This is a genomic window from Lactiplantibacillus garii, from assembly GCF_003885105.1.
GTDB classification, from domain to species: domain Bacteria; phylum Bacillota; class Bacilli; order Lactobacillales; family Lactobacillaceae; genus Lactiplantibacillus; species Lactiplantibacillus garii.
The window spans coordinates 1-57671 of record NZ_QWZQ01000014.1; the positions used below are offsets into that span (position 1 = coordinate 1).

General features: G+C 47.7%; 56 protein-coding genes and 2 tRNA genes. 11 read left to right on the forward strand and 47 right to left on the reverse strand.

Annotated elements, in window-relative coordinates; all coding sequences use genetic code 11:
- Window positions 1-172: 172 nt before the first annotated feature.
- On the reverse strand, window positions 173-787 hold the full coding sequence (locus tag D1831_RS05500; protein WP_125071928.1) for a DUF1054 family protein: 615 nt from the start codon (window positions 785-787) through the stop codon (window positions 173-175).
- Between the two features lie 152 nt (window positions 788-939).
- On the opposite strand from D1831_RS05500, the gene D1831_RS05505 reads away from it, so the two are divergent.
- Entirely contained in the window at window positions 940-1398 is a 459-nt protein-coding gene (locus tag D1831_RS05505) for a YueI family protein (RefSeq protein ID WP_125071929.1), read from the forward strand.
- Between the two features lie 127 nt (window positions 1399-1525).
- Entirely contained in the window at window positions 1526-2536 is a 1011-nt protein-coding gene (locus D1831_RS05510; RefSeq protein ID WP_125071930.1) for a DUF6933 domain-containing protein, read from the forward strand.
- Window positions 2537-2681: 145 nt separating this feature from the next.
- Here the strand turns inward: D1831_RS05510 and gshAB are convergent, their stop codons facing one another.
- Complete coding sequence (gene gshAB, locus D1831_RS05515) at window positions 2682-4940, reverse strand: bifunctional glutamate--cysteine ligase GshA/glutathione synthetase GshB (protein WP_125071931.1); 2259 nt, start codon at window positions 4938-4940, stop codon at window positions 2682-2684.
- A gap of 121 nt (window positions 4941-5061) precedes the next feature.
- Here gshAB and D1831_RS05520 point away from each other — a divergent pair, with 121 nt between their 5' ends.
- The 4 genes from D1831_RS05520 (at window position 5062) to D1831_RS05535 (ending at window position 9015) form a co-directional block, all read left to right on the forward strand.
- Window positions 5062-6342 (forward strand): replication-associated recombination protein A, encoded by a 1281-nt coding sequence (locus D1831_RS05520; RefSeq protein ID WP_125071932.1) that lies wholly within the window; start codon window positions 5062-5064, stop codon window positions 6340-6342.
- Window positions 6343-6742: 400 nt separating this feature from the next.
- Entirely contained in the window at window positions 6743-7027 is a 285-nt protein-coding gene (locus tag D1831_RS05525; protein ID WP_125071933.1) for a hypothetical protein, read from the forward strand.
- Between the two features lie 66 nt (window positions 7028-7093).
- A complete protein-coding gene (locus D1831_RS05530) occupies window positions 7094-7576 on the forward strand; it encodes a universal stress protein (protein ID WP_125071934.1) in 483 nt (160 codons plus the stop codon).
- Window positions 7577-7809: 233 nt separating this feature from the next.
- Window positions 7810-9015 (forward strand): MFS transporter, encoded by a 1206-nt coding sequence (locus tag D1831_RS05535; protein WP_125071935.1) that lies wholly within the window; start codon window positions 7810-7812, stop codon window positions 9013-9015.
- Window positions 9016-9154: 139 nt separating this feature from the next.
- On the opposite strand, the gene D1831_RS05540 is transcribed toward D1831_RS05535, so the two are convergent.
- The 33 genes from D1831_RS05540 to D1831_RS05700 all read right to left on the reverse strand — a co-directional run bounded on the left by D1831_RS05540 (window position 9155) and on the right by D1831_RS05700 (window position 42148).
- A complete protein-coding gene (locus D1831_RS05540; protein WP_125071936.1) occupies window positions 9155-10354 on the reverse strand; it encodes a serine hydrolase in 1200 nt (399 codons plus the stop codon).
- Window positions 10355-10546: 192 nt separating this feature from the next.
- Window positions 10547-11443 (reverse strand): helix-turn-helix transcriptional regulator, encoded by an 897-nt coding sequence (locus D1831_RS05545; protein ID WP_125071937.1) that lies wholly within the window; start codon window positions 11441-11443, stop codon window positions 10547-10549.
- 448 nt (window positions 11444-11891) lie between these two features.
- The gene (locus D1831_RS05550) at window positions 11892-13421 is read right to left on the reverse strand and encodes a glycerophosphodiester phosphodiesterase (protein WP_225422792.1); all 1530 of its coding nucleotides are present in this window, start codon (window positions 13419-13421) and stop codon (window positions 11892-11894) included.
- A gap of 74 nt (window positions 13422-13495) precedes the next feature.
- Entirely contained in the window at window positions 13496-14608 is a 1113-nt protein-coding gene (locus D1831_RS05555; protein ID WP_125071939.1) for a D-alanine--D-alanine ligase family protein, read from the reverse strand.
- 104 nt (window positions 14609-14712) lie between these two features.
- Complete coding sequence (locus D1831_RS05560) at window positions 14713-15741, reverse strand: zinc-binding alcohol dehydrogenase family protein (RefSeq protein WP_125071940.1); 1029 nt, start codon at window positions 15739-15741, stop codon at window positions 14713-14715.
- Window positions 15742-15762: 21 nt separating this feature from the next.
- Complete coding sequence (locus D1831_RS05565) at window positions 15763-16734, reverse strand: DUF2785 domain-containing protein (protein ID WP_125071941.1); 972 nt, start codon at window positions 16732-16734, stop codon at window positions 15763-15765.
- A gap of 128 nt (window positions 16735-16862) precedes the next feature.
- Entirely contained in the window at window positions 16863-17792 is a 930-nt protein-coding gene (locus D1831_RS05570; protein WP_125071942.1) for an L-lactate dehydrogenase, read from the reverse strand.
- Window positions 17793-17904: 112 nt separating this feature from the next.
- On the reverse strand, window positions 17905-18963 hold the full coding sequence (locus D1831_RS05575; RefSeq protein ID WP_125071943.1) for an acyltransferase family protein: 1059 nt from the start codon (window positions 18961-18963) through the stop codon (window positions 17905-17907).
- A 164-nt stretch (window positions 18964-19127) separates the two neighbouring features.
- Window positions 19128-19958, reverse strand: coding sequence for a MetQ/NlpA family ABC transporter substrate-binding protein (locus tag D1831_RS05580; RefSeq protein ID WP_125071944.1), 831 nt, complete (start codon window positions 19956-19958; stop codon window positions 19128-19130).
- Window positions 19959-19998: 40 nt separating this feature from the next.
- A complete protein-coding gene (locus tag D1831_RS05585) occupies window positions 19999-20688 on the reverse strand; it encodes a methionine ABC transporter permease (protein ID WP_125071945.1) in 690 nt (229 codons plus the stop codon).
- Window positions 20681-21712 carry a methionine ABC transporter ATP-binding protein gene (locus tag D1831_RS05590; protein ID WP_125071946.1) on the reverse strand — a complete coding sequence of 344 codons (1032 nt, stop codon included), beginning with the start codon at window positions 21710-21712 and terminating at the stop codon, window positions 20681-20683. The genes D1831_RS05585 and D1831_RS05590 overlap by 8 nt, the downstream gene beginning before the upstream one ends.
- Before the next feature lie 380 nt (window positions 21713-22092).
- Window positions 22093-22389, reverse strand: coding sequence for a glycine cleavage system protein H (locus tag D1831_RS05595; RefSeq protein ID WP_125071947.1), 297 nt, complete (start codon window positions 22387-22389; stop codon window positions 22093-22095).
- A 34-nt stretch (window positions 22390-22423) separates the two neighbouring features.
- Window positions 22424-23629 (reverse strand): FtsW/RodA/SpoVE family cell cycle protein, encoded by a 1206-nt coding sequence (locus D1831_RS05600; protein ID WP_125071948.1) that lies wholly within the window; start codon window positions 23627-23629, stop codon window positions 22424-22426.
- 95 nt (window positions 23630-23724) lie between these two features.
- Window positions 23725-23952, reverse strand: a complete 228-nt coding sequence (locus D1831_RS05605) for a DUF2969 domain-containing protein (RefSeq protein ID WP_125071949.1) — start codon at window positions 23950-23952, stop codon at window positions 23725-23727.
- Window positions 23936-24208 (reverse strand): membrane protein insertion efficiency factor YidD, encoded by a 273-nt coding sequence (gene yidD, locus D1831_RS05610; RefSeq protein WP_125071950.1) that lies wholly within the window; start codon window positions 24206-24208, stop codon window positions 23936-23938. The genes D1831_RS05605 and yidD overlap by 17 nt, the downstream gene beginning before the upstream one ends.
- Before the next feature lie 5 nt (window positions 24209-24213).
- Window positions 24214-25215 (reverse strand): rod shape-determining protein, encoded by a 1002-nt coding sequence (gene mreB / locus D1831_RS05615; RefSeq protein ID WP_125071951.1) that lies wholly within the window; start codon window positions 25213-25215, stop codon window positions 24214-24216.
- A gap of 74 nt (window positions 25216-25289) precedes the next feature.
- Entirely contained in the window at window positions 25290-25844 is a 555-nt protein-coding gene (locus D1831_RS05620) for a GNAT family N-acetyltransferase (RefSeq protein WP_125071952.1), read from the reverse strand.
- A 205-nt stretch (window positions 25845-26049) separates the two neighbouring features.
- The gene (gene murA / locus D1831_RS05625; protein WP_125071953.1) at window positions 26050-27366 is read right to left on the reverse strand and encodes a UDP-N-acetylglucosamine 1-carboxyvinyltransferase; all 1317 of its coding nucleotides are present in this window, start codon (window positions 27364-27366) and stop codon (window positions 26050-26052) included.
- An 807-nt stretch (window positions 27367-28173) separates the two neighbouring features.
- Entirely contained in the window at window positions 28174-28602 is a 429-nt protein-coding gene (locus tag D1831_RS05630) for a F0F1 ATP synthase subunit epsilon (RefSeq protein WP_125071954.1), read from the reverse strand.
- A gap of 11 nt (window positions 28603-28613) precedes the next feature.
- Window positions 28614-30017: a F0F1 ATP synthase subunit beta gene (gene atpD, locus D1831_RS05635; protein ID WP_125071955.1), complete on the reverse strand. Its 1404-nt coding sequence runs from the start codon at window positions 30015-30017 to the stop codon at window positions 28614-28616.
- Window positions 30018-30036: 19 nt separating this feature from the next.
- On the reverse strand, window positions 30037-30981 hold the full coding sequence (locus D1831_RS05640) for a F0F1 ATP synthase subunit gamma (RefSeq protein WP_125071956.1): 945 nt from the start codon (window positions 30979-30981) through the stop codon (window positions 30037-30039).
- 30 nt (window positions 30982-31011) lie between these two features.
- A complete protein-coding gene (atpA, locus tag D1831_RS05645; RefSeq protein ID WP_125071957.1) occupies window positions 31012-32532 on the reverse strand; it encodes a F0F1 ATP synthase subunit alpha in 1521 nt (506 codons plus the stop codon).
- Window positions 32533-32554: 22 nt separating this feature from the next.
- Entirely contained in the window at window positions 32555-33100 is a 546-nt protein-coding gene (gene atpH / locus D1831_RS05650) for an ATP synthase F1 subunit delta (protein WP_125071958.1), read from the reverse strand.
- Entirely contained in the window at window positions 33090-33605 is a 516-nt protein-coding gene (gene atpF, locus D1831_RS05655) for a F0F1 ATP synthase subunit B (RefSeq protein WP_125071959.1), read from the reverse strand. Before atpF ends, atpH begins: the two co-directional genes overlap by 11 nt.
- Window positions 33606-33658: 53 nt before the next feature.
- Window positions 33659-33871, reverse strand: a complete 213-nt coding sequence (atpE, locus tag D1831_RS05660) for a F0F1 ATP synthase subunit C (RefSeq protein ID WP_003639224.1) — start codon at window positions 33869-33871, stop codon at window positions 33659-33661.
- A gap of 41 nt (window positions 33872-33912) precedes the next feature.
- Window positions 33913-34629 carry a F0F1 ATP synthase subunit A gene (gene atpB / locus D1831_RS05665; protein ID WP_125071960.1) on the reverse strand — a complete coding sequence of 239 codons (717 nt, stop codon included), beginning with the start codon at window positions 34627-34629 and terminating at the stop codon, window positions 33913-33915.
- Window positions 34630-34907: 278 nt separating this feature from the next.
- Window positions 34908-36188: a uracil-xanthine permease family protein gene (locus D1831_RS05670; RefSeq protein WP_125071961.1), complete on the reverse strand. Its 1281-nt coding sequence runs from the start codon at window positions 36186-36188 to the stop codon at window positions 34908-34910.
- A gap of 395 nt (window positions 36189-36583) precedes the next feature.
- Complete coding sequence (gene upp / locus D1831_RS05675; RefSeq protein ID WP_125071962.1) at window positions 36584-37213, reverse strand: uracil phosphoribosyltransferase; 630 nt, start codon at window positions 37211-37213, stop codon at window positions 36584-36586.
- A gap of 80 nt (window positions 37214-37293) precedes the next feature.
- Window positions 37294-38532: a serine hydroxymethyltransferase gene (locus D1831_RS05680; protein ID WP_125071963.1), complete on the reverse strand. Its 1239-nt coding sequence runs from the start codon at window positions 38530-38532 to the stop codon at window positions 37294-37296.
- Window positions 38533-38590: 58 nt separating this feature from the next.
- A complete protein-coding gene (locus D1831_RS05685; protein WP_125071964.1) occupies window positions 38591-39610 on the reverse strand; it encodes an L-threonylcarbamoyladenylate synthase in 1020 nt (339 codons plus the stop codon).
- Between the two features lie 14 nt (window positions 39611-39624).
- The gene (gene prmC / locus D1831_RS05690; RefSeq protein ID WP_125071965.1) at window positions 39625-40479 is read right to left on the reverse strand and encodes a peptide chain release factor N(5)-glutamine methyltransferase; all 855 of its coding nucleotides are present in this window, start codon (window positions 40477-40479) and stop codon (window positions 39625-39627) included.
- Window positions 40472-41554, reverse strand: coding sequence for a peptide chain release factor 1 (gene prfA, locus D1831_RS05695; protein WP_125071966.1), 1083 nt, complete (start codon window positions 41552-41554; stop codon window positions 40472-40474). The genes prmC and prfA overlap by 8 nt, the downstream gene beginning before the upstream one ends.
- A gap of 15 nt (window positions 41555-41569) precedes the next feature.
- The gene (locus D1831_RS05700) at window positions 41570-42148 is read right to left on the reverse strand and encodes a thymidine kinase (RefSeq protein ID WP_125071967.1); all 579 of its coding nucleotides are present in this window, start codon (window positions 42146-42148) and stop codon (window positions 41570-41572) included.
- A gap of 247 nt (window positions 42149-42395) precedes the next feature.
- Here D1831_RS05700 and D1831_RS05705 point away from each other — a divergent pair, with 247 nt between their 5' ends.
- Together D1831_RS05705 and D1831_RS05710 are read left to right on the forward strand one after the other, a co-directional pair.
- Window positions 42396-43742, forward strand: a complete 1347-nt coding sequence (locus D1831_RS05705; protein WP_125071968.1) for a Mur ligase family protein — start codon at window positions 42396-42398, stop codon at window positions 43740-43742.
- A gap of 1 nt (window position 43743) precedes the next feature.
- Window positions 43744-44466 (forward strand): type 1 glutamine amidotransferase, encoded by a 723-nt coding sequence (locus D1831_RS05710; protein WP_125071969.1) that lies wholly within the window; start codon window positions 43744-43746, stop codon window positions 44464-44466.
- Between the two features lie 312 nt (window positions 44467-44778).
- On the opposite strand, the gene manA is transcribed toward D1831_RS05710, so the two are convergent.
- The 4 genes from manA to D1831_RS05730 all read right to left on the reverse strand — a co-directional run bounded on the left by manA (window position 44779) and on the right by D1831_RS05730 (window position 48252).
- On the reverse strand, window positions 44779-45744 hold the full coding sequence (gene manA / locus D1831_RS05715) for a mannose-6-phosphate isomerase, class I (RefSeq protein WP_125071970.1): 966 nt from the start codon (window positions 45742-45744) through the stop codon (window positions 44779-44781).
- A gap of 95 nt (window positions 45745-45839) precedes the next feature.
- A complete protein-coding gene (locus tag D1831_RS05720; RefSeq protein WP_125071971.1) occupies window positions 45840-46865 on the reverse strand; it encodes a serine hydrolase domain-containing protein in 1026 nt (341 codons plus the stop codon).
- 82 nt (window positions 46866-46947) lie between these two features.
- Window positions 46948-47133, reverse strand: coding sequence for a hypothetical protein (locus D1831_RS05725; protein WP_125071972.1), 186 nt, complete (start codon window positions 47131-47133; stop codon window positions 46948-46950).
- Window positions 47134-47223: 90 nt separating this feature from the next.
- On the reverse strand, window positions 47224-48252 hold the full coding sequence (locus D1831_RS05730; protein WP_125071973.1) for a branched-chain amino acid aminotransferase: 1029 nt from the start codon (window positions 48250-48252) through the stop codon (window positions 47224-47226).
- 134 nt (window positions 48253-48386) lie between these two features.
- On the opposite strand from D1831_RS05730, the gene D1831_RS05735 reads away from it, so the two are divergent.
- Complete coding sequence (locus D1831_RS05735; RefSeq protein ID WP_179950294.1) at window positions 48387-48749, forward strand: hypothetical protein; 363 nt, start codon at window positions 48387-48389, stop codon at window positions 48747-48749.
- 232 nt (window positions 48750-48981) lie between these two features.
- Here the strand turns inward: D1831_RS05735 and D1831_RS05740 are convergent, their stop codons facing one another.
- The 4 genes from D1831_RS05740 to D1831_RS05755 form a co-directional block, all read right to left on the reverse strand.
- Entirely contained in the window at window positions 48982-49953 is a 972-nt protein-coding gene (locus D1831_RS05740; protein WP_125071975.1) for a hypothetical protein, read from the reverse strand.
- A gap of 14 nt (window positions 49954-49967) precedes the next feature.
- On the reverse strand, window positions 49968-51857 hold the full coding sequence (locus tag D1831_RS05745) for an ABC transporter ATP-binding protein (RefSeq protein WP_125071976.1): 1890 nt from the start codon (window positions 51855-51857) through the stop codon (window positions 49968-49970).
- Window positions 51857-53587 (reverse strand): ABC transporter ATP-binding protein, encoded by a 1731-nt coding sequence (locus D1831_RS05750; RefSeq protein WP_125071977.1) that lies wholly within the window; start codon window positions 53585-53587, stop codon window positions 51857-51859. Before D1831_RS05750 ends, D1831_RS05745 begins: the two co-directional genes overlap by 1 nt.
- Window positions 53588-53838: 251 nt before the next feature.
- Window positions 53839-54231 carry a YxeA family protein gene (locus tag D1831_RS05755; protein WP_225422793.1) on the reverse strand — a complete coding sequence of 131 codons (393 nt, stop codon included), beginning with the start codon at window positions 54229-54231 and terminating at the stop codon, window positions 53839-53841.
- A gap of 236 nt (window positions 54232-54467) precedes the next feature.
- On the opposite strand from D1831_RS05755, the gene D1831_RS05760 reads away from it, so the two are divergent.
- Window positions 54468-55316: a polysaccharide deacetylase family protein gene (locus D1831_RS05760; protein ID WP_125071978.1), complete on the forward strand. Its 849-nt coding sequence runs from the start codon at window positions 54468-54470 to the stop codon at window positions 55314-55316.
- Window positions 55317-55378: 62 nt separating this feature from the next.
- On the opposite strand, the gene D1831_RS05765 is transcribed toward D1831_RS05760, so the two are convergent.
- The 4 genes from D1831_RS05765 to D1831_RS05780 all read right to left on the reverse strand — a co-directional run bounded on the left by D1831_RS05765 (window position 55379) and on the right by D1831_RS05780 (window position 57398).
- Window positions 55379-55627 (reverse strand): hypothetical protein, encoded by a 249-nt coding sequence (locus D1831_RS05765; protein ID WP_125071979.1) that lies wholly within the window; start codon window positions 55625-55627, stop codon window positions 55379-55381.
- 74 nt (window positions 55628-55701) lie between these two features.
- On the reverse strand, window positions 55702-56826 hold the full coding sequence (locus D1831_RS05770; RefSeq protein WP_125071980.1) for a hypothetical protein: 1125 nt from the start codon (window positions 56824-56826) through the stop codon (window positions 55702-55704).
- 245 nt (window positions 56827-57071) lie between these two features.
- A tRNA-Glu gene (locus tag D1831_RS05775) sits at window positions 57072-57144 on the reverse strand.
- 44 nt (window positions 57145-57188) lie between these two features.
- Window positions 57189-57398 (reverse strand): hypothetical protein, encoded by a 210-nt coding sequence (locus D1831_RS05780; RefSeq protein ID WP_125071981.1) that lies wholly within the window; start codon window positions 57396-57398, stop codon window positions 57189-57191.
- A 143-nt stretch (window positions 57399-57541) separates the two neighbouring features.
- Between D1831_RS05780 and D1831_RS05785 the strand changes: the two genes are divergently transcribed.
- Window positions 57542-57614, forward strand: a tRNA-Gln gene (locus D1831_RS05785).
- The last annotated feature ends 57 nt before the right edge of the window (window positions 57615-57671 follow it).

The following is a 57671-nucleotide window of genomic DNA, read 5'->3' on the forward strand; positions in this document are numbered from 1 at the left end:
TCAGTTTATGGTTACGGACTCGAAGTCCAAGGGGCTATGTGTGATCTTTAGCTCCACATATTCCACTGTAATTCAAAAAGCTCTGTAAAACCGTTTTGGTTTTACAGAGCTAATCTTAGTATGTTTTGTGTCTCCGCACAATTATTGCCGAAACGTGCGCCAAAAGTCGCCCCTACGCTTCCATAGCCATCATCATGGCACCGTAGAGCGGCATTAACGTTGTAAACGTTTCTAAGATGTAGGCCTCTAAAGCGGCCGGCTGATCAAAAAGCGGATCCGCTTTGAATAAACTGCGCCCCACGACTAATTCCGTGTGTTTGTACTGGTTAAACTTTTGAACGGTCGCCGCCACGTTCTCTTGATTAAGGGGAGAAGTCGTTGGGGCTCCGTGATTAGCCGTTAGGACGTAATCAGCCGGAAGGGCTTCTAATAACGTGGCCAGTTCGACTGCCGTTAGTTTTCCCTGCACGCTGGGTTTACATTCATCTAGAATATCAAAATACATGAATAACCGGTCCGGCCAAAATCCCAATTCAAAATGCGGCCACGCTTTATAACTACGCTTATTTTGACTAAACGCGATCCAGGTATCCACCGGTGGATTTTTAAACCGCCGCTGGTGCTTCGCAACGTGACCGTAAAACGGTTGTCCGTTTTGGGGTTGCAAGGTCGCAATAATTTTGGGGGCTAACGCCTCAAACTTTGGATCAAGTACCGTCTTGATCAGGTGCATCCGCCCCGCCAGCGTGGGGTCGTCAAAAGTCGCAAAATCACTTCTTACAAACATCTGCTCATCCCTCGTTTCATAGTTAGCTTAACAGTACCCCACTTAGAGCCAAACTGCAAAGCCGTTTTGAACCACCCTTTTACGGTTCTCCATCGCTATTCACCGGGGAACATGCTACAATGAATGAATAATCAAAGAAAGGATGTTAGACAATGGCTGATAAAGAACAAGCACCGGTTGATCGCATTCAGACCGCCATGCACGGGACGCCAAAGTTGCATCCCGACGAACAACGCAAGTACCTGGGAACTTTCCGTGAACGCGTAGACGTGGCGGTTACGGTCTACCAATTAAAACGGGCCCACTACGTTGATGAAATGAGTCAGGCCTTTGCGGCGCACCCGGATTACCAGCTCTATATCAACGGTAACCTGGATCAGGATTTCATCGGGCCGTACATTAAGGCGGCTAGCCAGGCCAGCGTTCAGTTCACCATCAAAACGGACGACATTTACGGGACCGCCGATGACAACTACGCGCTGGTCTTTACCGCTAATACCGCCATTAACCAGGACGTGATCGACGTTCAAAAGCGGTACCAGCCGGAACCCTGTGACGCCAGGCCGGCCAAGTCCCACGGTCTGTTGGGCAAATTAAAACGACTATTCTAATACGCAGAAACTGCTAGCAATCCAAGCTAAGATTCTCAGACAAAGCTTCTGAGTAGTCTTAGCTTGTTTTTTTTACCGGTCCCAGAACGTGTTCGACTGATTAAAACTACTTCTCGGAGAAATCAAAATGTTTATTAACGTTGCTTCAAAAGCACAACCCCTATTTAAGGCGTATCCCCAAGTAGCTGATAGCGCCGTCGCTAAACAACTCACACAGGCCAACCCGTTATTTTCGTGGCACGCCAATTATTTAACGGTCAACCGTAAAAAGACCGTCATTATGACTCATGATGCCAGCACGCTGACCATCGTCTTAACGGACGTGAACGCGAAAAACCGGCACCAGCTCGCGGACCGTTTCTGGGTACAACTGCAACTCCTCTGGCAACAAAATGAACTACCAGCCGCCGCTTTCACCGCCTACCGTCAAGTGGCCGGTGACTGGCAAATCAATAAGACCATTAATCGTAGCTTGCTCGGCTATACCACGGAATACACTAGTGATTTAAAGTGGTGGTTAACCAACGGCTTCCCCCAGTTTAATCCGGATGCCTACGTGCAGCAATTATCCCAGATCCAGCGGAAAGACGCCGAAGGGCAGCCCGTTACGGCCCGTGACCTTCCCACCCAGTTGGCCGTGACCAACTTAAAATGGCACGCCACGGCCCCCACCAATACCACCGCTTTAAAAGCAATTTGGAAACAATTAGCAACGCTTGACCAGCAAACCACCGGCTTACTGGATGAAGGTGATACGCAAAAACTAGATGATCACGTTGAGCAAATCCAACGGACAAATCAGCAACCCATTAATTGGTTTATTAAAGCAATTCAAACCGATTACAGTGCCAAAACCATCACGAACTACCGCAAAGCATTAGAATTTTATTTAAACGAGTACCTTGCATACCACCTCACCACCCTCCGTAGTCCCGATGCCACGAACGTTGGCGAATTGTTCTTGCACGGTGTAAGCGAGACTGAACTGAAACGGACGCGCCGCAGCACCGCTCGCTTGTATCAGTTCTTACAACAAAACGGCCTCATTAGTGCCGCGGACCTCCGAACCGCTAAACAGGATTTAAAGGGCAGCGTCGACTCCGTCCTGGCCGGTTTTGACTTCTACGACCCTTTTTAAGTCTTGACCAGCCGCGCAAACTTTTGATGTGAATGAGCTAGGATCCATACATTCCACCTACTTAAAGAACCGTCACTATTCCAAAAACTAGGAATAGTGACGGTTCTTTAACGTTCTGGTTTATGACTGCGTTTTTAGCCGGTTTCTACGATTGACTGCTCTTAAACAGTTCGTCCAACAACCGGCCCGCTACTGGCTGACTGTCACCAAACATTGGAAAGACGTGCGGGTACAAAAACGGTGCGGCGTGAATCCCTAAGTACACCGCCATCTCGGGGTGTTCGGGCGTCAGCTCCGCGTACAAGTTCGGAATCATCACGTCCACGCCGGCCACGTTTAGTTGTAAGTCGGCGACTAACTGTTCAACCGCGTGCACGTAGGATGCGTGCATATCGTCCGTCGCGTCAAGAACGTCGGCACCGTTTCCGAAGGTGGCGTCTTCCCGTAACAAAAGCTGTGTTCCCCGTCCAACCACTGAATCTAAGTCCAAGTGATACGATTCCAAACGGTACCGTTCGACCGTACCCAGTTTAACTTCCGATTGTGGGAACGTGAACGCACTCCCCCGTAATGGCCGGGCGTTCTTATTGTCTAACAACGTTTGCACCGTTGAACGACCATCCCCGACCACGTTAGCTGGAATCCGTTCCACCACGGCTTGGACCTTGCCACCAATGACCAAAAAGCGGTAACTGGACGCGACGATCAACTCTTCGGCCATGACCGACTTAGTTTGTTCAAAGAGTTGGCGTACGACCTGTTCAAATAGTTGCCGCCGTGGCATGATTCTGAAAGCAACGACCTTACGCGACTGGTCAGTGGCTTTTAAAACGATCCCACCTTCCGCCACGAAGCGGTCATAATCATCGATCAACTGGTTGGCCGACCGGTACGTCTGGGACGCCGGTACTTGTACCCCGTGTTCCGCCATGACCTGTTTGGCGGCGACTTTGTGTTTCAAAACGGTCGTTAACGCCTGCGGATTTAGGTCAGTCCCGCTGCCATTGACCACCAGTTGGGCCTGATTTCGGTGCGTCAAGCGTAATATGTTGGCCCGGGCATCCACCACGTTAACTTGAATTCCCCGCGCTAGGGCCTGTTGGGCCAATAACTGGCTGGACAAATCTAGGTTAGTAAATCCAGGCAGCTCAAACGGCCGCTGGGTGGCCGCCACCTGAAACCGTTGTGCACGCTGGTTCGCCCACGCCAACGGCTCTTTTTGGCTGGCTACCTGGGCACTCGGGGTCTGCTTAGGATCACGGACCCGTTTCTTAAGGTAGTCCAGTAGCACGCCGTCACTGTTGGGCAATCCGTACTTAGTCACAAAGTGGTGTAACGCATCGAGAACCTGAATTGCAGGTACCGCCTGGGCACTCGCAGTCGTCGGATTCTCCCCGGTGACCTGGGCCGCTAATTGGTCGGCCTGCGCACTAACTTGGGCGACCATGGCAGTCGGTAACGCTGGCATCATCACAAAGTAACTGGCTAATAACCGTAAAAATTCAACCGCGTTTTGATCGACACCCACCGCGCTAGTTGGGTCAAGGTCCAACCCGCGAAATTCCAAGTAGTAGACTCCTTGACGGGCCAACGTCGTTAACTGGCCGGTACTCCGGAACCGCACCGGACCATCAAAGTCACTGATCGACAATAAGTCCTTTTTACGGACGTCCGCTTGCAATTTTGCCACGTAACGGTCAATCGACGTATAGTCGCCCTTGACCTGGCTGTAGCGCCCCGCAAAGTTGTGAACGCTACTGCGTTGTCGTTTGGCCTTGTCGTCGGTCACGTTCAAAGTCGGGGTGGCACCAAACAGGTACTGGATCAACCAGTTCATCCGAACAAATCCCTGGGCGACCTTTAAATAAACCGCGTTGCGAAAATCGACGTAGCTATCAAAGTGCTGGTGGAACGCTTCGGTGTACAACCGGGTAAACAACTGCTCATTAAAGCTCAAATTCACGTGCGTTCCGGTAGTCATCAACTTGTGAACATCATACTTGTTAGCGAGCGCTTGTTGCCGTTTAAAGCCCACCGCGTCCGTTTCAGCCAGCGGAATATCCGTTAACTTTTCTGGTAACACCGGGTTACTGGATAACGGCCACAAGTAGTCGCCCGCTGCCAGGGCCCGCCGCGCGGTCGTATTTAACCCGGTTAAGTACGCCATTAACGCGTTAACATCGGCGGTCGCCGGCGTCGTTAATTTTAATCGCGTTTGTGCAAAATCATTGTGAATTTGATGATTTTCAGACGGGGTCCCCAACGCTTGGGGGTACGGTTGCGTCGACAGGTGCCCGCTACCGTCGACCCGCTGCATGGTGACTTCCAAGCCTAAATTCGAATGGCTCACGAGCGGAACCAAGTGATACTCGGTAATTGCTTTACCAATGGCGTCTAATTCCATTTGGATCAATCCTATCATTTTTATTTTATGATTACTGTCACGGGCCTGAACCGATTGTTCGGTGTCCTCTTTCCTAAATGCTATAATAATTAGGACTAGTTTTGCAAGGGAGGATTTTTGGATGCAACAGCCATTAGCTTATCGGATGCGACCGAAAACCATCGAAGACGTCGTTGGTCAGCAGCAACTCGTCGGTCCCGGTAAGATCATTGCACGCATGGTCACGGCCAAACGCCTGTCCTCAATGATCTTATACGGTCCCCCGGGTACTGGTAAAACCAGCATTGCCAGCGCAATCGCTGGTTCGACCAAGTACGCCTTTCGGATGCTCAACGCCGCCACCGATAGTAAAAAACAATTACAAATCGTGGCCGAAGAGGCTAAAATGAGCGGTACGGTCATCTTATTACTGGATGAAATCCACCGTTTAGATAAAACCAAACAGGACTTTTTACTGCCCCACTTAGAGAGTGGGCGCATTATCTTGATCGGGGCAACGACCGAGAACCCCTACATTAGTATTAACCCGGCGATTCGCAGTCGGACGCAAATTTTTCAGGTGTTCCCGCTAACGGCTGATGATATTCAAAAAGCCGTTGAGCGGGCGTTAACGGATAAGACCAACGGACTCGGCAACTACCACGTGGACCTCGCCGATGCCGCCATGCACCACCTGTGTACTGCAACTAACGGGGACCTGCGTAGCGCGCTCAATGGTTTGGAATTAGCCGTGCTCTCCTCAACTCCGGATGCCGACGGGACAATCAAGATCACGCAACCCGTTATCGAAGAATGTTTGCAAAAAAAGGCCTTGTCCGCTGATAAGGACGGTGACGCCCACTACGACGTTATCTCCGCGTTTCAAAAGTCCATTCGGGGTTCCGACGTCAACGCCGCCCTCCATTACTTGGCCCGCTTAGTCGAAGCTGGGGACCTGAAGAGCATCATGCGGCGCTTAATGGTCATTGCTTACGAAGACGTCGGTATGGCCAATCCCCCCGCCTGTACCCACACGGTAATGGCCGTTCAAGCAGCTGATCAGTTAGGCTTCCCGGAAGCGCGCATTCCATTAGCCGACGCGGTCATTGAATTGGCCCTTTCGCCGAAGTCTAATTCAGGAATCAGTGCCATTGACGCGGCGTTAGCGACCGTTGAGAACGGTCATTACGGCGACATTCCGGCCGACTTGAAGGACGCCCACTACAAGGGTGCGGCAAAGCTCGGTCACGGAGTCGGCTACGACTTTCCGCACGACCACCCTGGTGACTGGGTGGCCCAACAGTATTTACCGGACGCCATTAAAGACGCGGAGTATTACCAACCCAAGGCCAACGGGCGCTACGAAGCGGCCCTTGGTGAACAGTACCGCAAATTACTCAAAGCTAACGCCCGAAACCGCTAACAAGTCGGCGCCTACGCGAATTATTGCAACTTTTATTTTTGTATGCTAGACTATAAGTCGAAATTACTAAGGTGTGCGCATTGCCCTAAACAAAGTGTTGCCGAACAAGTAATTTAACTTTGGGAAGAGTGTTAGCTAATTATCATAACATGCCTTATCCTTTGGTAGTTAGAGGATTAGTCAGCTCATCCCACCTGCGTTGAAGCGGGTCAATACTGAAGGGCGGTTAACGGCACTACTAGTTTTTCCGGAAGTTTACTTCCGTAGGTCAGGACTCCGGTTCTGGCCGTTTTTTTTAGCTTTTAGCGCGCCCTACTTTTCAGAAAATCAAGCCGTAATGGTTAGCGCAACGTTCCAATTGCCAACACGCTACGGCCCTTAAAACTTGGAGGTTTTTTATTTGATTACCCTATTACTAGTGGTCTACACCCTAATCGCTGCGTGGATCGGCTACTACCTATTCAGTCACCAATCCCGGCCATTTTTAACGTTTGATCCCACTAAAACTCCCACTGTTAAACACATTGCCCGCTATGGCGGCGGCCTCATGCTACTAGTCGCCGTTGGTAGTGCCGTTACCATTTTTATTCAGAGTACGGTTTGGATTGCCATCGTACTGGCCAGTGGTTGTTTGATCATGATGGCGATCGGTCTGCTTTTAGTTAGTTTTATGCAATTCCAGTAGAAAACGCTTTTTATTTGTTACGAAAACCTTTACAATATAGGTATAAAGTATTGAGGGGTGAGAATCATGTTACAACAATACCAACACATCTTAGTTCCCGTTGACGGTTCTTATGAAGCGGAATTAGCATTCAAAAAAGCGGTCGCCGTGGCCAAACGTAACGGGCCTAAAGCGTCCGTGCACATGGTGCATGTCGTGGATACCCGGGCATTCCAAAACATCTCGAGCTTTGACACCACGATGGTTGAACAAGTGACGGATACCGCCCAAAAGACTCTGGATAAATACGTTGCCGAAGCCAAGGCGGACGGCTTAGAAAACGTCGACTATTCAATTGAATACGGCGCACCTAAGACCATCATTGCCCGCGACGTTCCTAAGGATTTGGGCATTGATTTGATTATGATCGGGGCCACCGGTTTAAACGCCGTGGAACGGTTACTGATCGGGTCCGTGACTGAATACGTGACCCGAATGGCCGTATGCGACGTACTGGTTGTTCGGACCGACTTGGAAAACAAACCCGCACCTAAACCTAAGAAAAAATAATGATTGATGCAAATAAGCCACCCGTGATTTTAAAAAATCACGGGTGGCTTATTTTGGTTACGGCACACGGCATAAAAGATTTCAACTAAATTTATCCCACCTAATTCAAGCTACGGACAATACTTACCTTTTAGTGGGTATCGTACTTTAAAGTGGGTACTTGTTGATCAGTAACTTGCTAGTATAATCATCAATTGTCATACAATTACAAAACAACTCAAGGAGGGTTCATGATGACGAAAAAGATTAATCCCGGCTGGACGTTATTAGCGTTAGCCATTAGCGCCTTTGCAATTGGTTCCACCGAATTTATTAGTGTCGGCTTAATGCCACTACTCGTTAGCAGCTTCCATATTGATTTAGCCCAAGCTGGGCTGACAGTTTCAGTTTATGCACTGGGAATCATGTTCGGTGCACCCGTCATGACCCTTTTAACGGGACGCATGAACCGGCACCGGCTCATGCTAATTATTATGAGCTTATTTATCACGGGTAACCTGTTGGCCGCCTTCGCGCCAACATTTGGCATTTTACTAACGGGACGGATTATCGCCGCCCTCGCCCACGGAATTTTCATGACCATTGCTTCCGTCATTGCGGCGGACGTGGTTGCACCCGCAAAACGGGCGTCGGCCATTGCGGTCATGTTTACCGGTTTGACCGTCGCAACCGTTACCGGAGTTCCGCTGGGGACCATGATTGGCCAGCTTGGTGGCTGGCGCTGGTCCTTTATTTTCATTAGTTTAATCGGCGTCGTTAGCTTAATCACTGATTTCTGGTTGATCCCCCGGCAGTTACCACTACCATCTAAGGCAACCGTACGCGGAATGATTCGAATCTTGACCAATCCAAAGTTAGTTGTTGCCCTCTTAGTCACGGCCTTGGGTTACGGTGGCACGTTCGTTGTTTACACCTACTTATCCCCACTTTTGGAACAACAAATGGGCTGGTCCGCGAATGCCGTGGTTGTCATTCTCGTCATTTACGGTTTAATGGTTGCTTTTGGTAATACGATGGGTGGGCGTTTTGCCAACGCTCAGCCACTACCAGCACTTTTTAAAATGTTTATCGGCCTGTTCGTGACACTGCTGATTTTAACGCTAACGGGGGCCAGCCACTGGTTAGGCTTATTGACGGTACTCGTCATGGGGATCTTTGCCTTCATGAACGTCCCCGGACTACAACTCTACATCGTTCAGTTAGCAGAAAATGAGACGCCTAACGATATTACAATGGCTTCAGCCCTAAATATCTCCGCCTTTAACGTTGGGATCGCACTCGGGTCGGGCATTGGTGGTCAAGTTACCAGCCAGTTTGGCCTAGGTTGGACACCACTGTTCGGCGCTTTGATGGTTGCCATTAGTTTATTAGGGCTGCTCGGTTTACTGCGCTTGGCACGTCTAGTGAAGCCGGTTATCCGCCATAACCGTGAAAACTAAGCCCTACGGCTACAATCAAGTATAACGGTGCTTAGTTAGTAGCCGGTGAGCAATTTAAAGAGGCTGTGACAAAAGTCACAGCCTCTGTTTTATCTCCGAACGATTATTGTTGAAACGTGCGGGGCCACAACTTAGCGCCTTATTTAGTCAAAAGCGTTTGGTAGAGTGCCGCGCCTAACTGGTTCATCGCGGTGACTTGCGACGCTTCCTTACCATCTTGAGACAATACGACCGCGATGAAGGCCCCCCGCGAATTTTTGATAATGGCCGCATCGTTTTGGACCCCGTACGCGTTATATTCACCAGTTTTATTATAAACTACCGCGTCACTCGGCAGATTCTTCGGTAACTTAGCATGGTTCGCATTATTTTTCAACACGCTTAACATTTGAGTATCGGCCCGCTCGGAAACCAACCGGTGATTGTAAAGCCGCTGCAAAACTTTCGCCACGTCCTTGACCGACGTATAATTGTCCTTTCCGGATTTTAACGCGGCCGTGTCCATTAAATGGCGTTCTAGCTTGGTATCCGTCAACCTTAATGATTTAATTTCCGCGTTAACGTTTCCCATACCACCGACCGCGGCAATCATGATATTGGCGGCGGTATTATCACTTTCATCAATCATCCGTTTCGTTATTTCACGGTAAGTCAGCTTGCTTCCGTTGGGAAGGTTTTGGAGTGTCCCGGTCCCCCCAACCTTATCACTGCTTTGTAAACTATAACTATCATCGAGGCTCAATTCCTGATCCGTTGCCCGTTGATACACCGTGACCAAGATAAATAGCTTAATGAGGCTAGCCGCCCGCTGCGATTGATTGTTATTGACGACTTGCCCACTTCCCGTCACGGGTAAAACGGCCACCGACGTTGTGCCCCCCATCCCGGTCAAGGCTTTATCAACGTCACGTTGAACGGCCGTCGTTGGAAAGACCGTCTTCGTGTGTGTTGACGCCGTTTTGGTACTTGCCGAACTAGCTTGGTCCGCGTTCTGGTGATTTCGTTTAACTACCGACGAAGACGTCTTCGCGCTGTGTCCCTGTTCCGACTGACCATTTTGAAAATAAATAAAACCGCCAATTGCCAAAATCAAGATCAGGGCGCCAATGATAAACCACCACGGTCCCCGCTTGCGCTGTTTCCCGGTCCCAGTTGTATACCGCTGCCCGGATGGTTGGGACTGCGAACGACTAATTTGCGGTTGTTCACCCGCCTCAGCACGGGGCGGCGTTGTTTTCTGACCGGCTGCGTTGGCCCGGGTTCGGGTCATGGGTTGTCCACAGTTTTTACAAAAAGCCGCGTCCGGTGAATTTTTAGTGCCACAGAATTTACAATACAAGTCTCTTCCCCCTACATTTTTTCAACATCGCACATCACTAACTTTTAAAAGTATAGTCTTACGCGAATCCTTCACGCAAGTGTTAACCCGTTTTAAACACCAGTATCACGGTAAACAAAAAGCATAAATTACTCATTTTTTGAGTAATTTATGCCCGTTAAAGTTTGATTACATGCTCGTGGCTTTTAACCGCTAAGCTTCATTAGCCACTTTCAATGGTGCAATGTGGTATTCAGCCATTTCTTTGATAATCTTTTGGGTCAACGGTTCGTTGTGCGTGACTAAACTTAACGCGTAGGCCACGTAATAATGGTCGTGCGCGGACTGCACGTTATTCAACACAACTTCGTTAGCTGCCTTTTGGGCGTAAAGTCGGTCTAACAGGTACAGCGACTGACTATCTTGGGCCTTTTTCAGGGCTAAATCGATCAACTCCAAGGCTTCCTCAGGGAAGTTGATCTTAGCGTATAACTGGGCGGCCGACGCGTAAATTAAGATCTCATTTTGCAAATAATCGTCGTCACCGATTGGCATCGCCTGGGCGTCCATCGTGTGTAACGTTGCGACCGCTTGTTTAACAAAAATCTCCGCTTTATCGTAGGACTGCTTACGTTCGTACGCCAACCCGGTCCCCAAAGTTGCCAAAATGGCAAACATGTCGTGACTAGACTTCACAAATTGATTTAGTAGCATGCCAAAGTTAAAGATGGCTTCGTCGGCATTGTCGTTTAAGACGAGTTGTAAATAACCTTCGTAGTAGTAGTACTGTTTCTTATCACTATTACTCCGTAATTGCTTTGGCCGAATCTTCTTAAAGACTTCCTGCGCCTCTTCCAATTTAGTATGGCGAATCAATAAATCAATTTTTTTGAAAGTCCGATATAACTGGTCATCATTTTCAATAATCACTTCGGACAAACGAATTCCTAATCGATTACAAATTTTCATCATAATTTTCATGCTAGGAATTTTGCTCTTCTTCTCGATCAAACTAATCGTGGCTTGGGTACAAATGCCCTCGGCTAATTCCTTTTGGGACATACCCTTACGCTTTCTAAACTGACGAACCTTTTCTCCCAATATTCTCATTATAAACCCCTCTTTTATATTGCCTAAACACTAACTCTATTTCATCACCATCTTACCCGACCCCACTCGCAAGTAAGACGTGGCTATGCACCTAACCGATCCTTAAGGAACACGTCAAAATGGTTGGACACCATTCAATTGGGCCATACCAATTACACATATAATTATATTCAGATAATACATTATACGCAAGAAATAAGAGTAATTCTTATTTAATATTAAGTTATATCACGCTTTATAACCGGGGTCATTTATTAATTATCATGCCTAGCCGTTCGTTAACCAACCTAAATTAAAGCTAGTTAATTGACATTTAGATGCAAATAAAGTTGGAAAAGACGGGTTAAAATAGCCTTTATGCGCGTCAAGGGTTCCTCAGATAAAATTCAGATACGCCCCATTGAACACCTTAATAATTAAGCCAAGCTCTCACGTAATCCACATTTTTTTATAACCATCCCACTAACCAATTCAAAAACTGATAAAAATAGTAATGCTGCGGGCCGTTCTGTAATTTTCGCAGCTGTCCGGGGCGGTTCGTAATCAGGCCGTCGGCACCCATTGCACTCAGCCGTTGCATGGCTACATCGCGGTCAACGGTCCAAAAATAACTACGCTGACCATCCCGGTGCACCGCGTTGACCTGTTCCCGGGTCGCCGTTAAGGCTTGTAACGAGTAAAAATCAGCTACACTGTGGCTAAAGTTGGTTAAATAAAACGGGGTGATCCACCCGAGACGGACGTGCGCGTTACGTTGGCGTAACCTGACGATGACCTGATAATCTAACGAATGAACGGCGCCATGGTCGGCCAGCAACCGTTGGCCGTACGCGTCCGCAAACGGCCCCATCAGCTGACCAGCTCCTCTTTGCGCTTTGACTTCCACCAATAGCGGCTGGTGGAGTTGCTCGGCAATTTTCAGGTACTGCCGAAAAGAGCTTAACCGGCCGACTTGGCCGTGCTCGGATAACGTAATCCCGTCCAATTGTTTCAACCGGTACCGTTTGACGGGCCCCGGACGATCAGCAAGTTGTTTCAGGGTCGGATCGTGCATCACAACCCAGTGTTGGTCGGCAGTTGGTTGAATATCCATTTCAACTAAGTTCGGCTGAGTCCGTTTAACCGTCCTTTTGAGGGCGCTGGTGGTGTTTTGCACCCCGTCTTGACCATTGACCCCCCGGTGGGCAATAACCGCGGGTAGCGGTGCCGTCGTCGGTCGTAACCACCAACCACCGTATGCCAGACCCGCCACGGCTAAACTGGCCACCGCCCAGCGTGGCAAACGGTCCTTTGATAACCGCAAGTGGCGGTGCCATTCGTGCCATAATCCCCACCAAACCAACAGTTGTAGTGCCGTGCAACTAACGACGGCTACACCGTACGCAGCACGCAGCGCCGCCGTTTCCACGCCCCAGACGAGGCCCGCGCTTAAACCGCCTAAAATTATCCAACCTAGCAGCCACGGCAAATAGCTTAACAGTTCTTTAGTAACCGGCCACCAGGGTGTCCGCCACCCGGTTCGCCAGTAATTTCGCCAAGTTGTCGGCCGTTGAAATTGACGGCGCAAACTGGGTAACCACTTAAATGACCAGAGCCACAGGACACCCCATAACGGACCCACGACCGGTAACCAGTCGTAACGACTGTTAAAAATAACGTTTTGAAAACTGGCCGGCAGCCGTAGACTTACCTGGAGAGTCGCTAACAGCCCGCCCCACCCCAGCGGTAACCACAGTAAACTAGTCAGACCAACTAGAAGCCAAACCAGCCCGCGTTGCCGCCATGACCAGGAAACTGAACCACTAGCCTCAGCGAGAACGGGCACCCACCCGCTAAGCACGAGCAGTCCAATACCACTGACCCAGCCACCAATCGTTAATCCCAGTACCTTGACACCCAGGCAGCCGAGTAGTCCCACCAACCACCAAATCACTAGTTGATGGCGTGACCACCACCGTCCCTTTCTGAATTCAAACAAGCGACCCCCTCCTATCAAAAAATGGTGGCCGTGATGAATAAACTTCATCCCGGCCACCATAACTTATGAGCTAATTATTCAGCGTCTAACGCCACGAAATCGTAGTGGATTTCAGACTGACGTTTAAATTCGTCAAAACCTAATTGAATCAACTGGTCGATTAGGTCGGTATAGCTAATACCCGAAACTTCCCAGAGTTTAGGATAAAGACTGATGTTGGTGAAACCTGGTAACGTGTTGATTTCGCCCAAGTACGGTTCGCCATCTTCAGAAACTAAGAAGTCGACCCGGGCCATTCCCTTTAATCCGAGTGCTTTGAACGCGCCCAGTGACATTTCCTGAATCCGCTTCGTTAAGTCGACTGGCAAATCAACCGGCAGTTCAAAGGTCACACCACTGGCGTCCACGAACTTATTATTGTAGTCGTAGAACGTGTCGCTCTTCGGCACGTCGATTGCGCCTAGTTTTGATGCCTTGGGATTTTCATTACCCAGGATTGAACATTCCACTTCACGCGGGTTATCGATTGACTCCTCAACTAAGATCTTATAATCATACTTGAAGGCGTCGGCTAACCCGTCTAAATATTCCCGTTCGTTTTCAGCTTTATGAATTCCCACCGACGAACCCTGGTTAGCGGGCTTGATGAAGAGGTGCTGCCCCACTTTTTCGCTCAAATAGTCGTACGTCATTTGTTCCCGGTTTTCCGGTGTCACCACAACGTACTTGGTGTTTTGAATGTGGTGGTGCGTTAAAATCTGTTTCGTAATGTCCTTATCAAAACTGGCAGCAGACGCTAACACGCCACTCCCAACGTAGGGTTTTTTCAATAATTTAAAGAGTCCTTGCAGCGTCCCGTCTTCCCCTAAGTTTCCGTGAACCACTGGGTAAAAGATATCAATGTCTTTAGCTAATGCCAAATTCTTGATGGGCGCCAATGGATCACTCATATCCAATTTTGGCAGTTCGGTTGCCACAACGTCATCTTCGGCTTCACCGTTAAAGACCCGGCGAGTTGCCGCGTCACTCAAGACAATGCCGTCCTTGGTCAACAAGAAGAGGTCAATGTCGTACTTCGTTTTGTCCATGGCATCGTAAATGTTATGCGCTGAACGCTTTGAAACGTCGTGTTCCGAAGAGTTCCCGCCAAATAACAAGCCAACGTGGATCTTTTTTTGTGTCTCCATAATTTTGTTCATCCTATCAAGGTTTATTTCATACTACGGCTTAATCAATTCTACAATAAGTCACGCCAATTGAAAACATTTTTGCAATCAATAATTCGGAGTTGCTAGGCGTTAAATGGGGCCGTCAAAACGACCTTGCCCAGCATCTGCCCCGATTCCACTAGCTGGTGCGCTGTCTTGAGGTTCGTCGCGTTGATTCCTTCAATGACCCGTTTGGTTGTTGGCTTTATGAACCCCTGGTTAGCCAACGCCGCGACCCGGGCTAAAATCATCCCCTGCGTCGCCATGGCCGGCAGCTGATAATTGGCCTTCGTAAACATGAATTCCCAAGCAAAGTTTAAACTCTTCGCCTTTAACAAGTCCATCGGTAACGGTTGTTGGTTCGTCACCACCGCTACGATCGTTCCCAACGGTTTCACGAGCGGCGTGACCAGTGGTAAGTACAGATCAGTCGAGTGAAAAATAATGGCGTGATCAACTCCCGAGTATCCGGCCGCTTGTAACTGCTGGTCAAGGTCCGCGTGGTAGTCCAACACGACGTCCGCTCCTAGTTGCTTGACCCAGTCGATCGTAGCCGGTTTACCAGCGGTCGTAATAACCGTTAAACCCGCCCATTTAGCTAACTGAATCGCAATTGAACCGACCCCGCCAGCACCGTTAATGATCAACACGGTCTGACCCAAGTTGGCTTGCCGGTCGGCTTTTAGCGGCAACTTTTCAAACAGCGCTTCCCACGCGGTCAAGGCCGTTAGCGGAACTCCCGCCGACTGCGCGGCGGACCACTTCTGAGGTGCCAGCGCAACTAAGCGTTCGTCAACCAGCTGGTATTCGGCGTCACTACCAGGCCGGTTAACCGCCCCCGCGTAGTACACCACGTCGTCCACCATGACCGACGTCACCTGGTCGCCAACGGCCAATACCTTGCCCACCGCATCAAAGCCTAAAACTCGCGGTGTATCCGTTTCAGCCTGAACTTGCCGCTGCTTGGTATCAATCGGGTTAACGGACGTTGCCGCCACCGCCACCAAAACGTCACGTCCGGTTGGCTGTGCGACCGCGATGGTAACATCCTGTAAACTTGCTGGATCACTGATCGGCAACCCTTGATATAAACCGACTGCTTTTGCTTGCATCCCCGTTACTTCCTTCCAAAACTAACCTAAAAATTCTAACTCATCATCTAAATAATCCACCACAGCGGTTGGAAAATCATCGTGCAGCGCCATCGCCTCGAGTAGCCGGTTACGGTTAAAAACGCGTGTCCACGCCGCTTCGGTACTCGGTGCCGTTTGCATGACCATCGCCCGGTGCCAACCCTTTAAGGCCATCAACATATAATCACTGTAAAGTTCATCCTTGTTCGTGATCAAAGCGAGGTAGGTCGACAACCGTTCCGGTTCACCAAAAATCAGTGGCGTACTCAACCGTTGGTACCGGCTCAGCATGGCAGCCAACATTAATAACTTATCCGCCCGGGCTAACTGGGCTTCATCGGCCAGTTCGTCCAACAAGTTGCCAATGTGGGTGTAGGCGTGTGCCCAGCCGTGGTCGCCCACAAATCCGCGCGTGTCGGCTTCCAATAACAAATACACCGTGAACTGGCTGACCAGCTGTTGTAACCGGGCACTGGTCATAAACGTAATTCCGGCATGGTCGGCGTACAACAGGACCGAGAGTAATAAAATCGCGAACGAGCGCTGAAAAACCGCGTCGTTTGCTGGCTCATCAATGTGTGCAAATAACACGTCATCCTGAACGAGCCGATCAAAAATAGCCCCTAACTGATCAGCGGTCAACAATTGTTGCTGCAACGCTTCGTTCAGTAAGTAATAGCACCCCCGGTCCCGAATAGCCGGGTTAAGCGAACCAACGTGACTCAGTAACTGTTCCAACTGCTGGTCGGTGATCTCAGTTAACGTTCCCGCATCCAAACCATTACGCAACTCTTGAACTAAATCGAGAATATCGTCCTCGGGCGTATTGACCGTGGTTGCCGGGGTCGGTGTCACTTGGTCGATCACCGCCCCCATCCGTTGCGGCAAAGACTGGTAAAGCTTACCAGCCCGTAATTCCTGTCTAATTTTTAATACCGAAGCTTTCACTTGCGCTAATTTTTCTGCTTGCATAATGTCCTCATTATCTCCCATTTAACTATTATTTTATCATGCCACGGAACCCCTGCCCACGCAGGACGCCTTTTTATGTAAAAAAGACCGCAAGTCGTACGGCTTTACGGTCTAATATTTATCGTTAACTATTTACTAGGTGCCGGTTGCGGTAAGACATCAACCTTGGATTTAATGAATTGCGCCGAAGCGGCTAACTGTTCACGTTCATCCGCAGTCAAGTCTAAGTGAATCAACGCTTCGATCCCGTTTTTCCCGATGACTGCTGGCATTCCCACGTAAGTTCCAAACGCTGGGTCATACGCGGAGACCGGGCACGTAAGCTGCGCATCAGCACTAACCGCCTCAGCTAACCGTACACCACAAGTCGCAATCGCAAAGTTAGTATAGTGCTTTCCCGCCATCACGGCAAAGGCTCCTTGACGTGCATCCTCTTCGAGCGCCTTTAAATCTAAGTCCTTAAAGTCGTGAATGGATTGACCGTTCACGCTGACCGTGGACCACGCCACGAACTGGGAATTTCCGTGTTCACCGTACACGTATCCGGCCACGTTTTTCCCGTTAGTCCCCACCGCTTGACCAACGTACTTTTGCATCCGGGCCGTATCCAAGAACGTCCCGGTTCCAAAGACCCGGTTACGTGGGAAACCGGTCATCCGTTGGAGGTAGTCGGTCATCACGTCGCACGGATTCATGATGTCGATCAGGATCCCCTTGAAACCGGAGGCGACGATCTTAGGAGCAATGTCGCGCACAATGGCTTGATTCGAGTCGTACTCGCCAAAACGACCCTTAGAACTAGTCATATCGATTGCCTTAATGTTTCCGGAAGCTACGATTAAGACTTCCGCGTCGGCTAGGGCTGAATAATCGTTCAAAATAATCTTGGTCGTCGAACTTAAACGGGCCGAAGCATCGTCTAAGTCAAGCTTTTGAGCAGTCGCCAGAGCTTCATTTTTGTCGATTAACACCAATTCATCAACGGTTCCTTGTTGGACCAACGTGTACGCAACGGTCGCGCCCACTTGTCCTAACCCGATCACACCATATTTACGCATTGTGCAAACTCCATTCTATCGTTTATTTTACCCAATTAGCGTACCTTGTAAGGTGCTCAAAGTCAAGCGGGGCGCGGTCTCATGCGATTTTAATCAAAATGATATTATTAAATTAATTCCACGATTTATGCATGATTTTACGTAGTACGTGATCAACCGCTAGGTCAAACCCCCAACCCAAAATAACCGTGCTGCTAATCACTACCAGAAAATAAGTTAATGGATCGTTCACTAAAACCGTTCGTTGCCCCACAGCCATTGGAATTCGCTGCAACATGTAAATCGAAAAGAGTGCCGGGCCACCCAAGTAAGCCAGTAGCCGATTTTGAAAGCGCACTTTCATTGCTAACAACACAAACAGGACAACGAACGCCACGGCGGCAATTTGATAAAAAACGTAATGGATCGTCCCGGCACTTAAATAACAACCAAAGTACGTCGTCACAAACAGGATCAACATAGCTCCAAACACGCCCAAGTAGTGCTGCCAACTTTGATTGATAAAGGAATAAATCGTTGCCTGTTTTTCAGAATAGTAGAGTCCCGCAACGTAACATAAAATCGTTTCGTAATAAAAATCAGGTAACTTGCCACTTGCTAAAGCAATGTAAACTAGACACCCAACCAGCACCCCACCAATTGCAGCCACGTGCCGATTCTTAAACAGTTTAAACATGGTATAAGTGAGGATGTACATCAGTAGAATGGCAAAAACGTACCAGCCACTGTTCCCCACCGTTGCAAGCCCAAAATAAGCCAGTATGACCCGTTGAAGGGAATGGTGCCATCCCAGTAGTCGCCCTAAAAGTAAAAAGATGGTAACCGCGACAATGAACTTGATCCAAACAAATAAAATTCGCTTGACCGGAAAGGTGTTAATGTACCCTGGTCCACGTTTTTTTAGCTGTTCCATAATGCCAAATCCGGAAAAGAATAAAAAGGTGGTGACGATTAACTCCCCCTTACACGCCATCCACAGGTTCGTTAACGCTGCGTACTGCGTATCAAACGGCACGTAGGTCATAAAATGGCTAAATACAACTAATAAAATAAACAGACCGTTGATTGTTTTAGTGACAGAATGGTTTAAATAAACTGACTGTCCCCGGTTGACGTCCGGTTTTAGACTAATTAAAAAAATAATAATGATTACAAGTAGCGCAATATCCACAAAGTCGTCCCCCTGATGATTACCACTAAAAATTAATTAACATACCAAACAACGATTATACGCTTTTTCAGCACGCAATTTATCCTCAAACCGGGACTTAACGCCACTATGTACTCACCAATACAAAAAAACTCGCCCTGACAGGACGAGTTTTAAATCATCAGCTAATTGCTTGAAACGGGCATGATGGCACCCTTGTACTTATTCTTGATCCATTGTTGCGTGCTCTTAGACGTCAAAGCCTTCATTAACTTTTTAATTGCGGGCTTATTTTGGTCGCCCTTACGAACCGCTACGATGTTAGCGTACGGTGAATCGGACTTTTCAAGGTCAATGGAATCTTTGGTTGGGTTCAATCCAGCTTGAACGGCGTAGTTAGCGTTGATCACCACCGCGTCACCCTCGTTATTCTTGTAGAATTGAGGCATCAGCTTCGGTTCGTACGAGTGTTTGAAGACCAGGTGTTTCTTGTTAGTTTTGATATCGTTAAAGGTTGCGGACGTTATATCGGTCCCCTTCTTTAAGGTAATTAAACCAGCATCCTTAAAGAACGTCAAAACCCGACCGTAATCGGCAACGTTGGTGCTGACTAGGACGGTTGCCCCGTCCTTTAAATTCTTGATATTTTTAACCTTCTTGGAGTAAATCCCAATTGGTTCCAAGTGGACCGCACCGGCCGAAACGATGGTCCCGTTATTTTCCTTATTCCAGTTCTTTAAGAATGGCATGTGTTGGAAGTAGTTGGCATCTAATTCCTTTGAAGCTAACGCCTTGTTCGGTAATACGTAGTCTTGGAAAACTTTAATTTTTAAGTTAACGCCTTCCTTTTTCAACTGGGGTTGCACGTGTTTTAAAATTTCGGCGTGCGGTACGGCGGAAGCCCCCACCGTGATCGTCGTGGTCTTGCTGGAAGATGATGATGACTTACCACAACCCACTAGTAAAAAGGCGGTGGCTGCAACTGCTAATAACCCTAAAATTCCCTTTTTTTTCATCTCAAAATGCCTCCTAAAATTTTGTAACCAAATTGATCAACTAAGCCCGCTTGTCGATGTGCCGCACGGCTAAGTCCCCGATAAATTGGAAAATGAACACAATAATGACAATGATGACCGTCGCAACCAAGGTCACGGCGTTGTTATTGGATTGAAATCCGTCTTGATACGCCAAGTTACCCAAGCCCCCGGCACCAATGGCCCCGGCCATCGCCGTATAACCAATTAAACTGATGGTCGTTACCGTGATTCCGGAAACCAGCGCCGGCATGCTTTCGGGTAACAATACTTTCCGAACAATTTGCCAACGGGTGGCCCCCATTGACTCGGCCGCTTCAATTACCCCGTGATCAAGTTCGTGAAAGGCCAACTCAACCATGCGGGCGTAAAACGGTGCGGCGGAAATAATCAACGATGGTAACGCCGCGCGGGGACCAATAATCGTCCCAACTAAGTTTTTCGTAATCGGCAGTAATAGCACAATCAAAATAATAAACGGAATCGACCGGAAAACGTTCACGAACAACGAGACGATCCAATTGAGAACCTTCGCCAAAACGTTTTGACTATCGGTCGTTTCAAATAATAATAGTCCCAAGGCAATTCCTAAAATTGCCACGACCACCATCGAAACTAGGGTTAACCAAATGGTCTCCCAAGTTGACGTCGCCATGTTGCCCCAGTCGACGTTTGAAAATTGAAAATAAGAACCAATTCCTTGATCATTCACGGTTAAGCACCTCCGCTTCTACGCGCATTTTCTTTAAATAGCCGAGGGCCCCGCTAATCTGGTCCTGATCACCCGTTAACTGGATGTACAACGACCCGATGGCCCCTTCTTGGGTTTGGTGAATCCCACCCTCAATAATGTTTAGATCCAGTGGATACTGCTTTAACATTTCCGAAACAATCGGTAATTTAGCTTGATCCCCGTGGAACGTTAACTGAACAATGGTCCCGTTCGGATACTTCTCCAACAATTGGTCAACTACCACGGTCGTGTCATTTAGTGACGGCGTGACTTCTTCATTCACAAACCGCTTAGTCACCGCCTGCTTAGGCCGCTTAAAGACTTCGAGTACGGGACCCTGTTCAACGATTTTACCGGCTTCCATCACGGCCACGTGGTCGGCAATTTTCCGAATCACGTGCATTTCGTGCGTGATCAACACAATCGTTAAGTGGAGTTTTTCATTAATTGATAACAATAAGTCTAAAACCTCGTCGGTCGTCTGCGGATCCAGCGCACTAGTGGCTTCATCGGACAGCAGGATCTGGGGATCGTTAGCTAACGCCCGTGCAATACCGACCCGTTGTTTTTGCCCCCCGGATAGTTCCGACGGGTAGGCCGTTTCCCGGCCGGCTAACCCGACCAAGTCGGCTAGGTGTTCCGCTTTCTTCTTTGCATCCGCCTTGCTTTGGCCGGCAATCTCTAACGGAAACATGATGTTTTCCAAGACCGTTCGTGACCATAACAAGTTAAAATGTTGAAAAATCATGCCGATTTTATGCCGCTGTTCACGTAACGGCGCACCGCTTAACGCGGAAATTTCAACCCCGTCAATGTTGACCGAACCACTAGTGGGCGTTTCCAGGCCGTTGAGCATTCGAACCAGGGTACTCTTACCAGCCCCTGAATAACCGACGATACCGTAAATATGACCATCTTCAATCTTTAAGTTAACGTCTTGAACCGCGTGAACGGCTCCCTGTTTAGCATTAAAGGTTTTAGTCACATCTTTAAATTCAATCAATTCAATTCCTCCTTACACATCAAAAAAGCTTCCCGTCCTGCGGATAATTACTAACATAATCATCAACAGGACGAGAAGCTTCGGTCTCGCGGTACCACCCATTTTTACAACTAACTCACGTTAACTGCCTTAAGAGTTCTAACAAACTCCGCACGGTAATGGGTGCGATCCAAAGCTGGCTCACTAGTGCTCACCAACTTTCATTACTTCAAGACCATCTTCAGCTTTGCGACCAATTCCCTTCCACCAAACGGGAACTCTCTAAGTGGTCAACGCCACGTACTCATCTTTTCAAAATGATAATTTTTTTAATCAATCGTTAATGTTACTCAATGTACTGAGTATACCCGACCAACATTCTGCTTGTCAAGGGGTGGCGATTAGTCCACGTCGATCAACCAGGCAACCCCGTCTTCCAAGCTGTTTAAAGCGTCAAAGTTGTCCTTTAACGCGGGGTTCACGGCCACTACCGTCCCACTAATGGGTGCGTTAAACTCTGAGACGGCCTTGGTCGCTTCAACACTTAGGAAAGCCGATTTTTGACTAATTTTGTCACCCACGGCGGGTAACTCGGCGTACTTAATTTCACCTAACGCATCGTGAGCCGCTTTCGTTAAACCTAACCGGGTCTGCCCGTTAACGTCCTTAGTCCAAAAATAATTTGCATCTTCACTCATATCCAACACCATGCTTTCCTAGAAATATTTTAACCTATTCAAACCGGTCATTCCGGCTGAACATGTACGACTTGTAATGGTACCGCATCGACATCATTAAGCCGATTCCGGCCATGTTCGCAATCAACGCCGACCCCCCTTGACTAATAAACGGCAAGGGAATCCCGGTCATTGGTAACAGTCCAATACTCATCCCAATGTTTTCAAACACGTGGAACAAGATCATCATGATGACCCCGGTTGAAATGTACGCGTAAAACTCATTCTTAGTATCAAACGTAACCCGGATCATTTGGTAAATCAACAAGAAATACAACAAAATAACGATAGCGGAACCGACGAAGCCGAAGTTTTCACCAATTACGGAGAAAATCATATCGGATTCCCGTACCGGTACGGTCACGTGCGAGACGTTAAACCCCCGGCCGGTAATTTGCCCGGAGCCAATCGCCTTCATACTTTGCCAAACTTGGTACGCGTTGTTGGACGTATCCGTTGACGGATTTAACCAAGTATCAATTCGTGCGAATTGGTACTGCTTAAATCCAATGGCTTCCAAAATATGCCGACCACTATTAGAAATCACCAGGTATAACGCCGTCCCGGCGACCGCAAAGACAATCGCGAAGGTGGGCGCCAGTAACCGCCAAGAAATTCCTGAAACTAAGATCACGCCACCTAAGATGGCAAAGAACACCAGCATCGTCCCGAAGTCGTTTTGGAGCTTCAGTAGAACGGCCACCGGTACCATGTACGCCACTAACTTTCCGATTAACTGCCAATCACCGGCCCGGGTATGGGTCGGGTGCTCGGTATTGTGCATCGTCACGACCCGCCCCATCATTAAAATGAACGCCGGTTTCATGACTTCGGAAGGTTGGAAGGTCAGCGAACCGACCGCAAACCAACTCTTGGCACCAGTACTCTGATACATCGACTTACTATACAACACCAACACGGCTGCTAGCAGGAAAATCCCGAACCAGTAAGCAATCGGGGCGACCCGCCAGAGCTGTTCTGAATCAAACTGCATGATGATGACGGCCAACGCCGTCCCGATGACGAACCACATCACCTGTGAAATAACTTGTTTCGTCACGTTCACAGAACTTGAGTCATGCACGGCGGCAACGTAGATCGAGGCCAACCCGATCAGGCCCAGCATCATCACTGAAAATATGATACCCCAGTCAATTCTTGATTCTTCTTCTTGACCGCGGAGTCTTGATTGTTCTGCCACAAATAACGCTCCTTATTTTAAAAACCTAAGATAAGCTTAATTATACAACAACCTGGCCCCGAGTAAACGGAACCAGGTTGAAGGTTTACTAAAAATTAGCCTTTGTGTAAATGGTAGGCTGACAAAACTTCTTGTAAGCTTTCGTCAAACGATTTACTGTGGGCAAACGGTTGGCTATCGCTCGCCATTTCGGCCTCGTAACGGTCTCCATTTTGAATCACTTGACCAATGATTTGTTTGCCAATTAACACTTCCGTTACGGTTTGGTCGTTGACCTTGGTTTCGTTTAAACTGACGGAAATGGCTTTATCTTTTTTTGACACTTGTACGGTCCTCCCTAAATAGCGGGTTGCGGCGCAACGTAAATTTATCCGGTACCGGGTCCAGGCCCCCCTTAATAAAGGGGTGACAACGTAGGATCCGGGCCAGCCCCATTAGCGTCCCCTTAAACCAGCCAAACTTCTCCACCGCACCAATGGCGTAATTTGAACAAGTTGGTTGGTAGCGACAACGCGCCGGGGTAAACGCAGAAAAGGCCCGCTGATAAAAGCGGATTCCTTTAATTAATAGCCGTTTCATGGGCACTATTTCTTGTTTTTAGCCGTTTTCTGCATGTGTTCGAGTAAAATCCCGGCACCTTGAGCAACGTTGTTCAGCGGGTGTTCAGCAACCGTTACCGGTACCTTCAGGTTTTCACTGATCAACTGGTCTAAGCCGCTTAACAACGCGCCCCCACCAGTTAACGTGATTCCCCGGTCAATAATGTCCGCCGCAATTTCTGGTGGCAGAGTTTCCATGACGTGGTGCGCGGTGCTGACAATTTGCATCAACGTTTCGTGAATGGCTTCTTCAACCTGGTTCGAATCGATATCGATCGAACGCGGCATCCCGGTCACCGTATCCCGGCCCCGAACTTGCATAACCTTATCGTCTTCATCGTCTTGTTTAAAGACCTGAGCAATTTGAATTTTAACTTGTTCGGCACTCCGTTCACCAATCAACAGGTGGTGGTTATCCTTGACGTAGTTGACGATGTCTTGATTCATCCGGTCCCCAGCCATCCGTAGTGAGCTGCTGGCAACGATGTCCCCTAATGATAAGACCGCAATGTCACTAGTCCCACCACCGATATCGATCACCATGTTTCCACGGGGTTGGAAAATGTCCATGCCGGCACCAATCGCCGCGACTTTTGGTTCCACTTCCAAATAGACCTTACTACCACCAGATTTTTCAGCGGCTTGTAAAATCGCCTTACGTTCAATTTCAGTTGTATTCGTTGGGGTACAGATCATGATGCTAGGACGTGACATGATTCCCCGAACGTTTAATTTTTTAATAAAGTACGACAGCATTTCTTCGGTGACGTCAAAATCCGAGATCACCCCGTCTTTTAACGGTCGAATCGCCCGAATATTACTAGGGGTCTTCCCCACCATTTGATAGGCTTCGGACCCTACCGCTAAGACTTGATTCGTGTTGGTATCAATGGCAACCACGGACGGTTCGTTTAACACGATGCCCTTACCCGATACGTAAATCAAAACATTGGCAGTACCCAAGTCAATACCAATATCTAAAGCCATGTTTTTGCTCCTCTCAAACATCCAATATACAACTTGTCATTATACCATACTCAATAGTTGATGCGAAACACGGGCTAATCATCACGCCGTTTCGACCATTCATCGACCGTTAACGAGTAGACCGCTTCGTCACGGTACTTGCCGTTGACCAGAATGTGTTCTGGTAAAACTGCATCCTGGTGATACTGGCGCCGTTCAGCAACCGCACGACTCGCCTGATTAGCCACGTCGGCATTCAGTTGAACTTTGTGCAGGTCTAACTCCGTAAAGGCAATTTCTTCCAACCGTTCGAGGGATTTAGTCATCACACCGTGACCAGTGAAGGCACGCCCGAGCCAGTAGCCAATTTCACCGTGGTGACTGACCGCGTCGATATTATGAATATCGATCATCCCAGCTACCTCACCGTCCACAACAATCGTTGCAATAAAGACGTCACCGTGGGCCTGCTTCGTTAACATCCCCTCAATGAAGTGACGTTCGTCTTGAACCGTTGCGGTGGCGTCCACCCACGGCATCCACGGTTTCAAGTGTTTACGGTTTTGGTCCACCAAATCAAATAATGGTTCGGCGTCGGCAACCTCCGTTGGTTTTAAAGAAATGTGTTTATCAATGATGTTAATGAACATGTGGTTCCTCCTGAATAAATTAGCTAAGGGATTATATATGATTGGCAATGATAATCACCAAAAATGAATTGTTGGTATCGCGGTGGGTGGGTTGTGGGAAACGGATGGGGTGCTAGTTCACCCGGAACCTCACACGCTCCACCAAAAAACCTCCAAAATCGAGTTTATCGCATTTTGAAGGTTTTGTAAGCATTTATTATCTTTTTTATTCCGCCGCTTCGTTGGCAAAGTCTGGATTTAAGGCGTAAACCGTCTCATCCGGTACGTTGATTCGTTTGATCTCCGCTCCCAACTTCTCCAACTTGCCGTGGAAATTGAAGTAACCCCGGTCGAGGTACTTCAAATTCGTAACTTCCGTGTAACCGTGAGCAACCAGACCGGCAATCACTAAGGCCGCCGCTGCCCGTAAATCACTCGCGGCAACTTGGGCACCGTTGAAATTAGTTGGGCCGTACAAAATCACTGACCGGCCTTCAATCTTAAAGTCGGCATTCATTCGGCGTAATTCTTCCAAGTGCATAAAACGGTTCTCAAAGACCGTTTCCGTTAATAAGCTCGTCCCCTGTGCACATAATTGTAAAATGGTCATCTGGGGCTGCATATCAGTTGGAAAACCCGGGTGGGGCATCGTCTTAACCGAAGTAGGCTTCAAGTGTTCCGGTCCAATGACCCGAATTCCATCGGCTTCTTCGATGACCTGCACGCCCATTTCCCGCATTTTAGAGATCAACGGCTTGTTGTGTTCCGCAATAGCGTCCTTTACTAAAACGTTACCGTGCGTCACGGCCGCCGCGACCATGAACGTCCCGGCTTCGATGCGGTCTTGAACCACGCTATGGTCACAACCGTGCATCGTTTTGACTCCTTCGATGCGTAACGTTTCCGTTCCGGCACCGGAGATTTTAGCGCCCATTTGATTTAAAATGTTGGCCAAGTCCACAATTTCGGGCTCACGCGCAACGTTTTCCATGGTCGTCACCCCATCGGCCAACGTGGCCGCCATCATAATGTTTTGCGTTGCACCAACACTTGGAAAGTCCAGGTAAATTTGGGCACCGTGCAAGTGATCCGCCCGGGCTTCAACGTAGCCGTCGTGGCGTTCAATTTCGGCACCTAACGCACTTAAACCTTTCAAGTGGAGGTCAATTGGCCGTGACCCAATGGCACAACCACCGGGCATCGCAACCTTTGCGTGCCCTAACCGCGCCAATAAGGGCCCCATCACAACAATTGACGCACGCATTTTTGAAACGTACTGGAACGGGGCTTCCGCCGAAAGTTCCTGACTCGCATCAATATCGATGGTTTTATTAATTTCATCAAAATCAACTTTAGCATTTAAAAACCGTAAGACGTTATTCATTGTGAACACGTCTGATAAAACTGGTACATTTGATAAGTGCGTTTGCCCACTGCTGGCAAGTAACCCCGCAGCCAAGATGGGTAACACCGCGTTTTTAGCGCCTTCAATACGAACATTTCCCGTCAAACGTTGACCGCCATGAACAACAATTTCCTCCATGGATAACCCTCCATCATCAAGCGATTATAAACAAACAAGTTCCGTGAGATTTCGGATTGCGTAAAAAAATAGGTTAAAAGCCAACCTAATTGAATCGTTACTAAATCAAGTTACGATCATGGGACGGGCACCGTGCACCGGCACCTCGATGAGCAATCCAAATTTTAAAATCAACAACCGGGCTAAAACGTTAAGGTGACTGTTTTTTTAGTATTACCAGACGCTTTAGTTCCACCGGTTCCTAATCATCATAACATAGAACCCTTCTGAATAAATATTACATTTTACAATTTTGTTACAATTCCATCACAATTCCTAATTACTTATGATTGGTTAACTAATTAGATATCTAAGCACTTTTATTCATTCATTTTTTACTCATTTCGAGGGCAAATCTTTGCATACGATTCACAACTGTTGAGGCCTAAACAACCGGTCTAGACGGCACAAGTTACCTCTCATTACCCAGATTTAAACGCATCATTATTGGGGACCGTACTGCATATTATTCCAATGCCAAATGAAAATATTCGCTGGTGATTACATTAGCGGGCCATTATTATTACAAACAGATGGCGTCAGTGTAACAAGCGGGGCCACCCTTCCCAGCCAAATCCAAGGCCTGTTCAAACCCGACTAACGCCCGAAGTACCATGCAAAAATCACACTTTACCCATCTTAATTGCTGAAGCGTGCTCAGCTAAACTGGGTTTGGGGTTAGCGTCACGCCCAACCCGTTTGGGCGTCCCACTTTTAACCGCAAAAAAAGCACCCGCCATCTTGACGGGTGCTTTACAGGATTTACTTTTAACGATGCGCGACGTGTAATCGGTTCATCGCCCGCCGCAATGCGACTTGGGCCCGCGCTAACTCAGCATCATCGTGCTTTTGTTGCGCTTCTTGAATCCGACTTTCCGCCCGCTTCCGCGCATTTTCAGCCCGGGCAACGTCAATGTCATTTTGACGTTCAGCACTGTCGGCCACAATGGTGGCAACGTTATCGCTGAACTCAACGAAACCACCGTTAACGGCAATTTCATCGTCTTCCTGATCACTTTCGAGTTGCTTGATCCGAACTTCATCGATTGCTAGCGAAGCAATCACAGGAATGTGGTTTGGTAAAATCCCGAGTTCACCGTTAATCGTTCGAACGATCAACATTGGTGTTTTATTCTCATAGACCTGACCGTCTGGAGTTACGATGCTAACGGTTAATGATTTTGCATTGTCAGCCATTGAAACCCCTCCTAATCAGTTACCATCGATTTCGCTTTTTCGACGACGTCTTCGATCTTACCAACTTGACGGAATGCGTCTTCTGGTAGGTCATCGTATTTACCTTCAAGGATTTCTTTGAAGCCCTTAACGGTGTCTTTAATTGGAACGTACGAACCAGGTTGACCCGTAAAGTTTTCGGCAACGAAGAAGTTTTGTGATAAGAAGAATTGAATCCGCCGTGCACGTGCAACGGTCGTCTTTTCTTCGTCAGACAATTCGTCCATCCCTAAAATTGAGATAATATCTTGCAATTCACGGTACCGTTGCAAGACCCGTTGAACTTCGGTCGCAACTTCGTAATGTTCTTGACCCACGATTGATGGATCCAAGGCAATTGATGAAGAAGCTAACGGGTCAACGGCGGGATAAATCCCTTGTTCAGTCAATGAACGTTCCAAGTTGGTCGTTGCGTCCAAATGGGCGAAAGTCGTTGCTGGTGCCGGGTCGGTATAGTCATCGGCGGGCACGTAAACGGCTTGAATTGAAGTAACGGAACCCTTCTTAGTTGAAGTGATTCGTTCTTGTAATTGACCCATTTCAGTAGCTAACGTTGGTTGGTAACCAACGGCTGAAGGAATCCGACCAAGTAAGGCGGAAACTTCAGAACCAGCTTGGGTAAACCGGAAAATGTTATCAATAAATAACAGCACGTCTTGGCCTTCAACGTCCCGGAAGTATTCCGCAATCGTTAACCCGGTCAAGGCAACCCGCATCCGGGCACCCGGTGGTTCGTTCATTTGACCATAGACCATGGCGGTGTTCTTAAGAACTCCCGACCCCTTCATTTCGAAGTAAAGGTCGTTACCTTCACGGGTCCGTTCACCAACACCGGTGAAAACGGAAATCCCGTTATGTTCTTGGGCAATGTTATGAATTAATTCCTGAATTAAAACGGTTTTACCAACACCGGCACCACCGAATAACCCAATCTTACCACCACGAACATACGGTGCTAACAGGTCAATAACTTTAATCCCAGTTTCCAGAACTTCCGTACTGGTTGTTAATTCATCATACTTGGGCGCATCCCGGTGAATCGGGTTACGTTCAGCATCTGGACCGAATTCTGGACCACCATCAATGGTTTCCCCTAAAACGTTAAATACCCGGCCTAACGTCTCTTTACCAACGGGTACGGTGATTGAAGAGCCAGTGTCTTCAACGGCCATGCCCCGACGTAAACCGTCCGTACCATCCATTGCGACGGTCCGAACAACCCCGTCACCTAATTCCAACGAAACTTCAACCGTTAAGGTCTGATCGTCGTCTTTATGAATGATCAAGGCGTTGTTAATATCCGGTAACTTGTCGTTTAGAGAGAATTCAACGTCGACAACGGGTCCAATAACTTGTACAACTTTACCTGTACTCATTAGTCGTTAATTCCTCCCACTATTCTTGCGCAACCAAACCACCAGTGATTTCAGTAATTTCAGTGGTAATAGCAGCTTGACGCGCACGGTTATATTTCAGATTTAAACGATCGATTAAATCGCCAGCGTTATCTGATGCGGCCTTCATCGCCGTTGACGATGAAGCGTGTTCGGCAGTCTTGGCATCCAAGATTGCACCATAAACCAAACTTTCAGCGTATTGTGGCAGTACGGCCGACAAAATTGCTTCTTCGGATGGTTCCATTTCATATTCGGGACCAACGTCGACCCGACTGTCCTTGGCTTTACGGTTATCCTTTTCGCTTTGTGCAAAGGTTTCTTCGGAAATTGGCAACATTTTAACTGCCCGGAATCCAGAAGAAAGCCGGTTGATAAAGTGGTTATAGAACACGTAAAGTTCGTCAAAGACTTCGTTATGGTACATCGAGGTGACTGTCTTAACGATTTCACGAACTTCTTTAAAAGTTGGTACGTCGGAAACGCCGCGGTATTCATACGCCACGTTTAAACCATTCTTCTTATAAAAGTCCGCGCCAGTACCACCAACCGCCAAAACAACGGCGTTATCAGCGTTCAAGTCGTGGTCGCGCATAAAATCGTTCGTCTGTCGTAAGACGTTACTATTATAGCTGCCCACGAGCCCCCGGTCGGAGGTGATCACTAATAAACCAGTCTTTTTAACGGGACGTTGTGCCAATAATTCGCTCACCGAGATGGTGTTGGAATTACTATTAGGCACACCGGCACTGGATGACATCAGATGAGCTTTGGCTAGATGTGACACAATGCTCTCAACCTTGGAAGCATAGACCTGATACGTCGTCGTGTGTTTTTGAATCTGGTTCAACTTGGCCGTTGAAACCATTTGCATTGCGGACGTAATTTGGTGGGTCTTCTTAGTTGAGTCAATGCGGCGCTTAACATCCATTAATGATTCTGCCATGCACTACTCACCATCCTTTTCAGCCATTAATTACTTAGCAGTGGCAGCGGTTGGCTGGAACTGCGCTGCAAATTCATCTAAGGCCGCGTTCAACTTGTCAGTGTCTGGTAACTTGCCAGTTGAGGTAACGGCATCAAACAGGTCTTGATGATTAGAGTGAAGAAAATCAAATAATTCTGATTGGTAACGAGCAATGTCGGAGACTTCAATCTTATCAACATAGCCGTTCGTCAAAGCGTACAGAATCATGACTTGTTCTTCAACCTTTAATGGTGAATGAACGGGTTGTTTCAGCACTTCCACGATCCGTTGCCCACGGTTTAACTTAGCCTGCGTTGCTGCATCCAAGTCAGAACCAAATTGTGAGAAGGATTCAAGTTCGTGATATGAGGCCAAATCCAAACGTAAAGTCCCAGCAACGGACTTCATCGCTTTGATTTGAGCATCCCCACCAACCCGGGAAACCGAAGCCCCGGCATCAATCGCTGGCCGAACCCCGGAATAGAAGGAATCACTATCCAAGAAGATTTGACCATCGGTGATGGAAATAACGTTGGTTGGAATATAAGCTGAAATGTCCCCAGCTTGCGTTTCAATGATTGGCAAGGCCGTCATTGAACCACCACCCAATTCATCACTCAACTTAGCGGCACGTTCGAGTAACCGTGAGTGCAGGTAGAAAACATCCCCAGGATAAGCTTCACGACCCGGAGGACGACGAAGAATCAGTGAAAGTTCACGGTAAGCCGTTGCTTGTTTTGAAAGGTCATCGTAGACAATCAAAACGTGCTTGCCGTTAAACATGAACTCTTCACCAATCGCAGCGCCGGCATACGGTGCCAGGTAAAGTAACGGGGCTGGTTCGGAAGGACCGGCCGTTACAACGATGGTGTAATCCATCGCACCTAACTTTTTAAGCGTTTCAACTTGTGCCCGTACCGTTGAATCCTTTTGACCAATGGCGACGTAGACACAAATCATATCTTGGTCTTTTTGGTTTAAAATCGCGTCGATTGCGACGGAAGTCTTCCCAGTCTTACGGTCACCGATAATCAATTCACGTTGACCACGACCAATTGGAACTAAGGCATCAATGGCCTTGATCCCAGTTTGTAGTGGTTCGCTAACGGATTGCCGTTGCATAATCCCAGGTGCTTTATGTTCAATTGGCCGCGTGTTCGTGGTCTTAATTTCACCTAAACCGTCAACTGGTTGACCTAACGGGTTAACGACCCGACCAATCATGGCGTCCCCAACGGGAACTTCCATGATACGACCGGTCCGCTTAACAGTATCGCCTTCACGAATACCATCAAAATCCCCTAAAACAACGATACCAACATCGTTGCTTTCGAGGTTTTGGACCATCCCATAAACCCCGTTACTGAATTCGAGCAATTCGCCTTGTAAGGCGTTGTCGAGTCCGTGTGCCCGGGCGATCCCATCACCAACGTAGGTGACAGTACCGGTTTCAGCAACTGAGAGCTCAGTCTGGTAACTTTCTAATTGTTGTTTGATTAGAGCACTGATTTCTTCAGATTTAATGCTCATAAAAGTTTCACCTCTTCGTAAACTAATTGTTGATGAGTGCTCGTCTTAAATTCGTTAATTGCAACGCAACGCTACCATCAAACGTTTGATTATTTGATCGTACAATTACGCCACCAATGATTGCTTCGTCCACTTTACGGGTCAAAACAACCTTTTTTGCGCCAACGCGTTGGGCAAACGCCGCTGCAATGGCATCAGCTTGCTCATCGGACAACTTGACCGCAGACGTTACTTCGGCATGCACTATTTTCTGACTTTCATCAAAACGTGCTTCAAACGCGTCGACAATGTCGACTAAGTTCGACATGCGGCCGTAATCATACAACATTTGAATAAAGTTTTTAATGTATTCGGAAGCATGGTCAGTCAAAGTTGACAACGTGGCCTGTTTTTGATCAACCGGAAGCAATGATCCTGATAGGACCTCTGCCAATTGCGGATTGTCGACAAAGACTTGCCGTAATTGCTTTAACTCCGTCAGGAAAGCTTCCGTCTGATCCTTTTCAACTGCAAGCTCAAAGAGGGCCTTTGAGTATCGGTTTGCAATTGTAAGTTTATCAAGACTCATGCTTTCCCAACCCTTCAATATACGAATTAATTAATGCCTGTTGGCCTTCCGGATCTAACTGCTTCTTAATGATTTTTGAAGCAATTTCAACCGAAATGTCAGCAACGTCGGATTGGACGTTTTTCAAGGCATCTTGACGCTCCTGTTCAATATCCTTACGTGCGTTTTGTTTGTATTGCGTTGCTTCGTTTTGCGCGTCAGCAACGATGGTTGCCCGTTGCTTTTCACCACTCTGCTTTGCGTCAGCAACAATGTCACTGGCTTCGCTTCGTGAGTGTGATAAGGCTTCGCGCCGTTGATCAGCTAAGTCGCTGGCTTCTTGCCGGGACTTTTGCGCTGAATCAATGTCGTTGGCAATCTTATCAGCCCGTTCGCCCATCATCTTGCTGACGGGGTTCCAGGCAACTTTAGCAATCAACGCCATTAAAACGATAAAACTAATTGCAACAAACAACATATCGCCAAGGTATAAACCGGATGCACCGATAATTAAATGCGAGAGCATCTAATGACACCTCCTTCTTTCATTTTCATTAAAATGAACTCGTTGACCAATGATTACTTGTTCATAACCATCAAGGCAACAACGAAGGAAATGATAGGCATTGATTCAATTAACCCAACACCGATGAACATGTTAGTCCGTAATTGTCCAGATAATTCTGGTTGACGGGCCATACCTTCAAGCATCTTCGAAATAACCAAACCGTTACCAATACCAGCACCTAAAGCGGCACCAAACATAGCAATACCTGCAGCAATTGCTCCCATAATCTGTGTATCCTCCTTAAAATTAAAAAACAAGAAATTTTTTATTCCTCAGGCGAAACTTTTTGAGAAATATAAACTGAAGTCAAGGTGACAAACACGAATGCTTGAACACTCCCGATAAATACTGAGAACCCTTGCCAAAGAAATTCAATTGGGAAGGCGTAGACGTAACTAAACCAACTACCACTTCCGGTTGCCAAACCTGCAACCTTGGTCAACAACATTTCGCCGGCAAAGATATTCCCGAACAACCGGAGTCCTAACGTTAGGAAGTCGGTAAACTGTTCGAAAATGTTGATCGGCAAGAACACGAGGAACGGTGAAGTGTAATCTTTAAGATAACCCTTCATACCTTTCTTTTGTACCCCAGCAGCATGCGCTAACGCCACTGTCATAAACGATAACGTCAAGGTCACGATTGGATCTGCGGTCGGACTCTTGATATACGTATATTGACCAACCTGGACGTGAATAAACAACCCCAGTTGGTTAGCGACGAAGATGAAGAGGAACAACGTGAACGCGTATAACCCAAAGTGGCCCGCGTCATTACCCTTGATTGAACCCTTGACAATGCCATTCGTGAACTCGATGAGCCACTCCAGCACATTTTGTCCACCCTTGGGCTTAAGCGTAATGTGTCGCGACAATAAGAACACAACCAAGAACACGATCAAACACGTTAGCAAGATCGAAATGTCGTTCGCGATGTTAAACGTTAGTCCAAGAAATTGGAATGTAGGAACTGGATCACCCACTGAATATCACCTCTTTCCTTTAATTTCAGGTGCCACGATAACCTTAACCTGTAACCAACACAACGTCAATTTTATCGGAATCTGAAATGGTAGACTAGGGTCGCCCCTAATCAAAATACAATGGTAATAATACCACCACCGTCTAAAAATTTCAAAATAATTTCATGTTTTGATCATCACGTAAAAATCCCACGATATCAAGCTTTCAATCAACTTTCACACCGTGAGATTTTCATAAAGTCCCTCAAATTTTCAATTCTTACAACTAGTGGTTGCGCTTACTCTTCGTTGGCCGCGTTCTTCGGCAAGATCAGGTTCATTAGAATTCCTAACACGGTTGCGACCGCCAGACCACTAAACTGGAAAGTATTGATCTGCAAATAGGCATTCCCAATCCCAATAACCAGCACGGCCGACGCGATCATCAAATTCCGCTTCTTATTGAAATCAATCTGATTATCAATCAGGATCCGCATCCCGCTCGAGGCAATCACCCCGAACAGTAAGAAACTGACGCCCCCGATAACTGGTGACGGAATACTTTCAATTAGCGCGGACAACTTGCCCACAAAACTGAAAACAATTGCGAAAAACGCCGCCCCGGCCAACACGTAAATACTGTGGACTTTCGTAATCGCCATCACACCAATGTTTTCACCGTATGACGTCACGGGCGGGCCCCCAACGAAACCGGCAATGATTGAAGCGGTCCCGTCACCAGCCAAGGTGTGGTTTAAACCGGGATCCTTGAAAAAGTTGCGTTTAGTTAGTTTGTTTAACACCATGATGTGTCCCATGTGTTCCGACATGGTGACAAACGCAATCGGGGCCATACTAATTATTGCGCCCCAATACACACCGGGGTGGTACGTGACAAACGGGATCTGAAATTTTGGCAATGCAAACCACGGTGCGGCTAACACCGGCGCAAAGTCAACGATGCCCGCAACGACCGCTAGTAAGTAACCACAGACGATCCCAAGTAAGATGGGAACCAAACTCATGAACCCCTTTAAAAACATGTTAAAGGCAATCGTCAACAACATCGTCCCCATGGCAACTAAGAAGAAACGAATATCGTAAGTGTTGCCGTTCATCGTGGCATCCTTAGCGGCGGTGCCGGCTAACGACAAACCAATCACCATCACGATTGGTCCCACGACGATTGGCGGAAGGGCCTTGTCGATCCACTCCGAACCAATCGCGGTGACCAACAGACTCACTAACAAGTACACGCAACCAACGGCAACGGTCCCCTGTGCAATGGCCGGATACCCCTGAGTTTTCATTAGTGACTGCATGACTACTACGAACGAAAAGCTGGAGCCCATGTACGCTGGAATCTTGTGGCGGGTAATCAGAATATACATTAACGTTCCGACCCCGGAACTAAATAACGCAATCCCCGGATTTAACCCGACTAAAATTGGGACTAACACGGTGGACCCAAACATGGAGAACAGGTGTTGGATCGATAGACCTAACCAACTGCCGAACTTTGGCCGGTCATGAATGTCTAAGACCGCTTCGTCATTATGAAACGCCGTTTTCTTTGTCATAACGCACCCCTTCGTTTAAATAATTGCAAAGAAAAAACAGCCCACCACTCAAAGTGGCCGGGCTGTCAGAAAATTCATGCGGACCCAGTAAGGGTTGCACGTCCGTCATCCTTTTCAGCCTCTCTGAGCTAATTTAAAGGAACTGTTCAATTAAAATTAGTTTACTCGTGAACCTCCAGATTGTCAACTCACTGTTCAAACAAGTTGACATTACGATTTTTGACAATCCATTTCACATTGTACAAGCACGGTAATCAACTGCTCACCGTGTAGCGTCATTAACCGCGCGCAACCTAATCACTTCCATTATATATAGAAATAAAGACGTCAGCGTTTCGAACACAACAAAAAAGCGCCGGACAAAGATCGTCCGGGCGCATTTTCTAAAAGCTGATTTACTTCGTACCAAATAAGCGGTCACCGGCATCGCCCAAACCTGGGACAATGTAACCATCCTCATTTAGATGATCATCTAACGCGGCCGTGTAAATATCAATATCTGGGTGAGCTTCTTGGAGGGCTTTAACCCCTTCGGGAGCAGCAACTAAGCACATAAACTTAATATTGCTAGCGCCCCGCTTCTTCAACATATCCATGGCCATGATGGCTGAACCACCGGTGGCTAACATCGGATCAACAACGAAAAGCTGCCGTTGCGAAATATCACTTGGCAATTTAACAAAATATTCGACGGGCTTCAGTGTTTTTTCGTCGCGGTACATGCCGACGTGCCCAACTTTAGCAGCCGGGATCATGTTTAAGACCCCGTCAACCATCCCTAAGCCGGCCCGTAAAATTGGCACGATGGCCACTTTTTTACCAGCTAAGGTCTTTTGGGTGGTTTTGGTAATTGGCGTTTCAATTTCAATATCCTTCAGTGGCATGTCCCGTGAGACTTCGTAAGCCATTAAAGTTGAAATTTCATTGACCATTTCCCGGAAAACCTTTGTTCCGCACTGTTTTTCCCGAATAATCGTTAACTTATGTTGAATGAGCGGATGATTCAAAACCTCAAACTTACCCATGTTGCTACGCACACTCCTTAGTGATTTCTTTCTATTGTAGCTAATTTAGAGAGAAAAAACCAGACCCCAGTATAAATTCCTTAATCTACATCGATGGGGTGCTTAGCTGTCAGGGCCATTGCCTGTTCCTTGACCGCGTCCAAGTTAGCTTGGTCTTGCGGCGCTTTTAGGACTTGCAGAATCAATTCAGCCACTTTAGCGGCGTCCGTTTCGTCAAAGCCCCGGGTCGTAATAGCTGGCGTACCCAGTCGAATACCGGACGTCTTGAAGGCGCCAAGGGTTTCGTTAGGAATGGCTTCCTTGTTTACGGTAATGTAAACCGTATCTAAGAGGTCTTGGACCTGACGACCATTTAACCCGGACTTCGTGACGTCTAACGTCATCAAATGATTATCGGTACCACCGGAAATGACCCGTACTAAGTCGGAGTCGTTAAAGACCTTGGCCATCGCTTTGGCGTTATCGATAATGCGTTGTGCATACACTTTAAAATCGGGTTGTAAATCTTCGCCCAACGCAATCGCCTTTCCCGCAATCACGTGGTCTAACGGGCCACCCTGGTTACCAGGGAACACGGCGGAGTTGATCTTCTTAGCGTACTTTTCTTTAGCTAAGATCATCCCACCACGCGGGCCGCGTAACGTTTTGTGCGTGGTCGTCGTAACGACGTCGGCGTAAGGAATTGGGCTTGGATGTAACCCCGCCGCCACTAAGCCAGCGATGTGGGCCATATCAACCATTAACATGGCGCCGACCTCGTCCGCGATTTCACGGAACTTCGCAAAGTCGATGATGCGACTGTAGGCGGAAGCCCCAGCCACGATCAATTTAGGTTTAAATTCTTTGGCTTGTGCCAAGATATCATCGTAATTTAATTCTTCAGTTTCGGGATCCAAACCGTAGTCGTTAAAATCATAGAGTTTCCCCGAGAAGTTGACACTTGAACCGTGGGTCAAATGACCACCGGCATCGAGCGACATCCCCATTACCCGGTCACCCGGTTGAATCAACGCCATGTAAGCAGCGGCGTTAGCTTGGGAGCCCGAGTGGGGCTGAACGTTGGCGTATTCGGCACCAAATAATTTTTTGGCCCGTTCAATAGCTAACGTTTCAACTTGGTCAATAAACTGGTTACCACCATAAAACCGGTGGCCCGGATAACCTTCGGAGTACTTGTTGGTGAGAACACTACCCTGAGCAGCCCGAACGCCCTTTGAGACGATGTTTTCGGATGCGATCAACTCAATGTTGTGTTGCTGACGAGCTTGTTCCTTACTAATAGCAGTCCATACTTCTGGATCTTGTTCTTGGTAATTCATGAATAATTCTCCTCCATTTCGCAAGTGACAACTTTCGGGTTTTCCCGACTTGCAATCATTATACACTAAAATGGGTTTGGCCGGCAGATTTATTTAAGCGGTTCATATATGCAGCACCCAAACCATTGTTATCAAAGGCTTGGCAAAGAATATCCTTAATGTTAGTTTCCGTATCAAAGTGTCGCAGGCCCGCAAACAGCTCCTGAGTTGCCGATTGAATATCGGTCCCCAGCGAAAATTGTTCGCAATTAGTGGGTAATGGATTGTTTGTTAAAATAGCGTTCGTTGCCATGACCCCCATCGGAACCTTTTGCTGCGCGGCCCACTTTAACGCCGCCGGCCAATCTTCCGTACGATCAACAATGTAAACCTGGGCATCCGGCGCGTAGTGCTTATACTTCATCCCGGGTGCCTTGGGAACTTCCTTAGCCCCGACATGATGTTGTTCAGTTTCGACCGGCATTCCAATCACCCGTTCAATGGCTTCCGCCGTTATTGCACCGGGGCGCAAAATTGCCGGCGTGGTCGTTGACAAGTCTAGCACGGTAGATTCAACCCCCACCTTGGTCGCCCCGTCGTCTAAAATACCGGCAATCTTACCGTCTAAATCGTGCAAAACGTGTTGGGCCGTCGTCGGACTAGGTTTGCCCGACGTATTAGCGGACGGCCCCACGATCGGCGTGTGGGCCTCCCGAATAAGGTTAAGGGTAGCGGCGTTGTCCGGATTACGAAAAGCGGCGGTGTTTAACCCCCCCGTCACCTCCGGAGCTAAGGCACCGGGTTTCAATTTAAAAATCATGGTTAACGGTCCCGGCCAAAACGCTTTGACCAATTTCTTCGCCGCTTCCGGTAACGGCTGGGCAAAGCGCTCGACCGTGGCTAGATCCGCCACGTGGACGATCAACGGGTTGTCACTGGGACGCCCCTTTGCCAAATAGACCTGCTTCACGGCCGTTACGTTGGTCGCGTCCGCGCCCAACCCGTAAACGGTCTCGGTGGGAAACGCCACGAGCTGTCCGGCGGCAATTAGTTGGGCTGCCGCCCCCACTTCACTGGGTTTAAATACTTTTGTTTCCATAGTAGATGCCTTCCTTACTCATGATTGATGACCCGCAACATCCGGTCGTGGCCCGCCATGTCCTGGCGCACCGTCACTTCGGCGTGCGGCATCGCTTTTCGAAATAATTGTTGTAACGCTGAACCTTGGTGGTACCCGAATTCAAGGTAGAGCCGACCACTCGGGGTCAAATGACTGGCGACGGTCGCCGCCAGTTGTTCATACAGGGCCAGTCCGTCGTGAGCCGCAAACAGGGCTCCCCGCGGTTCGTAGTTTAACACGCTGGCGTCCATCACGCTCTCTTCAGCGTGCGCAATGTACGGGGGATTGCTCACGATGATGTCAAACGGCGTGGCCGGAACGGCTTTTAACAGGTCGCTTTCGTAAAAATCAACCGCCAACCCTAAATGCGCGGCGTTCGTTCGGGCCACCGTTAACGCCGCTGCTGAAACGTCGCTCGCACTGACTTGCCAGTGGCGCTGCTCATGCTTTAAAGCCAATGCAATGGCCCCCGACCCGGTTCCCACGTCCAGTACGGTGATTGTCTGAGCATCCTGATAATCGGTTAAAATCCAGTCGACCAGTTCTTCGGTCTCGACTCTGGGAATCAATACGGCCGGGTTGACCGTTAAGTCCAGGCCATAAAACGGTGCACGTCCCAGCACGTACTGCGCGGGTTCCCCAGCCACGACCCGTTTAACGGCCGCCCGGTAAGCTTGATATAAATCACTAGGCATGGGGTCTCTGTAATGAATTAACAATTGCGTTTGATTCAAACGTGTCAGCCCAAGCAATAAAAAGCGGGCGCTGTCGGTCGGCAATTGCGCCGTTTTTAGACAAAAAGAAGCCCACTGCTGGGCTTCAAAGTAAGTTGGGAACGAATTAGTCATTGGCTAATTGCTCCATCTTCTTGGTTTGATCCGCTAAGACCAACGCGTCGATGATCTCATCCAATTCACCGTTCATCACCCGGTCAAGCTTGTTCAACGTTAAACCGATTCGGTGATCCGTCACCCGGTTTTGCGGGAAGTTGTAAGTCCGAATCCGTTCGGAACGGTCCCCACTCCCAACGGCGGATTTCCGTTCGGCGTCGTACTGATTTTGTTCCCGGGACTGGTAATAATCGTAAACCCGCGCCCGTAAGATCTCCATCGCCTTGGCCCGGTTTTGTTGTTGAGACCGTTGATCTTGCATTGAAACGACGATTCCCGTTGGCAAGTGAGTCATCCGGACGGCGGACGACGTCTTGTTAATGTGTTGACCACCGGCACCGGAAGAGCGGAACACGTCGGTGCGGATATCCTTTTGGTCGAGTTTAATATCAACGTCCTTAGCTTCGGGCATCACCCCAACGGTCGCCGTAGACGTGTGGACCCGTCCCGCCGATTCGGTCACAGGGACCCGTTGAACCCGGTGGGCGCCACTCTCATACTTCAACTTAGAGTAAACTTTGTTACCGGAAATAATTAGGACGATTTCCTTGAAACCGCCAACCTCGGTTTCATTACGGTCCGCTACTTCAACGTTCCAACCCTGACGTTCAGCGTACTTGGAATACATGTTGAATAAATCAGCGGCGAACAAACTAGCTTCGTCCCCACCGGCGGCCCCGTGAATTTCCATGATGATGTTCTTATCATCGTTGGGGTCCTGCGGCAACATTAAGAGCGTAATTTCGTGCTCGAGTTGTTCCTTTTCGGCGTTTAAGTTCTTTAAATCGTCCTTGACCATCGAGCTCATATCGTCATCAAGTTTTTCCCGTAACAGTTCGTCGTTTTCTTCAATTTGGCTTTGAACCTCCTTGTAACGGTTATACTTTTCAACCGTTTCCCGGATGTTCCCCATTTCTTTTGACAACTTCATGAACCGTTGAGAATCCGCAATAACCTCGGGATCACTCAATAATTCACCCAGTTCTTCGTAACGGTCCGCGACCGCTTGTAGCTTATCAAAAAACTTATCCATAACTTCGTTAATTCCTCACTTTGTTAATTTCGGCGGGTAAAAGTAGTGCCGGCGACAAACCGGGTAGTACGCCTCGTTGCCCCCGATTTGAACTTGTTCACCCTCATAAACGGGTTGCCCATCGTGAAACCGTAAATTCATAATGGCTTTTTTGCGGCAGAACCAGCAAATGGTTTTCATTTCTTCAATCTTATCCGCATACAATAGTAGGTACTTACTACCTTCAAATAGTTCGTTGCGAAAATCGTTCTTTAAACCAAACGTCATTACCGGGATCTTTAAGTCGTCGACAATGTGCGCCAATTCCAAAACGTGGTGTTTTTTTAAGAACTGCGCCTCGTCGATCAAGACGCAGGCAGCGTCTAAATTGGTCTTTTTTACAACGTCTAAAACGTTGGTGTCGTCAAAAACCGGAATGGCTTCCCGCTTTAACCCGATGCGGCTGGCAACGTAACCAACCCCGTCACGGTTATCTAAGCCACTCGTCATAATAATGACCGACTTACTCTGTTCTTCATAGTTGTGGGCCACTTTTAAAATTTCAATGGTCTTCCCACTATTCATCGCGCCATATCGAAAAAATAACTGTGCCAAGCGACTCATTCCCCTTTTTTACACATTTCTAGTCAATTATAGCGGATTTGACGTTGAATTTCAGCCCTGAGCAGTGAAAAGCTATTAACGAATTCATAAGTTGGACTTAAACGGCGGGATAATCACTTTTCTTTTAAGGGCGTTCAGTATAAAATACTTGAGAGTAGGACCTTCGTCCGCAAGTTAACATTCACTACGCATGGTGGACAACCATCCGTAAATTAATTAATAGGGGTACGGATAACTTATGTCAATTAATAGTACATTAGCCACTTGGACTGGCAAATCCGCGTACTGGTTTTTACACACCTTTCGTGGCGGTGGGAGTTCCCTGCCCGGCAAGCTGGCTTTAAAGCTAGACCCAACCATTTTAAAACACCTTGCAAAAAACTACGACGTCATCGTCATCACTGGGACTAACGGTAAAACACTTACGACCGCACTGACGGTCAAAGTTTTACGTGAACAGTACCCTGACATTCTGACTAACCCCAGCGGTTCCAACATGAAACAGGGAATCGTGACCACCTTTTTAACGGCTCCCAAGGCGCACCACAAACCATTGGCCGTTTTAGAAGTCGATGAAGCTAACGTGATCATGGTTACGAAGTACATCACGCCTAAAGCGTTCGTCTTCACGAATATTTTCCGGGATCAAATGGACCGTTACGGTGAAATCTACACCACTTATCAAAAGATCTTGGACGGTGTGGCGCTGGCACCCGAAGCAACCATTATTGCCAACGGCGACTTACCACTCTTTCATTCTAAACAATTACCCAACCCAATCTTATATTACGGGTTTGACTACCAGGCCGATCACGATCAACAAGCGCCGGCCAACACCGACGGACTACTGTGCCCCAACTGCCAGCATATTCTGCGCTATCACAGTCGGACTTACAGCAACATGGGTAAGTACTACTGCCCGAACTGCGGCTTTGAGCGGCCCCAACTGACTTGGAAACTAAACGCGCTGACCGCTATGTCACCGACTAGTTCCGATTTTGAAGTCAACGGTCAAGCGATGCACCTAAACATTGGCGGCCAGTACAACATTTATAACGCGTTGGCCGCCTTTGCCGTGGGGCGGTTCATGGACGTGCCGGCAAAACAGATCGCCCACGCACTCAGTGAAAATGACGAACAGGTCTTTGGTCGTCAAGAAATTTTCCACGTGGGTGACAAGGACGTGACCTTGATTTTAGTTAAAAACCCGGTTGGTTTAAACCAGGTCATCCAAATGATTGGCACCGATGACCGGCCGTTCTCCTTCGCGGCGTTACTGAACGCTAACTACGCCGACGGGATCGATACCAGTTGGATTTGGGACGGTGACTTCGAAAAGCTGCCGCAAATGAACGTTCCGGCCTTCATTAGTGGCGGCGAACGTTACCGTGACATCACCTTCCGTTTGAAGGTGGCCGGGGTTCAACCCGACGACTTAACGATCATCCCCGACTTAACGGAAATGACCGCTGCTATTCAAAAATTACCAACTAAACAAGTATACGTGGTCGCCACCTACACGGCCATGTTGCAACTACGCAAACAACTCGCTAGCCAGGGCATTATTGATGGGGGGATGGCATAATATGACTTACACTTTACACGCCGCCCATTTATACGGCGACTTAATGAATACCTACGGTGACATCGGGAACATCTTAGCCATGGGTTACTATGCCAAGGCCGTCGACGCAAAAATTGACGTCGACCTAGTCAGCTTAGGCGATACCTTTGACCCGAACAAGTACGACTTCGTCCTCTTTGGTGGCGGTCAAGATTATGAACAAACCATTGTTTCTAAGGATATTCAGGCTAAAAAGGCCGCGTTAACCGACTACATTGAAGATGGCGGTCCGATGCTTGCCATCTGTGGGGGTTATCAAATGATTGGTCACTACTACATCGGTGCCCAGGGTGAAAAGATCCCCGGCATTGGTGCGCTCGACCACTACACCCTCAGTCAGGATAATAACCGTTTCATTGGTAACATTACCATTAAAAACGATGAAACCAATCAAACCTACTACGGCTTTGAAAACCATAACGGAACGACCTTCCTCGGTAAGGGTGAACGGCCACTCGGTAAGGTCTTACAGGGTCACGGCAACAATGGCAAGGACGGTACCGAGGGCGTCATCTACAAAAACACCTTTGGCTCATATTTCCACGGCCCAATCCTCGCGCGCAACGAAGCTTTGGCCAAGCGGATTCTCAAGCTGGCCCTAAAACGGAAGTACCCGGATGCCGACTTTAGCGCCCTCGATCAATTAAACGAAGATTTAACTAAGAACGTCGTTATCAAGCCATAATCATCAAAACAAGCGTACGCTAAACTTTCAAAAAGCATAAATTACTCCAACCAAACTGAGTAATTTATGCTTTTTATGTTTCGTGGCAAGGTTGCCGAAGCGGGTGCTAACAACTGATTTGTTCCGCGCTAGTTTTTCGGCCGCCGATGGAAGCCCTATCATTAGTTAACCCCTCAAAGTTATAATAATTATTTATAGACTTAAAGGAAGCGTTTTCTACTAACCTGATGTTATCAGTTGATTAGTCAAAAAAAGATCGATGTGCTAAACTGCGCCCATCAATCTTTTTTATCGTGTTAGGGGTTTAACTAATTAGGCTTTTTCACCAGGTTCAGAAGCAATAATTTGCAGATTGCCCTTCAAAGTCCACTGCTTAACGTCAAACGGTAAAATAAAGTGCACGCCCTTTTTTAGCGGGTAATCGTGACCGTCCACGCTGATACTCCCCTGACCGTTCAAAACGGATACCAGGGTATACGGCGCCGTTCCACGGTTAAAGGTGGCCTGACCATCCGTTAAACGCCATTGCCAAACGCCAAAGAATGGTGATTGCACGTACTTAGTAACGGTCGCATCGCCCACCTGGGTCGTCGTAATGTCCAGGTCGGGATCGTGGTGCGGCACGTTGGTGGTGTCAATTGACTGTTGAAGGTGTAGTTCACGTTTCTGACCAGTTGTTTTATCGACCCGGTCCCAATCGTAAAGGCGGTAAGTCGTGTCGGAACTTTGCTGCGTTTCTAGTACCATGATGCCCTTACCAACCGCGTGAATGGTCCCGGACGGAACGTACAGGAAGTCGCCGGGTTTAACCGGTACCCGGCGCAATAACTTATCCCACTCACCGTTATTGATCCATTCGGCCAACTGTTCACGAGTCTTAGCATGGTGTCCGTAAATCATGGTCGCACCCGGTTCCGCGGCAATCACGTACCAGCACTCAGTCTTTCCGAGTTCGTGCTCGTGTTCTGCGGCGTAAGCGTCATCGGGGTGCACTTGAACCGACAAGTCTTCACTTGCATCCAGAATCTTGGTTAACAATGGAAAGACATCGCCCTTGGCGTTACCAAAGACGTCGCGGTGCTGTTCCCAAACCTTGTCAAGGGTCATGCCGGCATACGGGCCGTTTTCAACGGTCGCCGGGCCGTGCGGATGGGCTGAGATGGCCCAGCATTCCCCGGTATGGTCACTGGGAATTTCATAACCAAAGTCGGTACGCAGCTTTGTCCCACCCCAAATTTTTTCGTGGAAAACGGGTTTTAAAAAATACGGTTCACTCATAAATTCAACACACTCCAATGTTTAATTTGTTAGTTTAATTTTAGCATACATGAAAGCGGTTGTGAAATGATGACTATACTTTTATATCGAATTGTCTATTCTTTATTTAAATTTTCGATATCCGCTAACCAGGCTGCGATCAACCGCCGCCGGGCCGGTAAAAAGTTACCGTTGCGGACCGTCGGGTGAACCCGGTTAGAAAGAAAAATCAGCCCAGTTTGATGTGCCCGGTCCAACATGAATAACGTCCCCGTGTAACCGGTATGAAAAATGATTGGTTGCTGGTGTTCCAACGGCCGCCAAAGGTTCCAACCAAAGCTCCGTCGCAACTGGTGGTTAGGCGTCCAGTCTTGATACAGTCGTTCAATAGTCGTTTGGGGTAATACCGTGGGAACGTCCAACTGACCGAGCATTAGCTTAGCAAAGCGAGTCAGGTCTTCAACACTTGCAAACAGGCCGGCCGAGCCACAGTGCCGGCCAAGTACTTGGCCCTTCGGATCGTGAACGACGCCACGCAATAGCCCCTGCGTGCTGGAATACACCGTTGGTACCGTCTGGTCCGCTAACGGCGTAAAAGTGGCGTCTGGCAACTTCAGGGGCCGTAATACCCGTGTTGTTATCGCGTCCTGAACGGCTTGTCCGGTCAGTTTTTCAATAATCATCCCGGTCAAAATTAAACCGAGGTCGGTGTAGACCACCCGGTGATTGAGGTTGGCATAACTAATTGGCAGCGCCTGGATTGCCGTCAATAATTGGGCGGCCGGCAGCGCGTTGCGATTCGGAATGTAGCCGCTCAACCCGCTAGTATGGGTCATTAAATTTAAAACGGTCACTTCCTGGGGACCAAACGCTGGCAAATAGTCGTGGACCGGCCGACTAACGTCCAATTTCCCACTTTGCATCAACTGTAATGCGACCGTAGTGGTTCCCACGACCTTAGTAACTGAGGCGAGGTCGTACAATGCGTGGGGCCATAATTCCAGTTTTTGCGGCTCAATGGCAGCTAACCCCACCTGTCTTTGTAAAACGTCAGAACCATTGATCAAACCGTAGCTCGCGCCCGGAATTACCCCCTGATCCACCATCCGCTGAATTTCTGCTTGCGTTTCTTCAAATACCATTTAACTTACCCGTTTCTTCTAAAGATTCATTACATTAAGTGTAGGCTAACTCGCTGACAACCACTAGTCACTTTACTAAAACTTACCGATTTTGTTCATTTAAGATTCGGGGTAAGACCACGCTCCAGTATGCCACAAAACCGATTACGACGAGCACCCCCGCCAGTCGGCGATTAAGTAGTTGTAATTGCCAGGCCACCATCGCCAGTACGATCACCACGGCACTGCCCCATTCAACGTACTTACCGTACCGATACAAGAATGCCATGGAAACACCTCCTTACCTGTCACCTCAATTTTAAAACAAAGCGACGGTCAATACCGGTAAACGGTACTAATCGTCGCTTAACTGTTTAAACTAGTCTAAATCAACTTTTTGAATCCAACCTTCAGGAGCTTCACGGTCACCAAATTGGATCCCGGTCAATTCGTCGTACAACTTCTTAGTAACCGGCCCAACTTCCGTTTCACTATAGAAGACGTGTAACTTCCCGTTATGTTCCAAACCACCAATTGGTGAAATAACGGCGGCGGTCCCACAGGCGCCGGCTTCGGCAAAACGGTCTAAGTCGTCGATGTAAACGTCACCCTGTTCGGTCTTCATGCCGAATTTATGTTCCGCTAAGTACAGTAGTGAGTACTTCGTCACGGAAGGCAAAATGGAAGGTGACTTTGGCGTGACAAAAGTACCGTCCTTGGTAATTCCGAAGAAGTTTGCAGACCCCACTTCTTCGATCTTTTTATGCTCGACGGGATCCAAGTAAACACAGTCGGAAAAGCCGTGGGCGTGTGCTTCTTGACCTGGGAAGAGGCTGGCGGCGTAGTTCCCACCAACTTTATAGGCCCCGGTCCCTTTATGGGCAGCCCGGTCATAGTTGGAAGTCGTAAAGTTCGTTGGTGTCATACCACCCTTGAAGTAGCTACCAACCGGCATTGCAAAGACGGTAAAGATGTATTCCTTTGCGGGATGGACACCAATGTTACCCCCGACCCCAATCATCAACGGCCGTAAGTACAACGTTGCGCCGGTGCCGTACGGTGGGACGTAATCTTGGTTCGCTTTGACCACTTGCTTAACCGCGTCAACGAACATGTCCGTTGGGACTTGGGGCATTAATAACCGTTCACAACTAGTTTGCATCCGGGCAGCGTTACGGTCTGGCCGGAATAACTGGACACTGCCGTCCTTAGTCCGGTACGCCTTTAAGCCTTCAAAGTCTTGTTGACCATAATGTAAAGCGGTCGAACCTTCGCTAATATGTAAAGTTGCATCACCAGTAAGTTCTTTCTTGTACCATTCACCATCTTTATAATACGCGCGGTAACGGTATGGAAGGTTACGGTATTCAAACCCTAAGTTGTTCCAATCCAATTGTACATCTGCCATGTGATTCAACTTCCTTTATATGTAATTTACTCAAATTGATTAATTTGAATTTAATTAAAAGATTAATGGTTTATTAGAGTTTTGTCAAGGGTACCGGAAAACAAATTCAATCAAATTGGCGCTGATTTGTTATAATGGAATTAAATTCAACAAAGGACTGGTTCGTCGTGGCAAGTAATTCAGATTCAATTTATAACGTCATGTTCTACATCGCTCACCACCCGGCAGAAATCACCTTTACGACCCCGGAGTACACCAACGTGGTCCGCATGGGCATTCCCGACCGGATCAAAGTCGCCAACCCCGAGATCTATTTTCCCGACAACAAACTACTCGTCAACCGTTTCCAAGACGATTTTGTGGCTAAAAACGGTAACTTACTGGACTTTTTCTTCGACTACACCGAAAAAAAAGTACCCAACTACCACGAAGTTTGGGTCTCAACGGCCCACTTGCCTGAAAAACAGGCCTACTTCTTAGAACTATCATTTGAATAAGCCCGTACCGGCCACCCACTGCGGGTAGCCGGTATTTTTTATTAGAGGCTGTGACAAAAGTCACAGCCTCTGTTTTATCACCGAAGAATTATTGTCGAAACGTGCGCCAAAAGCCAGTGGGCTCCGCTTAACCAACTTTTGGCACACTCTGATTTTTTATTAATCATTACGCAGGGCGCCTCCTAGTCAACATAAAAGGACGTCCACCGCAAAGTGAACGTCCCTAGTTAGGTTATTTATTCATAAAAATGTAGAGGTTAGTCGTCGAAACACCAATCGTGAACCGCACACCCTTCGAATGAATCGGGTCAATGGTGGTCGTACTACTATTATTACTCTTAGTTTCTTTTTGGAACTTCTTCATCACCGTTTTAGCGTTAGCCCCCGTAGTGGTGGTCAATAACGCAAACGCCGTTCCAAAGTTCTTTTGACGGGTCTTATTTTTAAACGCCTTAGTTGGCACGATCATCGCCGCACCTAGCACGTCACCCTTTTGCACGTTCAACCGGATTTTATAATCCTTAGTTGAAACGACGTTAGTCAGGCCGTCGCTCGGCGTCTTAGTCGGTAATAAATCGTCTTTAACCTTCGCCTTAGCCGTCTTCATGGCTGCAGCGACCTGCTTTTGACTAGTTTGCAGACTGGCCGCTTCGGTCTTTAACTTTGCGGCAGCGGTCTGTTGCGCCTGCAGCGTTTGGGCACCGGTTGCGGCAGCCGTCCCACCGGCTTTGATTTGTGCCTGGGCCTGTTTAACCTTCGCTTGAATCTGGGCCTGTTTCTTCTTCAACGCGGCCCCTTGCTGCTGTAACTCCTTTGCGTCCGCTTGGTCTGCCTTACTTAGCTTTGAGCCAATCAGAGCGTTATTATACGTCGTGGCCATCTTTTGATAACCAACTAACCGTTTGCTTCCCTGAACGTGAACCGTTTTCGACAAACTCCCGGACTTGATTTTGACCGTTTGGCGGGTCGTCTTCGTTGGGACTTGAATCACAAACGTGTGGTTCTTAACGGCCGCGTGCTTCGTCTTAGCCCCATCAACTTGGTAGCTGACCCGACTAGTCTTGGCACTACCCTTGACGGCGGCAACTAAGCCGTTTTGTTTATACGTCGTTTTGGTCGTGGATAAAGTCGTCTGTCCACAGCCTGCTAACACTAAGCCAAGCAGACCGGCACCGGCGACCACCATTGCTGTTTTCCGAAACAAATGACACCCCTCCTTTAGTCAATATCGATATTGCCAGTAAACTGACTGTTATATAGATCAGCGTAGAACCCGTTTTGAGCCATCAACTGGGCGTGGGTCCCGGTTTCAACGACGGAACCGTGATTCATGACGATAATGTTATCGGCACCCTGAATCGTTGATAAACGGTGTGCAACGACGAAGCTGGTCCGATTTTTCAATAACCGTTCCATCGCGTGTTGAATGTGCACTTCGGTCCGGGTATCAACTGAACTCGTGGCTTCATCTAAAATCAGAATTTCTGGATCAGCCACAAAGGCCCGGGCAATCGTTAAGAGTTGCCGTTGCCCCTGTGAAATGTTAGAAGCTTCTTCGTTTAAGATGGTATCGTATCCGTCCGGTAACTTACGAACAAAGCCGTCCACGTGGGCCGCCTTCGCCGCTGCTAAAATTTCTTCCTTAGTCGCGTCTTCACGACCGTATTTCAAGTTATCGTAAATCGTCCCGGTAAAGAGCCAGGTATCCTGCAACACCATCGCAAAGTGGGAGCGCAAATCTTCGCGCTTCAGGTCCCGAGTATCGGTACCGTTCAAGCGGATAGACCCACCCTTGATATCGTAAAAGCGTTCCAACAAGTTAATAATGGTCGTTTTACCGGCCCCGGTCGGCCCAACAATCGCGACCTGCTGACCACGCTTAACGTTCAAGTTGTAATCCTTCATCAACAGGGCGTCGTCGGTGTACCCGAATTGGACGTGTTCCAAGCTGATCAAATTATCACTATCCGTCTCAGCCGGTAAGTTCGACTTGGTCTGCTTCATTTCTTCTTCGTCCAAAACTTCGAAGACCCGTTCAGCAGAAGCAACCGTTGATTGAATAGTGTTCAGCAAGTTAGCCATTTGTGAAATTGGTTGGGAGAACTGTTGCGTATACTGTAAGAACGCCTGAATGTTCCCGAGAGAAACGTGGCCGTTCGCCACGTCGATTCCCCCAATAATAGCTACGAACACGTAACCAATGTTGTTTAAAAACATCATTAACGGCATGATAATCCCGGAAATAAACTGGGCTTTCCACGCGGATTGATAATAATTGTTATTTTGTTCTTCAAAATCGTCAATGGCATCCTGTTCCTTATTGAAACTCTTGATAACCACGTGACCAGCATAGTTTTCTTCAACCTGGTTATTCAATAACCCCAGGGACTTTTGCTGGGTTCCAAAGAACTTTTGCGACTTCGGTGCAATTACACCAACGACGACGACGCTAAGTGGGATCGTAACCAGGGCGATCAGCGTTAGTTTCCAACTGATCGTCAGCATCATCCAAATCGTTCCGACGAAAGTAACGATACTGGTCACGGCCTGCGTTAAGTTTTGCTGCAGCGTGTTAGCGATGTTATCCATATCGTTGACGGCCCGACTCATAATGTCCCCGTTAGAATGGGTATCGTAGTATGAGATCGGTACTTTTTGCATCTTACCCTTAAACGAACGCCGTAACTTGTAAACCGTCCGTTGTGAGATTCGGGTCATAATGAACTGTTGAATGAAGTTAAACAGCGCGGACGCCACGTACATTAACAGCACAATTAAAATAATTTGGCCAATTTTTTCAAAATTAATTGGGTAACCATTCTGACTAATCCCCGCTTTTTGTTGCGCCACACCCTTCATAATACCTTTATAAATTTCGGTGGTGGCTTTCCCTAAGATCTTCGGCGTTTGAATTTGAAAAATGACCGAAACAATCGCAAAAATCATGACGATGGCCAGACCAACCCAACGATCCGACATGTACCGCATTAAGCGGATGGCCGTTTTCCAAAAGCTTTTCGGCTTTTCGACGACGCCTTGTGAACCGGGTCCGTGCCGTGGGCCACTAGGACGGGGCGTATCAGCAGCATTTGATTTTTTCTCGCTCATTAAAGTTGATCCTCCTCTCGTAATTGTGATTTCATAATTTCTTGATAAACTTCGTTATTCGCTTTCAATTCAGCGTGGGTCCCCTTACCGACTAACTTGCCGTTATCCAAAACTAGGATCAAGTCGGCATCGGCCACCGTGGCAATCCGTTGGGCCACGATCACCACGACGCCTTGTTGGATCATTTTATCCTGACGAAGTTCCGCCCGGAGTTCGGCATCGGTCTTAAAGTCCAACGCGGAAAATGAATCGTCAAAAACGTAAGCGGACGCGTGCTTAACTAGGGCCCGGGCAATCGCTAACCGTTGCCGTTGACCACCGGAAAAGTTACCCCCACCTTGTTCAACGTGGGCGTCTAGGCCCCCCTCTTCCTTAACAAAATCGGTTGAGCGGGCAATTTCCAAAGCGTGCCAAATTTCATCATCGGTTGCCTTTTCGTTCCCAAACTGCATGTTTTCCCGAATCGTCCCGGTAAACAGCGTGGCCGTTTGTGGCACGAAGGACACGGCCCGGTGTAGGTCGGCTAACTTCAACTTGCGAACGTCAACACCGTCCAGCTTAACGGCACCCTTTTCGATGTCGTAAAACCGTGGAATCAGGTTGACCAAGGTCGTCTTACCAGAACCGGTCCCACCAATGATGGCGACCGTTTGACCAGAATGGGCCTGAAAGTCAATGTCGGTCAAAGCTAACTGCTCCGCGCTCTGGTACCGATAATCAACGTGATCAAACGTCAAGCTGTGTTCAGTCGTTACTGGCAACGTTTCCGAATTGTCCGGGTTCGTGATTTTGGTTTTAATATCCAAAACTTCTTGAATCCGGGAAGCGGAAGCCGCGGCCCGGGGAATGAACGCAAAAACCATTGCAAGCATCATGAAGCTCATCAATACTTGCATGGCGTACGTCATGAAGGCAATCATGTTCCCGACCTGCATCGTTTGACTGCTGATCAGCTGCCCACCAAACCAAACGATGGCCACGTTGGTCCCACTCATAATTAAAGTCATGACCGGGTAAGCTAACGCGACGATCGTGTTAACCTTGATCGCGTTATTCGTGTAGTCTTGGTTGGCGTCTTCAAAACGGTCCTGTTCAAACTTATCCTGCCGAAAAGCACGAATGACCCGTACCCCCGTCAATCCCTCACGAAAAACCAAGTTAATGCGGTCAGTCTTCGTTTGCATCGCCCGGAATAGCGGAATCGCAAATCCCATGATTAAGCCGATGAAAATTAACAAGACCGGAATCGAAACGACGAAAATCCAGGTTAACTCGTGACTCTTGGTGTACGCCAGAAAACTAGCCCCAATCAACATAATTGGTGCCATGATCATCATTCGCAGAGCCATCATGGCCACGTTTTGGATCTGCACCACGTCGTTGGTCGTCCGGGTAATCAATGAAGACGTTTCAACTTCATCAAATTCATCGTTTGAAAAGTTGAGGACCTTCTTATAAATATCCGAACGTAAATTTTTCCCTAACTGTTGTGACGACCGCGCCGCCAAAAACACGTTCCCAAAGGCGGCCACGACGGATAACAGGGAGAAGCCGATCATTTCAAAACCGACTTTCCAAATATAACTAATGTCACCCTTGGCGACCCCGTTATTCACAATATTCGACGTCAAACTGGGCAAATTCAAATTTGCAATTACTTGAACGATCATGAACAAAATCGCACCAATAACCGCGCCGTATGAAATTCGACCCTTTGCTATTTTAAGCATTTACACGCTCCCCTTCATTCATTATCAAAATAATAATGCAGTATCTTAATCTAACGAAAAATCGTTTCTTTGTCAACTATCTTTACAAGTCTCACGGAAACTATTGTAACTCACTCGTTCCACTTTGACACTCAAAAAGTTTTAAGATTTTATAACGTCCTTAATAGTTAGTTAACAATGTTACTGACTAAAATTCAAGCAAAGCCAAACGCGGTTGGGCCCAGGGCCACAACCGCGTTTGGCTTTAAGATTTAACTGTTGCTAAGGTCTTGACGAACGTGACTTGGAACGGTGTGACCCGCAACCGCCTCCCAAGTGTTGACGTTTTGACCCTTCGTTTTAATTTTGAGGTAATGGGCCAATTTTAACCGGTGGTCGGCCGTAAACGTTAAAGTCCGCCGCGCCCCCCGCATATCCACGGTGTTCATCTTATAGGTAAAAACGTCTTCGCCCATCTGGCCCTTCGTATGGCTAACGGCTTGATTAGTCATCCCGTAGACAGTCGTTTCCTTCACCAACGGATTGACGTTATCAATCGCCATGGCAAGTTCGTCTCCCCGATTCTTAGTGAAGTTTCCCGAGAATAACAACGCCGCCGCACCAATTAATACCACCACTAAAAGTCCCGTTAATCCTTTTTTCACGTTTAACGCCCCCTGTAAATTTTTATTACAAAATTTATCTTAGCTAAGCGTTAACCAACCGTCTAGACCACTCAACGGATTCTTAAACTCCTTGGTAAATCCCTAAACAATCCTACCTTTTCTTAAACTTTTGATGAGCACGCTAAATTAAAAAAATGCTATTTTTTATAAAAATTGCTGTTTATCGGCGCTAAATCCATTAGTATGGATACAAGTGCAAAATAAGGGGGATTATGATGCAACTTCGACAAACTAGCTTGCTAGGTACAATCATACTAGCAGGGATTTTATTAGGGGGCTGTGGCGCTCATTCTAAGGCCGCTCATCGTTCAAACAGTTCAACTATCCAAGCCGCAGCTAAAAGCACCCAGGCAAGCGCTAAGAGCCAACAGCGGACTAACCAGTACGCTAACTGGCGGCGGGTAAAAAAAGTAAAACTACCTATATTAATGTATCACAGCATTTCTACCGGTAATTCGTTGCGGGTCCCGGCCAAAGAATTTCGGGCACAAATGGCCTATTTAAAACAGCACCATTACGACACGTTAACCACTAATCAAGCGGTGTACGCGCTCAAACACAACCGGGTGCCCCAAAAGAAAATCGTTTGGATCACCCTAGACGACAGCTACAAGGACAACATGACACGGGCCTGGCCAATTTTAAAGAATAACGGTCAGCACGCGACCATTAACTTCATTACCGGTTTCGCAAATAAGCCAAATCACCTCAGTTTAACCGATGCTCAAAAAATGAAGGCCTCCGGTAACGTCGACTTTCAGAGCCACACGGTTCGCCACTTGGACTTAAACGACTTAACTTACCAAGTTCAATTAACGGAATTGACCAGTTCTAAGAAGTGGCTTGATAAAAACTTACACCAACGGACCCGGGTCATCTGTTACCCGGCCGGACGCGCGGATGGCGAAACCATCAAGGCCGATAAAGCGGCTGGTTACACCTGCGCCCTATCGACAGCGGCGGGCATCGCAACCAGTAGCCAAAATCCGTATAACTTAACTCGCCAGCGGGTCGTCCCCGGGATGACTACCAGCGCGTTCGCAGCACTACTTCAAACTAATTAATCACAAAAGTACCACGCATTAGTCCATCCGACTCGTTCGGGCTAACGCGTGGTACTTTATTATTATTGGTGATAATAACCTAGAATCCCAACAATCAAAACAATGCTCAGTACGAACAGGCCAATTCCGGCCGCCAACCGTTTATTAGCGGACGTGCCCCGTCGATTTTGACCAATCAAAGTTACGACCAAGTAAAGACTAATGATACTCATCATTACGACGTACAACCACCGCAAAGTATAGCTCAATACGGCTAAAACCAGGTAACCCAAAAGAAACCAATTACGTTTTAAAAATGTGATTACACGCAACCCGTTACCCCCTTCGTTCACTAAAAATAGCCACCCGTACGACTAACGACGGATGACTTTTTTAGAAAACATGCCTAGAACTTGTTAGTTGTTTTCAAAATTTCCGAACCCCGATTAACTAATAAGTAACCAGCGCCCTTTTTATCAAATTGTAAGCCTTCAAATTCACGTTTACCGGATAATTTAACCGCCTTAACGTCCTTAGCTTTCAATTTACCTAACTTGCTAACGGGGACTGAAGAAATACTGGAGTTAGATACAAAGTATAGGCGATTATTTTTAGCGTTATACGCAATTGATTGTGATTTCCATCCCGGATTATGCCGCAAGCCCTGCATGATCAAATGGAACTTCACCGATTTTTTATTAATTTTACCCTTATAAATTTTGAGGGTATTCTTAGGCGCCCAACCGCCGTTGGAATAGGTGTAGAAGTAGGCGTTCCCCTTTTTATCAAAGGTCAAGTTTTCCCCCATTGCCACGGTCGACTTCAACGTGAAATTGATCCGTTTGTTGGGCTTCAGCGTCTTTGTGCTGACCCGTTGTACGTTTGCGTGCACGGCCGCAGCTCCAACAAACCAGAGTTCCCCCGTCTTCGGGTTTTGCGCCAACGACTGCCCGTGACCCGCGTTAAAGGTTGGACCAACCTTAACGTACTTCAAAATTTGGCGGTCAGTGGCAGTTAACTGGTTCACACTCTTGTCGTAAGTCGCGCGCCGCAGGGCCGTCATGTTGGTCGTTGAAATGTTAAACTTGCTTCGCAGTTTACCCAGATTATACTTTACGATGCGGCCAGTTTGCGTCCCCTTGTTAAGCATGACTAGGGTGTAGAGCGTTTTACCACTTTTGGACAATACTTCACTTTGCGGATTGCCCCAGTCACCGGAAGTCGCGTACGTGACGGGAAGGTAGACGTTAGTCTTAAACTTCAGCGTCTTAACGGTCCCGGCCGTCCGTTTAATCGTTCCCGGCTTAGTCTGGTAGAGGCCTCCCCGGTTATAGTTCGGCGCTGCCTGGTATGCATACGCCTTTTGATAATAATTTTTATTCTTGACCGTCTTATACTTTTTAACGTTATAGTTTGCTAAGGCGTTGCCCTTTTGATTGTAAGTCGCCGCAGAAGCTGCGGTGACAACGCCCCCTAGTCCCAATACGGTCGTCAACGCGACGGCACTGAGTTGTCGTTGCCATTTTTTCATGATACAGTCCTCCAAATAGTATTAAATTATTCATCTATAAATATAGCACTATTTCTAATCAATAAGTGGTGTTAACCATGTAATGATTATTTATTAATGACCAGCGTTAAGAACCAACGTAACACTCAGCGCATTAATCACCGTCATCCTTTAAACCTTCAACTAAAATTTCAATAAAAAAAGAGCTAAAACGTTGATAAATCAACGTTTTAGCTCCGCATCGTTTCCCAGAAAAACTGGGGCTATCACCCGCATGGGGATCGAACCCATAATTCCGCCTTGAGAGGGCGACGTCTTAACCAATTTGACCAGCGGGCACAAATTCAATTACCATCTTACCGAAACCTAGGTAACTTGTCAATCTAATCTTGGTGCCGTAAACGTAAAATTGTCACAATGACTAACCCAATGAATAATAATAAGCAATAACCCACACTACACCAAAACACAAAGGTCAGCAACGTTGGTAGTAAGAAAGTCCGCATTACGGCCAGACCAACCGCGGTAACTGCCCAAACAATCAATTGTTGGCGCAGGTGATTAAACAGTCGGGTCAACTCGCTAACTGACACGCCGACCACCTCCTTAACCTTAGTTTGCCGAAACTTCCGGTAGAATTCAACCCACCAGAAAAAATTCACTTTTCATGCATAAAAAAACTACCAAGAAGTCTTGACAGTATTCCCTCAAAAAGTTACTATTAAATAGTTGTTATTGGGTATTCGCCAAATTGGTAAGGCAGCGGACTCTGAATCCGTAATTTACTGGTTCGAGCCCAGTATACCCAATGAGTATCATTCCGATGAACGTCAAGTTTGGTTTTTAACCAACTTGGCGTTTTTTGA

Coding starts and splice junctions, on each gene's coding strand:
- D1831_RS05735 (WP_179950294.1), top strand. CDS start 48,387: ATGGAATTAAATTCAACAAAGGACTGGTTCGTCGTGGCAAGTAATTCA.
- D1831_RS05760 (WP_125071978.1), top strand. CDS start 54,468: ATGCAACTTCGACAAACTAGCTTGCTAGGTACAATCATACTAGCAGGG.
- D1831_RS05750 (WP_125071977.1), bottom strand. CDS start 53,587: ATGCTTAAAATAGCAAAGGGTCGAATTTCATACGGCGCGGTTATTGGT.
- D1831_RS05535 (WP_125071935.1), top strand. CDS start 7,810: ATGACGAAAAAGATTAATCCCGGCTGGACGTTATTAGCGTTAGCCATT.
- murA (WP_125071953.1), bottom strand. CDS start 27,366: ATGGAGGAAATTGTTGTTCATGGCGGTCAACGTTTGACGGGAAATGTT.
- D1831_RS05770 (WP_125071980.1), bottom strand. CDS start 56,826: ATGAAAAAATGGCAACGACAACTCAGTGCCGTCGCGTTGACGACCGTA.
- atpE (WP_003639224.1), bottom strand. CDS start 33,871: ATGGGAGCAATTGCTGCAGGTATTGCTATGTTTGGTGCCGCTTTAGGT.
- atpF (WP_125071959.1), bottom strand. CDS start 33,605: ATGCTCTCGCATTTAATTATCGGTGCATCCGGTTTATACCTTGGCGAT.
- D1831_RS05725 (WP_125071972.1), bottom strand. CDS start 47,133: ATGGCATTCTTGTATCGGTACGGTAAGTACGTTGAATGGGGCAGTGCC.
- D1831_RS05620 (WP_125071952.1), bottom strand. CDS start 25,844: ATGTTCATTAACATCATTGATAAACACATTTCTTTAAAACCAACGGAG.
- D1831_RS05580 (WP_125071944.1), bottom strand. CDS start 19,958: ATGAAAAAAAAGGGAATTTTAGGGTTATTAGCAGTTGCAGCCACCGCC.
- mreB (WP_125071951.1), bottom strand. CDS start 25,215: ATGGCTTTAGATATTGGTATTGACTTGGGTACTGCCAATGTTTTGATT.
- D1831_RS05565 (WP_125071941.1), bottom strand. CDS start 16,734: ATGCAAGCAGAAAAATTAGCGCAAGTGAAAGCTTCGGTATTAAAAATT.
- D1831_RS05510 (WP_125071930.1), top strand. CDS start 1,526: ATGTTTATTAACGTTGCTTCAAAAGCACAACCCCTATTTAAGGCGTAT.
- D1831_RS05670 (WP_125071961.1), bottom strand. CDS start 36,188: ATGACAAAGAAAACGGCGTTTCATAATGACGAAGCGGTCTTAGACATT.
- D1831_RS05595 (WP_125071947.1), bottom strand. CDS start 22,389: ATGAGTGAAGATGCAAATTATTTTTGGACTAAGGACGTTAACGGGCAG.
- yidD (WP_125071950.1), bottom strand. CDS start 24,208: ATGAAACGGCTATTAATTAAAGGAATCCGCTTTTATCAGCGGGCCTTT.
- D1831_RS05705 (WP_125071968.1), top strand. CDS start 42,396: ATGTCAATTAATAGTACATTAGCCACTTGGACTGGCAAATCCGCGTAC.
- D1831_RS05555 (WP_125071939.1), bottom strand. CDS start 14,608: ATGGAGACACAAAAAAAGATCCACGTTGGCTTGTTATTTGGCGGGAAC.
- prfA (WP_125071966.1), bottom strand. CDS start 41,554: ATGGATAAGTTTTTTGATAAGCTACAAGCGGTCGCGGACCGTTACGAA.
- upp (WP_125071962.1), bottom strand. CDS start 37,213: ATGGGTAAGTTTGAGGTTTTGAATCATCCGCTCATTCAACATAAGTTA.
- D1831_RS05745 (WP_125071976.1), bottom strand. CDS start 51,857: ATGAGCGAGAAAAAATCAAATGCTGCTGATACGCCCCGTCCTAGTGGC.
- atpD (WP_125071955.1), bottom strand. CDS start 30,017: ATGAGTACAGGTAAAGTTGTACAAGTTATTGGACCCGTTGTCGACGTT.
- prmC (WP_125071965.1), bottom strand. CDS start 40,479: ATGACTAATTCGTTCCCAACTTACTTTGAAGCCCAGCAGTGGGCTTCT.
- D1831_RS05500 (WP_125071928.1), bottom strand. CDS start 787: ATGTTTGTAAGAAGTGATTTTGCGACTTTTGACGACCCCACGCTGGCG.
- D1831_RS05630 (WP_125071954.1), bottom strand. CDS start 28,602: ATGGCTGACAATGCAAAATCATTAACCGTTAGCATCGTAACTCCAGAC.
- manA (WP_125071970.1), bottom strand. CDS start 45,744: ATGAGTGAACCGTATTTTTTAAAACCCGTTTTCCACGAAAAAATTTGG.
- D1831_RS05570 (WP_125071942.1), bottom strand. CDS start 17,792: ATGCGTAAATATGGTGTGATCGGGTTAGGACAAGTGGGCGCGACCGTT.
- D1831_RS05680 (WP_125071963.1), bottom strand. CDS start 38,532: ATGAATTACCAAGAACAAGATCCAGAAGTATGGACTGCTATTAGTAAG.
- D1831_RS05640 (WP_125071956.1), bottom strand. CDS start 30,981: ATGGCAGAATCATTAATGGATGTTAAGCGCCGCATTGACTCAACTAAG.
- D1831_RS05685 (WP_125071964.1), bottom strand. CDS start 39,610: ATGGAAACAAAAGTATTTAAACCCAGTGAAGTGGGGGCGGCAGCCCAA.
- D1831_RS05710 (WP_125071969.1), top strand. CDS start 43,744: ATGACTTACACTTTACACGCCGCCCATTTATACGGCGACTTAATGAAT.
- atpH (WP_125071958.1), bottom strand. CDS start 33,100: ATGAGTCTTGATAAACTTACAATTGCAAACCGATACTCAAAGGCCCTC.
- D1831_RS05530 (WP_125071934.1), top strand. CDS start 7,094: ATGTTACAACAATACCAACACATCTTAGTTCCCGTTGACGGTTCTTAT.
- D1831_RS05730 (WP_125071973.1), bottom strand. CDS start 48,252: ATGGCAGATGTACAATTGGATTGGAACAACTTAGGGTTTGAATACCGT.
- D1831_RS05560 (WP_125071940.1), bottom strand. CDS start 15,741: ATGCAAGCAAAAGCAGTCGGTTTATATCAAGGGTTGCCGATCAGTGAT.
- D1831_RS05545 (WP_125071937.1), bottom strand. CDS start 11,443: ATGAGAATATTGGGAGAAAAGGTTCGTCAGTTTAGAAAGCGTAAGGGT.
- D1831_RS05505 (WP_125071929.1), top strand. CDS start 940: ATGGCTGATAAAGAACAAGCACCGGTTGATCGCATTCAGACCGCCATG.
- gshAB (WP_125071931.1), bottom strand. CDS start 4,940: ATGGAATTAGACGCCATTGGTAAAGCAATTACCGAGTATCACTTGGTT.
- D1831_RS05720 (WP_125071971.1), bottom strand. CDS start 46,865: ATGGTATTTGAAGAAACGCAAGCAGAAATTCAGCGGATGGTGGATCAG.
- D1831_RS05520 (WP_125071932.1), top strand. CDS start 5,062: ATGCAACAGCCATTAGCTTATCGGATGCGACCGAAAACCATCGAAGAC.
- atpA (WP_125071957.1), bottom strand. CDS start 32,532: ATGAGCATTAAATCTGAAGAAATCAGTGCTCTAATCAAACAACAATTA.